General features: G+C 69.6%; 48 protein-coding genes, 1 other RNA gene and 2 pseudogenes. 12 read left to right on the forward strand and 39 right to left on the reverse strand.

Annotation, left to right across the window (positions count from 1 at the left end; all coding sequences use genetic code 11):
• Positions 1-245: 245 nt before the first annotated feature.
• Entirely contained in the window at positions 246-1,316 is a 1,071-nt protein-coding gene (locus tag ACFWVE_RS22590; protein ID WP_384016715.1) for a hypothetical protein, read from the reverse strand.
• Positions 1,317-1,710: 394 nt separating this feature from the next.
• Between ACFWVE_RS22590 and ACFWVE_RS22595 the strand changes: the two genes are divergently transcribed.
• Positions 1,711-1,917, forward strand: a complete 207-nt coding sequence (locus ACFWVE_RS22595) for a hypothetical protein (protein WP_384016718.1) — start codon at positions 1,711-1,713, stop codon at positions 1,915-1,917.
• A gap of 66 nt (positions 1,918-1,983) precedes the next feature.
• Here ACFWVE_RS22595 and ACFWVE_RS22600 read toward each other — a convergent pair.
• Together ACFWVE_RS22600 and ACFWVE_RS22605 are read right to left on the reverse strand one after the other, a co-directional pair.
• Positions 1,984-2,171 (reverse strand): annotated as a pseudogene (locus ACFWVE_RS22600) (DUF397 domain-containing protein).
• A complete protein-coding gene (locus ACFWVE_RS22605) occupies positions 2,168-3,040 on the reverse strand; it encodes a Scr1 family TA system antitoxin-like transcriptional regulator (RefSeq protein WP_384016721.1) in 873 nt (290 codons plus the stop codon). Before ACFWVE_RS22605 ends, ACFWVE_RS22600 begins: the two are co-directional and overlap by 4 nt.
• A 168-nt stretch (positions 3,041-3,208) precedes the next feature.
• On the opposite strand from ACFWVE_RS22605, the gene ACFWVE_RS22610 reads away from it, so the two are divergent.
• From ACFWVE_RS22610 to ACFWVE_RS22620, 3 genes are all read left to right on the forward strand, one after another.
• Complete coding sequence (locus ACFWVE_RS22610) at positions 3,209-3,652, forward strand: ATP-binding protein (protein WP_384016724.1); 444 nt, start codon at positions 3,209-3,211, stop codon at positions 3,650-3,652.
• Between the two features lie 173 nt (positions 3,653-3,825).
• Entirely contained in the window at positions 3,826-5,064 is a 1,239-nt protein-coding gene (locus ACFWVE_RS22615; RefSeq protein WP_384016727.1) for a helix-turn-helix domain-containing protein, read from the forward strand.
• Between the two features lie 2 nt (positions 5,065-5,066).
• The gene (locus ACFWVE_RS22620) at positions 5,067-5,729 is read left to right on the forward strand and encodes a hypothetical protein (RefSeq protein ID WP_384016730.1); all 663 of its coding nucleotides are present in this window, start codon (positions 5,067-5,069) and stop codon (positions 5,727-5,729) included.
• A 100-nt stretch (positions 5,730-5,829) separates the two neighbouring features.
• Here ACFWVE_RS22620 and ACFWVE_RS22625 read toward each other — a convergent pair whose 3' ends face one another.
• Positions 5,830-6,057, reverse strand: a complete 228-nt coding sequence (locus tag ACFWVE_RS22625; RefSeq protein WP_384016733.1) for a plasmid mobilization protein — start codon at positions 6,055-6,057, stop codon at positions 5,830-5,832.
• Between the two features lie 175 nt (positions 6,058-6,232).
• Complete coding sequence (locus ACFWVE_RS22630) at positions 6,233-6,382, reverse strand: hypothetical protein (protein WP_384016736.1); 150 nt, start codon at positions 6,380-6,382, stop codon at positions 6,233-6,235.
• A 78-nt stretch (positions 6,383-6,460) separates the two neighbouring features.
• Here ACFWVE_RS22630 and ACFWVE_RS22635 point away from each other — a divergent pair, with 78 nt between their 5' ends.
• Both ACFWVE_RS22635 and ACFWVE_RS22640 read left to right on the forward strand, forming a co-directional pair.
• Entirely contained in the window at positions 6,461-6,823 is a 363-nt protein-coding gene (locus ACFWVE_RS22635) for a DUF1304 domain-containing protein (RefSeq protein ID WP_384016738.1), read from the forward strand.
• Positions 6,824-6,828: 5 nt separating this feature from the next.
• Positions 6,829-7,386, forward strand: coding sequence for a TetR/AcrR family transcriptional regulator (locus ACFWVE_RS22640; RefSeq protein ID WP_384016841.1), 558 nt, complete (start codon positions 6,829-6,831; stop codon positions 7,384-7,386).
• Positions 7,387-7,975: 589 nt separating this feature from the next.
• Here ACFWVE_RS22640 and ACFWVE_RS22645 read toward each other — a convergent pair.
• The 31 genes and pseudogenes from ACFWVE_RS22645 to ACFWVE_RS22795 all read right to left on the reverse strand — a co-directional run.
• The gene (locus ACFWVE_RS22645) at positions 7,976-9,049 is read right to left on the reverse strand and encodes a BtrH N-terminal domain-containing protein (RefSeq protein ID WP_384016741.1); all 1,074 of its coding nucleotides are present in this window, start codon (positions 9,047-9,049) and stop codon (positions 7,976-7,978) included.
• A gap of 4 nt (positions 9,050-9,053) precedes the next feature.
• A complete protein-coding gene (locus ACFWVE_RS22650; protein WP_384016743.1) occupies positions 9,054-10,835 on the reverse strand; it encodes a carbamoyltransferase in 1,782 nt (593 codons plus the stop codon).
• Positions 10,836-10,850: 15 nt separating this feature from the next.
• On the reverse strand, positions 10,851-11,246 hold the full coding sequence (locus tag ACFWVE_RS22655; protein WP_384016746.1) for a pentapeptide repeat-containing protein: 396 nt from the start codon (positions 11,244-11,246) through the stop codon (positions 10,851-10,853).
• Between the two features lie 15 nt (positions 11,247-11,261).
• Positions 11,262-12,302 (reverse strand): DUF4872 domain-containing protein, encoded by a 1,041-nt coding sequence (locus ACFWVE_RS22660; RefSeq protein ID WP_384016749.1) that lies wholly within the window; start codon positions 12,300-12,302, stop codon positions 11,262-11,264.
• Positions 12,299-13,057, reverse strand: coding sequence for a DNA alkylation repair protein (locus ACFWVE_RS22665; protein ID WP_384016843.1), 759 nt, complete (start codon positions 13,055-13,057; stop codon positions 12,299-12,301). Before ACFWVE_RS22665 ends, ACFWVE_RS22660 begins: the two co-directional genes overlap by 4 nt.
• Positions 13,057-14,553, reverse strand: a complete 1,497-nt coding sequence (locus tag ACFWVE_RS22670; protein ID WP_384016752.1) for a B12-binding domain-containing radical SAM protein — start codon at positions 14,551-14,553, stop codon at positions 13,057-13,059. The genes ACFWVE_RS22665 and ACFWVE_RS22670 overlap by 1 nt, the downstream gene beginning before the upstream one ends.
• Positions 14,554-14,559: 6 nt before the next feature.
• Positions 14,560-15,402 carry a carbon-nitrogen hydrolase family protein gene (locus ACFWVE_RS22675; RefSeq protein ID WP_384016755.1) on the reverse strand — a complete coding sequence of 281 codons (843 nt, stop codon included), beginning with the start codon at positions 15,400-15,402 and terminating at the stop codon, positions 14,560-14,562.
• The gene (locus ACFWVE_RS22680; protein WP_384016757.1) at positions 15,402-16,106 is read right to left on the reverse strand and encodes a class I SAM-dependent methyltransferase; all 705 of its coding nucleotides are present in this window, start codon (positions 16,104-16,106) and stop codon (positions 15,402-15,404) included. The genes ACFWVE_RS22675 and ACFWVE_RS22680 overlap by 1 nt, the downstream gene beginning before the upstream one ends.
• Positions 16,103-17,476: a coproporphyrinogen-III oxidase family protein gene (locus tag ACFWVE_RS22685; protein ID WP_384016760.1), complete on the reverse strand. Its 1,374-nt coding sequence runs from the start codon at positions 17,474-17,476 to the stop codon at positions 16,103-16,105. Before ACFWVE_RS22685 ends, ACFWVE_RS22680 begins: the two co-directional genes overlap by 4 nt.
• Positions 17,473-18,447 (reverse strand): ABC transporter ATP-binding protein, encoded by a 975-nt coding sequence (locus tag ACFWVE_RS22690; protein WP_384016763.1) that lies wholly within the window; start codon positions 18,445-18,447, stop codon positions 17,473-17,475. Before ACFWVE_RS22690 ends, ACFWVE_RS22685 begins: the two co-directional genes overlap by 4 nt.
• Positions 18,440-19,219, reverse strand: a complete 780-nt coding sequence (locus ACFWVE_RS22695; protein ID WP_384016766.1) for an ABC transporter permease — start codon at positions 19,217-19,219, stop codon at positions 18,440-18,442. Before ACFWVE_RS22695 ends, ACFWVE_RS22690 begins: the two co-directional genes overlap by 8 nt.
• Entirely contained in the window at positions 19,219-20,070 is an 852-nt protein-coding gene (locus ACFWVE_RS22700) for a carbon-nitrogen hydrolase family protein (protein ID WP_384016769.1), read from the reverse strand. The genes ACFWVE_RS22695 and ACFWVE_RS22700 overlap by 1 nt, the downstream gene beginning before the upstream one ends.
• Positions 20,067-21,248, reverse strand: a complete 1,182-nt coding sequence (gene mfnA, locus ACFWVE_RS22705) for a tyrosine decarboxylase MfnA (protein ID WP_384016772.1) — start codon at positions 21,246-21,248, stop codon at positions 20,067-20,069. Before mfnA ends, ACFWVE_RS22700 begins: the two co-directional genes overlap by 4 nt.
• A 1-nt stretch (position 21,249) precedes the next feature.
• Positions 21,250-22,038, reverse strand: coding sequence for a carbon-nitrogen hydrolase family protein (locus tag ACFWVE_RS22710; protein WP_384016775.1), 789 nt, complete (start codon positions 22,036-22,038; stop codon positions 21,250-21,252).
• Positions 22,035-22,973, reverse strand: coding sequence for a carbon-nitrogen hydrolase family protein (locus ACFWVE_RS22715; RefSeq protein ID WP_384016778.1), 939 nt, complete (start codon positions 22,971-22,973; stop codon positions 22,035-22,037). The genes ACFWVE_RS22710 and ACFWVE_RS22715 overlap by 4 nt, the downstream gene beginning before the upstream one ends.
• A gap of 69 nt (positions 22,974-23,042) precedes the next feature.
• A complete protein-coding gene (locus tag ACFWVE_RS22720; protein WP_384016781.1) occupies positions 23,043-24,077 on the reverse strand; it encodes a hypothetical protein in 1,035 nt (344 codons plus the stop codon).
• On the reverse strand, positions 24,074-27,109 hold the full coding sequence (locus ACFWVE_RS22725; RefSeq protein WP_384016784.1) for a flavin reductase: 3,036 nt from the start codon (positions 27,107-27,109) through the stop codon (positions 24,074-24,076). The genes ACFWVE_RS22720 and ACFWVE_RS22725 overlap by 4 nt, the downstream gene beginning before the upstream one ends.
• Positions 27,106-28,572, reverse strand: a complete 1,467-nt coding sequence (locus tag ACFWVE_RS22730; protein WP_384016787.1) for a 4-hydroxyphenylacetate 3-hydroxylase N-terminal domain-containing protein — start codon at positions 28,570-28,572, stop codon at positions 27,106-27,108. Before ACFWVE_RS22730 ends, ACFWVE_RS22725 begins: the two co-directional genes overlap by 4 nt.
• Positions 28,573-28,619: 47 nt before the next feature.
• Positions 28,620-30,089, reverse strand: coding sequence for a hypothetical protein (locus tag ACFWVE_RS22735; protein WP_384016790.1), 1,470 nt, complete (start codon positions 30,087-30,089; stop codon positions 28,620-28,622).
• Between the two features lie 7 nt (positions 30,090-30,096).
• Positions 30,097-30,345: a ferredoxin gene (locus ACFWVE_RS22740; RefSeq protein WP_384016793.1), complete on the reverse strand. Its 249-nt coding sequence runs from the start codon at positions 30,343-30,345 to the stop codon at positions 30,097-30,099.
• A gap of 2 nt (positions 30,346-30,347) precedes the next feature.
• Positions 30,348-31,715 (reverse strand): phenylacetate--CoA ligase family protein, encoded by a 1,368-nt coding sequence (locus tag ACFWVE_RS22745; protein ID WP_384016796.1) that lies wholly within the window; start codon positions 31,713-31,715, stop codon positions 30,348-30,350.
• The gene (locus ACFWVE_RS22750; RefSeq protein ID WP_384016799.1) at positions 31,712-32,707 is read right to left on the reverse strand and encodes a BtrH N-terminal domain-containing protein; all 996 of its coding nucleotides are present in this window, start codon (positions 32,705-32,707) and stop codon (positions 31,712-31,714) included. The genes ACFWVE_RS22745 and ACFWVE_RS22750 overlap by 4 nt, the downstream gene beginning before the upstream one ends.
• Positions 32,694-33,371 (reverse strand): hypothetical protein, encoded by a 678-nt coding sequence (locus ACFWVE_RS22755; protein WP_384016802.1) that lies wholly within the window; start codon positions 33,369-33,371, stop codon positions 32,694-32,696. Before ACFWVE_RS22755 ends, ACFWVE_RS22750 begins: the two co-directional genes overlap by 14 nt.
• Complete coding sequence (locus ACFWVE_RS22760) at positions 33,368-34,057, reverse strand: class I SAM-dependent methyltransferase (protein WP_384016805.1); 690 nt, start codon at positions 34,055-34,057, stop codon at positions 33,368-33,370. The genes ACFWVE_RS22755 and ACFWVE_RS22760 overlap by 4 nt, the downstream gene beginning before the upstream one ends.
• Complete coding sequence (locus ACFWVE_RS22765) at positions 34,050-36,122, reverse strand: molybdopterin-dependent oxidoreductase (RefSeq protein WP_384016808.1); 2,073 nt, start codon at positions 36,120-36,122, stop codon at positions 34,050-34,052. Before ACFWVE_RS22765 ends, ACFWVE_RS22760 begins: the two co-directional genes overlap by 8 nt.
• Positions 36,119-37,156 carry a BtrH N-terminal domain-containing protein gene (locus ACFWVE_RS22770; RefSeq protein WP_384016811.1) on the reverse strand — a complete coding sequence of 346 codons (1,038 nt, stop codon included), beginning with the start codon at positions 37,154-37,156 and terminating at the stop codon, positions 36,119-36,121. Before ACFWVE_RS22770 ends, ACFWVE_RS22765 begins: the two co-directional genes overlap by 4 nt.
• Before the next feature lie 48 nt (positions 37,157-37,204).
• The gene (locus tag ACFWVE_RS22775; RefSeq protein WP_384016814.1) at positions 37,205-38,476 is read right to left on the reverse strand and encodes a TrpB-like pyridoxal phosphate-dependent enzyme; all 1,272 of its coding nucleotides are present in this window, start codon (positions 38,474-38,476) and stop codon (positions 37,205-37,207) included.
• A 323-nt stretch (positions 38,477-38,799) separates the two neighbouring features.
• Positions 38,800-39,765 (reverse strand): ParB N-terminal domain-containing protein, encoded by a 966-nt coding sequence (locus ACFWVE_RS22780; protein ID WP_384016817.1) that lies wholly within the window; start codon positions 39,763-39,765, stop codon positions 38,800-38,802.
• A 404-nt stretch (positions 39,766-40,169) separates the two neighbouring features.
• An RNA gene (rnpB, locus tag ACFWVE_RS22785) (RNase P RNA component class A) lies at positions 40,170-40,575 on the reverse strand.
• A 108-nt stretch (positions 40,576-40,683) separates the two neighbouring features.
• Positions 40,684-40,896, reverse strand: a complete 213-nt coding sequence (locus ACFWVE_RS22790; protein ID WP_384016819.1) for a hypothetical protein — start codon at positions 40,894-40,896, stop codon at positions 40,684-40,686.
• A 1-nt stretch (position 40,897) separates the two neighbouring features.
• Positions 40,898-41,380 (reverse strand): annotated as a pseudogene (locus tag ACFWVE_RS22795) (Uma2 family endonuclease); the annotation flags it as partial.
• 173 nt (positions 41,381-41,553) lie between these two features.
• Here ACFWVE_RS22795 and ACFWVE_RS22800 point away from each other — a divergent pair.
• The 4 genes from ACFWVE_RS22800 to eda all read left to right on the forward strand — a co-directional run bounded on the left by ACFWVE_RS22800 (position 41,554) and on the right by eda (position 44,569).
• Positions 41,554-42,378 (forward strand): MerR family transcriptional regulator, encoded by an 825-nt coding sequence (locus tag ACFWVE_RS22800; RefSeq protein ID WP_384016822.1) that lies wholly within the window; start codon positions 41,554-41,556, stop codon positions 42,376-42,378.
• Positions 42,375-43,004 carry a hypothetical protein gene (locus ACFWVE_RS22805; RefSeq protein WP_384016824.1) on the forward strand — a complete coding sequence of 210 codons (630 nt, stop codon included), beginning with the start codon at positions 42,375-42,377 and terminating at the stop codon, positions 43,002-43,004. Before ACFWVE_RS22800 ends, ACFWVE_RS22805 begins: the two co-directional genes overlap by 4 nt.
• Before the next feature lie 22 nt (positions 43,005-43,026).
• Positions 43,027-43,809, forward strand: coding sequence for a peroxide stress protein YaaA (gene yaaA, locus ACFWVE_RS22810; RefSeq protein WP_384016826.1), 783 nt, complete (start codon positions 43,027-43,029; stop codon positions 43,807-43,809).
• A 79-nt stretch (positions 43,810-43,888) separates the two neighbouring features.
• The gene (gene eda, locus ACFWVE_RS22815; RefSeq protein WP_384016828.1) at positions 43,889-44,569 is read left to right on the forward strand and encodes a bifunctional 4-hydroxy-2-oxoglutarate aldolase/2-dehydro-3-deoxy-phosphogluconate aldolase; all 681 of its coding nucleotides are present in this window, start codon (positions 43,889-43,891) and stop codon (positions 44,567-44,569) included.
• On the opposite strand, the gene ACFWVE_RS22820 is transcribed toward eda, so the two are convergent.
• From ACFWVE_RS22820 to ACFWVE_RS22830, 3 genes are read right to left on the reverse strand one after another with little or no spacing between them, the layout of a single operon-like run.
• On the reverse strand, positions 44,544-46,070 hold the full coding sequence (locus ACFWVE_RS22820; protein ID WP_384016830.1) for a bifunctional RNase H/acid phosphatase: 1,527 nt from the start codon (positions 46,068-46,070) through the stop codon (positions 44,544-44,546). The two genes, eda and ACFWVE_RS22820, sit on opposite strands and share 26 nt — an antisense overlap.
• Before the next feature lie 53 nt (positions 46,071-46,123).
• Complete coding sequence (locus ACFWVE_RS22825) at positions 46,124-46,867, reverse strand: zinc ribbon domain-containing protein (RefSeq protein WP_384016846.1); 744 nt, start codon at positions 46,865-46,867, stop codon at positions 46,124-46,126.
• Positions 46,864-47,730 carry a Nif3-like dinuclear metal center hexameric protein gene (locus tag ACFWVE_RS22830; protein WP_384016833.1) on the reverse strand — a complete coding sequence of 289 codons (867 nt, stop codon included), beginning with the start codon at positions 47,728-47,730 and terminating at the stop codon, positions 46,864-46,866. The genes ACFWVE_RS22825 and ACFWVE_RS22830 overlap by 4 nt, the downstream gene beginning before the upstream one ends.
• A gap of 196 nt (positions 47,731-47,926) precedes the next feature.
• On the opposite strand from ACFWVE_RS22830, the gene ACFWVE_RS22835 reads away from it, so the two are divergent.
• Together ACFWVE_RS22835 and ACFWVE_RS22840 are read left to right on the forward strand one after the other, a co-directional pair.
• Complete coding sequence (locus ACFWVE_RS22835; protein ID WP_384016835.1) at positions 47,927-49,129, forward strand: hypothetical protein; 1,203 nt, start codon at positions 47,927-47,929, stop codon at positions 49,127-49,129.
• 97 nt (positions 49,130-49,226) lie between these two features.
• The gene (locus tag ACFWVE_RS22840) at positions 49,227-49,394 is read left to right on the forward strand and encodes a hypothetical protein (protein ID WP_384016838.1); all 168 of its coding nucleotides are present in this window, start codon (positions 49,227-49,229) and stop codon (positions 49,392-49,394) included.
• Positions 49,395-49,455: the final 61 nt, after the last annotated feature.

A 49,455-nucleotide genomic window follows, 5' to 3' on the forward strand; every position in this document is an offset into this window, starting at 1 on the left:
CCTACGCCATGCCGCCCGCGACTGCCACAGGCCCCTGACCGCCCTCGGCCTCACCGGATGAATCCGGACAGATCTCGATCATGCAAGGGACCCTGGAGCACAGGGTGCCTGGCTGACGTCCGTATGACAGGTTTTCCGACCCCTGTCCGCGTCACCAGTGCTCCTTCCCGCGGACGGTATCCGGATCGCTGGTGTCGCGCTGTACGCTGAAGCAGCGTCCGGGTTCGTCGCTACGGTTGGTGGGCTCAGCTCCCCGTCCAAAGTTTCTTCATCAGACGTCGTCTGTGGTCGGGGGCCGGAACCCTCCGGAAGACGCTCGGGGACACTCGATGAATGCAGTCGACACCGTACCGGTGCAGCAACTGCAGTTCCCGCTCGTCGAGCGGATCAGGAACCAGCACAGCAAGCCGGTCCACAGGCCGAGGGCTGTGCGGGGCGTAATCCAACAGTTGAGAGAGAGCTTCACGCACATATGCGTGCTCGGTACGACTCTTCGCCTCGATCACCTCCACACCGTCAGATCCGTGCAAATAAATGTCACAAAGACCGACCGGAGACCGGAAGCGTTCAGCATTGGTGGTGAGCGTGGCACAGAACTCCGTGACCAACGGCTGTTCTTCACGCCTGTAGAGGGTAGTCACCGCTGCACGCTCGAAACTGACGATCGGCGTGTGCTGCTGTTCCAATGCAGTCCGCTGGGTCTGGACCAGGCCGCGGGTAGGGGGCCTCTCGATGTCGAGTTTTTCCAGCACCGTCCTGGTGGTTATACGCAAACCCTCGATGACAGCTTGGGCTTTGTCACCTTCCAGCACCAGTTGGCCAAAAAAACCGTAGCTCTTGGAGTACCCGATCATTTCAGCAAGTTCCTCATACGGAACCCCAGCGGGGACAAAGTCGCGCAGACTGTACACGGTACGCCAACTCTTACCACCGGGCGAGGGAGGCCAGAGCACGTCGGCAACCTCGCCGTTGACAAAGATGGCGCCGACTTCCCCCACAGCCAACACCTTCTTCGTCCCAGTGAACAGGGCCACGTCACCAGTGCGAACTTTTGACATCGCCTTGTCATGGGACGATGTGGCGCCCCAGAAACGAGCCGCCCCCTCGGGATGGAGGTGGAGGAGTTGCTCAAGCTGCCGCGACGACATGTGCTTCACCAACGACGCCTCAGTGAAAGACACCTCTTGCTGAAGCGTGTCACGCCAGTGCTTGCGTGACTCCTTGCTCCCGTACGCCGGACACACAAGCACCCGCGCCTCGAGATCGGCATCCGGTACGGAGCCCGCCGTACCCCGGGTGAGATCATCCACATGCACGCAATGATCGTAACTACTGATCAGTTAATCGCACTAGTCGGCGGGGCCTTCCAGTTGAACTTCCTGCTGGATCAATTACCCATTCCGGACAAGCTGATGGTCGTATCACGACCGTCGAGGACGTCCTCACGGTCGAGAACCGCTATGCGGGTATCCGCGCGCCGGGGTAAGGCAACCTGGTTTGTCGACCACACGGAGCGGCTGGACACGAACGAAATGTCGGTCGTCAACTCCAATTCTAGCGAACGCGCCCAGGCCAAGATCCCGATCCGTGGCCGGCTGCGCCTGTACGTGCTCGGCTACCGGGAGTTGACCGGACAGAACGCGGACGTCGTCGAGGTCCTCAACCTCGACAAGGCGGGGCTCGACACCCGCGAGATGGTGCCCCGAGGTCATGACCGACCTCAGCAAGCGCGTAACGGAGGCAGCGGATTCGCTGCGTGCCAACCGGCTGCCCCGCCTGGACAACTGGTGCACGTCCTGTGCCGGCTGCGACTTCGCGGGCATCTGGCCGCAACCGCGAAGGCTGACGGACGCTCCGATTCTTTCTGGCCCATGGAAGGGCATGGGCCAGAAAGAATCGGACGTGGGCGGTACATGATCTCGTCTGCATCCCTACCGAGGCAGACAACGCCGCCCTCGGTCGCCGCTCACCTTCGAAGAGGCGTCACGCCTCCGTTACGAACCCCACGAATTGCGCCCACCCGCGAGCCCGACTGCGAAGTGTGGGCGCGTCACGTCCTTGGAGTCCCGTACGCACACGGCCTGTTCGGTGATGGCGACCTCCACGCAGCTGTCACCCTGACTGCCGCTGTAGCTGGACTTGAACCACGCCAGTTCCGGCCTCGTGCTCATAGCTCTCCTCGGAGTCGCTCCAGCAGACCCCTCGAGTCCTTGGCGTTCAGGGCCTGCGAGCGCAGTGTGTCATAGCGCTGGCAGAGGAGGCTCACCTCTTTCACGTCGGAGATCAGGAGACCGTTCTGCTGCCCCTCGGAGTACGCGAGCCGTTGCCCTTTCGGAGTCTCCAGCAACTGGACCGGCCCATCCAGACAGGCATGCAACCCTGCCTCCAACGACACGACTTGAAGCGTCACGTTCCGAGGTGCGCTCAGCTCCAGCACGTGGTCGAGCATCTGTCTCATCTGGTCCAGATCCCCGAACCGGCGCCGGAAGACGTGCTCTTCGACGATGAAGCTGAACGGCGCTGTCGGCCGCTCGAACAGCATCCGCTGCCGCTCCATCCGCCGGGCCATGAAGTCCTCCAGCAGGCTGTCCGGAGCCACCGGAACAGTCCCTTCGAAGACCGCCCGCGCATATCCCTCCGACTGCAACAACCCCGGCACCAGCCGGCACTCGTACGTGCACAGGCTCACCGCCACCCGCTCCAGCCGAGCCCACTGCCGGAACCACGCCGCGAGTCCCACATCCCCGCGCCCCCGTGTCACGTACTGCGACGACTTCCGCAGCGCCCCCGTGTTCCCCAGCGCCTCCTCGGACCGCTCCACCAACGACACGTCGGGCATCCGCCGCCCCAACTCCACCGATTCCACCGTGTGTTTGGAGAAGCTCACCAGGTTCGCGAACTCGGTTCTGCTGTATCCCGCGTGTTCGCGCAGTGCCTGCATGACGGCCCCGGACGTCCGCAGGCTGTCCGAGGGATCGGGCTCCCGGTCCGCCTCGCCGCCCTGCATGTCTTCGTCGTCCACCACACCGCCATCGGTCATCCGCGGCCACCTCCGGTTCCGTACCTGCGCTATTCGCCGTCCCCCACCCGACGACACCCCGCGTGACGCATGAACCGTCGCACCGTCCACGGAATGTACTCGTACGATGACGCAGCGTGCGGACCGCACCTCTGGAACACGCCCGCGCGCACCCGTCACCGTGGCCTCATGAGCGCAACCACACCCCAACTCAATCCAGCCACACAAGCGTTCGCCCAACTCCTGTCGTCCACCCGCCGCGGAGCTCGGCTCGCCCGCCTCCTCGCCACCGAGCAGCTCCGCGCGTGGCCGGTGTCACCCGGCGTCACCGAGCCCGCCGAGCAAATCATGGGCGAACTCGCCGCCGACGCCGCCCTGCACGGTCGTGTCAACAGTCGCGACTTCCGACTCGCCCTCGCTCTCGACACTACGGCCGGCCTGCTCCGCATCACCGTCACCGACGCCCGGGGCGAGCACCTCCCGTCGCCTCCCGCGGACTGCGGAACGCCCCCGGACGCCGAGTCCGGCCGCGGCCTCCTCCTGGTGACCGCCCTCGCCGACCGCTGGGGCGTCGAACCGTATCCGCCCGGCGGCAAGACTGTCTGGGCACAGATCTGCGGCCCCCTCTCATGAGGACCGCGCCTGCCGGATGCTCCGGACAGGCAAACCCACGGGCCGGCCTCCGCTCCGCCTCTCGGGTGTTTCTCACCTCATACGCAGGCTCGGCGCGGTGCGGCCGAAGAATCTCTGTGACACTGACTGAATCAAAGAGCTATCATTGATTCAGGACGGGGAGGTGCGGGGGTATGGATCTGAGGGAGATCGGCGAAAGGGTTGCGCGGGAGCGGGCGCAGGCGGGGCTGAGTCAGCGGGAGCTGGCTGTGCGTGCGGAGCTGAGCCAGCCGACACTGGCGAGAATCGAGAGGGGAGAACGGTCGGCACTGACGCTGGCCGAGCTCGACCGTATCGCTGCGGCGCTGGCGGTTTCGCTCACGCTGCTGACCAAGGGGAACCCGGTGCGGCGGCGCATGCAGGTGGCGGCGCGGGCCTCGGAAGGCGCCGAGGAGGAGCTGAGACAGGCCGAGGGGCTGGTCGGCGAGATCCTGGCTCTCGATGATCGCCTCGACCGGTTCGTGCCTGATGGCCACAAAGCCGATCGACAGCGGGCGGCCCGGCTGAAGCGGCCCCTCACACAGGTCGTCGATGCCGAGCGCGAGGGCCGGGACCTGGCGGAAAAGCTTCGTGAGTGCCTCAGGCTGGGTCTCGGCCCCGTCCCGGACCTCGCCGAAATCGTGGAGTCGGCGATCGGCTTGGACACGGCCGCGCTCACGCTCCCCCAGAACGTATCCGGATTCACTGCGCTCGACTTCGAGCGTGAGGTGACGATCTCGGTCGTCAACGCGTCACACGTGCCCGAGCGGCAGCGTTTTTCACTGGCGCACGAGCTGGGACACGTACTGCTGTCGGACGGTGTGGCCGCGCACCGGCTGGACGGCCGACGGACGCCGGCCGAGAAGCGGTGCGACGCCTTCGCCCGGCATCTGCTGGCCCCGGCGGAGGGCGTCCGCCGCTGGATGGAGTGCCTCTCGGTTACCGAGCCGGGACGCAGAGAGTGCGCCATGGCGGCCCGGCACTACGGCGTGAGCCTTCCCGTGCTGCTCATCCAGTGCAAGGAGCTGGGACTGTTGACCGACGCCCAGGCCAAGAGGGTGCAGGGTCCGACGGGGCGCGAACTCGCGTGGACCTACGGCTGGGGGCCTCAGTACAGCGTGGAGTGCGAGGCCGCGGCGCGCGTGCGGCCGCCGCGCCGGATCATGGAACGGGCCGTCGAGGCCTACCGGACAGGACACATCGGAGTGCGGGCCATCGCGTCGCTGAGCGGCGCCGAGCCGCGTACCACCGAGCGGGAACTGGACGAAGCCGGTATTCGGCCCCCCCAGGTCGCGTTGTCGGGACGTGTCGACGTACGAAGCCTCGTCGCCCGTCGCGGCCGACCGGCACACCGGGCCACGGAGCCGCCCGAGGACGGACAGGAGCAGCGGTAGGAGTGAGTTTTCCGCAGGAGCCCGTGGCCGAGGAGAACGCGCCAGGGGAAAGAGAGGACGCCTGCATCCTGGACGCAGTCGTGTGCGTCCACTTCGCGGGCGCCAGCCTCAATCGCGTGCTCGTGACTGCCCTCGAGTCCATGGAATGGGTCATCCTGGTCCCTGCCGAGGTCTGCGACGAGATCGTGCGCAAAGACGCCAAGTACCCCGGGCTCCGCAAACGCTGGCTCGCGCTGGAGCGCAGCGACCGCATCAGAGTGCTGCCCGCTCTGGAGATCGGTTCCGCACCCGCCCGCGTCGTCGAGGTCCTGGAAGAGATCCGAGACCTCGAGTTCGACCAGGCGCTGAGGCGTTCACGTGACCTCGGAGAGTGCGTGGTCGTAGCGCATGGCGTGCACCTGTCCGAGCAGGGACATGAGGTCACCCTGATGATGGACGACGCGGAGGGACGGCAGCTCGCCGACGAGTGGGCCCTGCAGCACCTCACCATCGAGGACGTACTGGTACTCGCCGTCCATGCGGGATGCTTCGACACACTGGATGTCCTCAAGCAGGCCTATCACCGGCTCCAGCAGTTCGGTTCCGGCCTGCCGGACTTCCCCCGGACGGCTCTCACGGAGTACTACCGTGAGTGGAGTGCGGCGTCGGGAGGCACCCCCGCATGAGGTCACCGTGCTCACCCGGCGTGTCCCGGAGGGCGACTGTGCCGTTCCCGGCCGTGGGCGAACTCCAGGGCCTCCTCGACTTCACCGCGTTCCTGCTCCGTCAGTTCCGGGCGGGTTCGGCGGGCAGCCCACTCGCCGCCTGCTCCGCCCGGGCGATGAGCGCGTCCGCCTCGGCGAACTGTTCCTCTATGGCATCACTCTCGGCCATCTGGCGCGTTGCGGCATGCACCAGGTAGGCCGAGAGGTCCATGCCCGCGCGTTCCGCGTGCTGCCTGATGCGTTCGGCCTGGTCTCGCTCCAGGCTGATGCTGATCCGTGCCCTCGCCACGAAGGCACCGCAATACGCGTATGACGACAGCACAAGTGCCATCGGATGCGGGCAATCCGACCCCGGGCTCCCCACCGCGGCACCCCGGTCCACCCGGTGCCCGTCGAGCGGCGACCGCCGACCCGCAGAGCGAGGGAACGGCGCCGCCGGATTCTCGACCGACGGCACGCGGACGTCAGGCGAATTCCTTGCGGACGGCCCGCATTCCCCTCTTGCGGTGGACGCGACGCAGCGAGCCCTTGCAGCCGTCCGGCACCTCGCGCTCCTCCTGGAGGGCCGCCCGGCCGCAGGGCAGGTTCGTGCGGTCGACAGCCGCCCACGACATGGACAGCCACCCATGTCATGGACAGGTGTCCATGTATGGTGGACACCTGTCCATGATGCCTGGAGATGGGGATACCCGATGGAGACGACCGCGAACGTGCTGGTGGGGCTGGTGGCCGCGCTGCACGCGTACTTCCTGGTTCTGGAGATGTTCCTGTGGGAAAGGGGACCGGGCCGCAAGCTCTCCGGCTTCGACGCGGCCATGGCCCGTGCCACCGCCCCGCTCGCCGCGAACCAGGGCCTCTACAACGGGTTCCTGGCCGCCGGACTGATCTGGGCTCTGATCGCGGAGGATCCGACCGGGTTCCGGGTCCAGGTCTTCTTCCTCGTCTGCGTGCTCGTCGCCGGACTGTACGGCGGCCTGACCACCAACCGGCGGATCCTCATGGCCCAGGCAGTGCCCGGGGCCCTGGCGCTCGCCGCCGTTCTGCTCGCCCGGTGACCGACGTGCAGGCGGACCCCCGTACGGCACGGACGCGGGCCAAGCTGGGCCGGGCACTGCTCGAGGAGTGCGCCCAACGGCCGTTGGCGGAGGTCAGCGTCGCCGCCCTGGCGCGCCGGGCGGGAGTCGGCCGCGCCACCTTCTACCTCCACTACGCCGACCTGGAGGCGCTCGCCGTCGACGTGTGCGCCGATATCGTCCGCGAAGCCGTGGACGCCCTGCACGCGTGGCGCGGCACACCCGATCCCGGGAGCCCTCCGCCCGCCCTGCTCGCCTTCTTCGACCGTCTCGCCCCGCACGCCGGGCTCTACCGGGAGCTGCTGCGCCCGGGCGGCAGCGGCCCCCTCGGCCGTGTCCTCCACCAGGATCTGCGCGCCCGCAGCCGCACCGAGCGCGCCCTGGCCGGTGCGCCGGAGCCGGACCTGGTGGCCTCGGCCGTGGCCGCGACCTTCACCGGGGTTCTCGCCGACTGGCTGCACGGCTCCATCGAGGCCACGCCCACCGGGATCGCGCAGCGGGTCTGGCGTCTGCTCATCAACCTGCACCGCACTCCCCTGCCCTGACCGGCCGTGACGTGCCGCTGTCGTGCTGCCATGAGGGCGCGGCACGCGCGACCACCCGGCCGCAGGAGGCGCGCCGTGACGCGCACTCCCTTCGGGTGACCGGTCCCCGGGCACGGGGCTGACGGACGGGAGCGGACGGCGGGGCCCCGTCACGGGGTGTGGGTGATCTCCACGGACACGGTCAGCTCGCCCTGGTTGTCCTGGAGGCAGCGGCTGGAGGATCACCGAAGGCGACGAGAAGGCCATCGCCCGACTGCCCGAGGCCGTCCGGGAGACCTCCGTGCACCAGGACGGGCAGCCTCCAGGAGGGCCGTTTCGTCGCCGGGCCGACCGGACTGGTACACCCGCGAGGGCCGGCCGCAGGGCATGCGGCTGATCGTGCGCCGCGTCGAGCCGTCGCGGCGCACCTGAAGAAACGGGCCGTGTTCGAGGCCAGGACCGGCCGGCGCCACGCGACAACCGCCACCACCATCCGCCACGTGTGGGGCATCGCCGGCTCGGGCCACAGTCAGTTCCTGGACGTACCGCACCGCTCGGGTGACGCGAGGCACCGCGCCCCTCGTCCGGCACGAGGTGAGCGGTCAGCGGATCAGCTCGACAGTTCCAGGAGACGTCGCATCAGGTGCTGCTCCTCGTCGGCGGCCTCGTGCACCAGCTTCGACGCGCTGTGGAGGGATTCCCGCGACGACGCGGCTCCCGCCTCGTGCAGAAGTCCGGCCACCTCGGTCCACTTCTTCGACACCTGACGGTACGCCTCCGAGACCTCCCGGAACTCGCCGGTACCGGTGATATCGGCGGTCTCCGCGAGGAACTCCGCCCACATCGTGCGGAACAGGCCCCCGCCGGTTCCTGCGTCTTCCATGATCGTGCAGATCTCGGGGAGGCTGTCCGCGGGCGAATCGAGGTCGTCGAGCCACTGCGGCATCAGGTCGGCGACTTTGTGCATGCCCCTGAACCCGAAATTGGAGATCGGCGGATTCAGGAAGTTCTCCGCCGCCGTTCTGATGCCTTTGCGTGCGGCTTCCCCCAGATCAGGAAGACCGCCCTTCGGACGGTCGACGGTGAAGGCGCGGTGACGCGAACTCATCGGACCCCGGGCGTTCCGCGCGGTCGCAAGGGATTCACCGGAGGCCCATTGCAGACCGAGCGGCTGGGTCTCGACCAGGGCGAAACGGTCGTCCTCGTGGCCGACACAGGCGACATAGTGGGCCGCGAACCGGAAGTCGTCGGTGGAGTAGTCGAGGAAGTAGCGGTCGAGTTTGAGGCCGACGACGGTTCCGGAATCAAGCTCTTCCAGCAGGTGTTCCCTCGCCCGCTTCACCGAGGACGTCTCGTGGACGGACATCCGCAGGTTCAGCGTCTTCGCGAGATTGTCGGACAGCGTGTCGGGCTTGATACGGCCGCCGACGAACGGTGTCGGCATCTGCTTCGTCCGCCAGTAGATGAACGACAGGCCACCGGCGAGGCCGAAGACCAGTGGCTCCGACAAGTCGACCTCTCGCTGCCGCAACAGATTCACGAGGGTGGTCGACTCGCAGTGCCTACCGACGTACGGATGTTCTTCTAAAAGCGACACGTGTCCATGTCTCCCTTCCTTCGCGTGCAGCGTAGCGCAACCCCCTGAAGTGCAATTGCGGACGACGAAGATCGGAAAGCCGTTCACTCGCTCACATCGCGCGCGACACCAGGTAGTTGCCGAGGAACAGGTGATCCATCTCCGTCTTCAAGAAGCAGGACAGAGCATCCGCGGGGGAGCAGACGACGGGTTCGCCGGCGACATTGAACGAGGTGTTGATCAGACAGGGAATTCCGGTCAGCTCGGTGAACCGGCGCAGCAGCTCGGCGAGCAGCGGATTGCTCTCCTCGGTGACCGTCTGGATCCGCGAGGTGCCGTCGACGTGGCAGGCGCCCTGAATCATCTGCTGGTACTCGGGGCGCACCGGAACCACGAAGGTCATGTAGGGCGAGGACTTCTTCTTGCCGAGCTCGAAGACCTCGGGCGCGAGGTGCTCGAGGACCACGGGGGCGAAGGGCCGGAACTGCTCGCGGTGCTTGATGCGTTCGTTGATGATGTCCTTGATGTCGGGGAACCTCGGGTTGGCCAGGATGCTGCGGTTGCCCAGGGCGCGCGGCCCGTACTCGAGTCGCCCCTGGAACCACCCGATGACGCATCGCTCCCGCATCAGGGCCGCGGCCTCCCGCGGCACGTCCGCGGGGTCCAGTTCCCGCCAGGTGACCCGGTCGGCGTACGGGTGGAGGGCTGCCTGGATCTCCTGGCTGTCGTAGGCGGGGCCCAGGTACGGTGACGTGCTGACCCGGGGCGGTGTGCCGGCCTGCCGGCCGGCGAACAGAGCCGCCCCGATGGCCACGCCGACATCGCTGGCGCCGAAGCTGACGTCCATCTCGGTGAAGCGTGAACGTTCCAGCAGCTTGCTGTTGTTGACGCAGTTCAGGGCGAGTCCGCCCTCGAAGATCACGCGTGGAAGGTCGCTCCGGGCTTCGAGCGTCCGGATCTGGCCGGCGGTCACCGTTTCGAGCATGTGCTGGGCCGCGCCGGCCACGCGTACCCGGTAGTCGAAGTCCTCCCGGCATTCCGCGTCTCCGCCGAAGACGCGGTCGAAGAGTTCGTAGTAGGCGGGCACGGCGTTCGCCGGATAGGGAATCCTGTAGGTGCCGTCGGGGCACACCTCGACCACGTGCTCGAGGAACGGGTTCGGCTCGGGCGGCGCGCCGTAGCCGGCGAGCCCCATCACCTTGTACTCGTCGTTGTTCGGGACGAATCCGAGGTAGCGCGTCACCACGGAGAAGAGCATCGCCAGTGAGTGCCGCGAGTCGATGGTCATGTCGTCGAAGATCTTCACCTGGCCGTCGCGCACCTCACCCATGATCGCCGACAGCCATTCGGCGCGGCCGTCGCTGACCAGGAAGGCCGCATCTCCGCCGCCCGACAGGTGGTATCCGGTCATCAGGTGCGCGATGTGGTGCGGGACGCGGACCAGCTTCTCCGGGTTCAGCCTGTGGCCCGTGTACTCGAAGAAGTCGGCTTCGGTCGCGGCCTGGCTGAACATCGCCGCATGGGTTTCCGCCAGGCGCTCCAGGCGTGCGAACTTCTGCTCGACGGTCGCCGCGCGGTCCTCGGTGATCTCGGCGATCATCTTGTTCACCACGTCCTGGGAGAACTGCCAGGAGAAGGCGAAGGTGTCGACGTCGTCGAAGGATATCCCGGCCGATTCCAGGCACCAGCGCATCGCGTTGACCGGGAAGCTCGACGTCTTCTTCTCCCGGTTGAGGCGTTCCTCCTCGACGGCGGCGACCAACTTCCCGTCGATGACCAGGGCGGCGGACGAGTCATGGCCGTACAACAGGTGACGGTCGATACCGGTGGCGCGGAAGAGGCGCCCGAAGATTTCCGCAGACTTGCCGAATCCGTTGTAGCCCAGAACGATCATGAGGAGCTCCCTTCGCTATGGCCAGATCGTGAGGTAGTCCGAAATCACGGCAGTGCGCCGGAAGCTCGCGTCCAGCTCCGCGCCGGTCAGGTCGGCGCCGCTGAGGTCCGCGCCCTCCAGGTTCGCGCCCACGAGCCGGCAGCCGTTCAGCTCGGCCAGGATGAGGTACGCCTCGCACAGATTGGCGCCTTCGAGATTCGCGCCCCTCAGGTCGGCGGACATCAGGTACGACTCGGTCAGCACGGCGTCGGCGAGGTCCGCGTCGGCGAGCTCGGCGCCCTGCAGGTCGGCGCCGTGCAGCGCCGCCTTGCGCAGGTCGGGCCGGAAGGGGCCCTGCGCCCGGCGCAGGCGGGCATGCTCGTTCCAGCGTCGGGGCCCCTGGAGCAGTACGGACTCGTCCTCGGTGGGCATGTCTCGACCTCGCCTCTACAGAGTGGTGAGCGCGGTGAGCGCCCGCTTCTCGACGTCCATCGCGGACCGCGCCGTGTCAGCCACGGCGTCCACGAGCGTCTCGAGATCGTCGCGCGCGGTGGCGGTCGCCCCCACCGCCAGCAGTGCGGATCCCAGGTTCGACCACAGCCGGCCGCCGGCGAGGAACTGTTCGGCCGCATCGGCGTAGCGTGAGTCGCCGGTGCTGTCGGCCACCTTCGTCAGGTAGCGGCCGATCATCGGGCGGAACAGCCCTCCGCCGGTGCCGAAGGACTCGATCTGCCTCCCCAGATGCAGCAGTTGACGCGCCAGTGCGTCGGTCCGCACCACGCGGCCGGCCAGGTCCACGTCCTCGACCTCGCCGTGCTTGGACTGCGGCCAGGAAGCCGCCGTCGTGGCCAGCAGCTTCATCCCGGGGATGCCCAGGTGCCGATTGCCCGGTCTGAGGACCTCGCGGCACAGGTTGCGGACGGCCACCGGGCCGACGCGGTCCAGCTGCGGCGTTCTCCGCGGCGCGCCGAAGACGTACACCTTCCAGTCCGGGTTCAGCGGGGGCGAGTTGCGGCTGGACCGGGCCGCCTGCAGCTCGGCCGCGCTCACGGACACCGCTTCGTCGAACGCCGGATCCGACACCTCGAACGCATCGGCCCCGAGGGGGCGGACCACGTTGACGAAATACCCGCCGAAGGAGGAGCGCCCGTCCAGACCCCAGTACGGAAGCAGACCGAGGTCCACCCGGGTCGTCACGGCCGGCACCGACCCGAGCAGCTCGGTCAGGCCCGCGGCGGACTTCGGGGTGTGCGTGGCGACCTCGACGCCCATCAGCCGCGACGCCCGAAGCGGCATGACCGCCTGCTTGCCGACGACGATGTCCGGCGCATTGCCGTTCGCCGGGAAGAACGAGAAGCCGAAACCTCCGTCCAGCCCGAACACGATCTCCTCGTCCACCTCGTATCCGCCGGCCGCGAGGACGGCGCGTTGGCAGGCCGACTCGCAGTGGATGCCCCGGCGGTGGACGTAGCGGCCGGTCGTGTTCATCGCGTCACCCCCTGTCCCAGTGCCATCAAGGACCGCCGCATCCGCGGGTCCATCTTCTCCACCGCGTACCGGAACGTGTCGCGGGACATCTCGGTGTGCCAGGTGCGCAGGAACTCGGCCACCTCGTCGGGATGGACCTCGGCGGTGACCTTGAGCAGCCAGCCGCAGCCCTTCTGCACGTAGACGTGGTCGTCGTGCATCAGCCGGACGCAGTTGTCGAGGACGTGCGACAACGGCAGCTCGAAGACCGTCCGGCCCACCTTGCGCCGGACGAACTTGACGACCGCCACGTTCGCGGCACGCCTGGCCCACGGGGAGGCGGACTCGACCCAGCGCCGTGTCCGCGGGATCAGTTCCAGGTTCCCGAGGAAGAACGGATACAGCAGCTTCAGACACATGTCGTCGCACTGCGCCCAGTTGGACACGTACGTCCCCAGCCAGTGCTCGCAGCGGGCCGGCAACTCGCCGCCGAGTCCGGTCCTGGCGACCTTGTGCAGGACCGCGAAGCCCAGAAGCACCTCCTCGTGGTACTCGGCGTGCGCCAGCACCTCCTCCGCCAGGAGCAGCCGCGTCGCCCCGGGGACGTCGCGCCGGTCACGGAAGTAGTCGGCGGCGATCCCGGCGACCGCGGCGTTGCCGACCCCGAGCGCCCGGATCTCGTGGGGGAAGTACCGTTGCATGCGCCCCGCGAAGTCCGGGTCGGCTCGGGCCGCAAGCGCCGTCAACAGCTCGTCGGCGGCCGCTGGAACGTTCATCACGAGCCGAGCGTGAGTTTGAGCGGCTGGGTGGTCTTCGGCCGCGGTGCGCGTTCCAGCCGGGGCTTGTCCCGCATGACGTACTCGTACTCCTGCCGCATGTCGGCCACGGCCTGGATGGTGTCCCTCGAACGGTCCGTCAGGTTCTGCCCGCCCAGGCCCCACCACAGGTACCAGTTCTTGTGGCTCAGGTAGGCGTTGCGGACGAAGTCGAGCGTGTCCCGGTCGGCGAGGATCGCCGGCTCCACGTAGAAGGCGGGGACGAACGTGCCCTGGTCCTCCCGCAGGATCCCGGCCTTGACGGCCTGGCGCTGCAGCTTGGTGCCGCTGAGGATCCGGATGCCGAGGTTGGCGTAGATCTGGGCCGGGTTCAGGAACCGCTCGGTGAACCGGATGGACTCCCTCAGTGCCTGCGGGGTCTCCCCCGGCCCGCCGAGGAAGATGCAGTGGGTGTGCTCGATCGGGCTGGCCGTGAAGAGGCGGTCGATCTCGAGGACCCGAGCCATGTCGAAGCCCTTCATCAGGTCCGACAGGGCCTCGTCGGTGAGCGCGTCGGTGCCGAGGTCCACCCGGATGCAGCCGGCCGCGTGGAGCAGCCCCACGAACTCCGGCGTGACCGCGTTCGGCGTCAACTGGCAGTACCAGGGCACGTCGAGCTTGGCGCGGATCATCTCCTCGCACACCTCGGCCGCGTACTCCATGGGGTAATTGAAGGTCGCGTCGACGATCTCGAACTCCCGCACGGCCGGGTTGTCCGCCATGGCCCGCTGGATCTCGCCGACGACCTCGGCCGGTTCCTTGAACCGGTCGCCCTTGCCTTCGGTCTTGCGGATGATGCAGTAGGAGCAGAACAGCTTGCAGCCCCGCTTGGTCTGCAGGGTCTCGATGGCCGGCTGGTGGTCGCGGGTGAGGTCGGAGGCCGCCGAGACGCCCTCCTCGAAGTACCGGGGGTCGTAGACGGACCGGTCGGGCTCCAGCGCGCCCAGGTCGAACGCGGAGTTCGACTGGTTCTGGCAGAACTTCCCGTTCTCGTCGAGGTAGCAGAGCCCCGAGATCGGCTCCAGTCGTCCGCCGGACTCGAGGTGGTCCAGCAACTGGACGATGCCGGCCTCGCCCTCACCCGCGATGCCGTAGTCCGGCTGGGCGTACTCGAAGAACGACAACGGCTCGACCGAGAAGCCGGATCCGCCGAGGACGACCTTGGCGCCGGTGTACTTGCGTACGCACTGGACGATCTTCTCGGTCATCGGGCCGAAGAAGACCGGGTCGGTGAACGTCAGGTTGTCCAGGTTCCGCACGGCGATGCCGACCACGTCGTACGTGTCGGTGGTCAGCCTTTCCCGGACCGCCTTGAGCTCCCGGGACTCCCAGAGCAGGTCCAGGATGTCGACGTCATGTCCGGCGTGCTTGAGCGCGGCGCTGATGTAGGCCATGCCGATCGGCAGGGCCGGCCGCGGCACCCTGATCTTGTTGGTGGAGATGAGCAGCACTCGCATGGGCCTTCACTCTCGTTCGAGCTGCCAGTACGTAGCCGGCCGCAGGTCGCCGCGCAGGGTGGCCTTCGTGCGGTAGCGGCGCATGCGGTCCAGGTCGACCTCGACGACGCCGACGCCCGCTTCCTTGCCGAGGTCCACCATCCGTTCGTCGCCGTCGACGAAGTCGAATCGTTCGGCCTCGAGGAACAGCGGGTCCGCCAGGATCTGGCTGCGCCCCATGTAGCCGAATCCGGCGTACAGATTGGTCCCGATCCCGGACGCGAACGCCACGATGCATTCGGCGTCCACCGCCCGGACCGGCAGTCGCATGTTCGCCACGTAGGCGAACATCTCGGGCACCAGCGCGGAGCACACGATGATGTCGACTCCACGGCGGCTGTACTCCCGCGCGACCTCGGGGAAGTTGATGTCGTAGCCCTGCATCAGGCCGATGCACCCGAACCCGGTGTCGAAGACCGGGTACTCCGATCCGCTGGAGAGGTAGCGGGCCTCCAGTTCGTGGCAGTGCACGCGCCGGTACCGGCCGAGCAGGGTTCCCTCCGGGCCGCACAGCACCGACGTGCTGTAGTACGTGCCGTCGTCGCCGCGCTCCAGGAGGCCGGCCACGATGTGCGCGCCGGCCCGCTTCGCCTGCTCGCAGAGGAAGTCGGTCTCCGGCCCCGGGACGGGCACCGACACGTCCGCGACCTCGAGGATGTTGCCGGAGGTGGAGAACGCCTCGGGCAGGCAGATCAGGTTCGCCCCCTGTTCGACGGCCTCGTGGATGTAGCGCTCGGCCCGGCGCAGGTTCTGGGCCGGCTTGCCGAGTTTTGACTCCATCTGGATGACGGCGATCGTTGTCCCGGCCATCACATGCTCACCGGCTCGAGGGAACGCGAGCAGATCACCAGGCCGAGATCCTCCTCGACCACCTGCCAGTCCGTCAGGCCGGCCTCCCGAAGCAGCTCGGTTGCCTCCTCCCGGGTGTACGCGGCCTGCAACGACCGCATGAACTCGCCGCCGCCCTCCTTCACGAACTGCAGGATGAAGGTGATGTGCCCCTCCTCGGCGTGCCGGTTCATGTCCTCGATGATCACGACGCCGTCGGGCTTGCAGATGCGGGCGCATTCCCTCAGTGTTTCGACCGGCCGGCGCCAGCGGTGCAGCGAGGAGAACGAGAACACGATGTCCGCGGAATCGTCCGGGAACGGCAGCCGGTGCAGTTTGGCCATCTCGAACTCGACGTCGCCGGCGGTGTTCGCCCACACGGCCAGCGTCAGGTTGTCCTCGGCGACATCGACGAGGTTCTGGTTCTCCTCCACCCCGGACACGGCCAGGTCCGGCAGTTTGCCGGCCACGTGGAGCGACAGCAGGCCGGTGTTGAAGCCGACTTCGACGAGGTCGCTCATGCCGTCACGGACGTTGGCCAGGATGCGGTCGCTCGGCCGCTTGTACGCCATCAGCGCGGACCGGCGCATGCCGAGGTCGTAGACACGCACCTTGTCGATGTCGTCGTGCGGTGAGGGCTGCGGCACTCGGTCGGTCAGGTCGAGCAGTCGGGTGTCAGTGGTCATCGGCCGGCCTCCTCGTCCTTCGGCCGGGTGGTGATCTGCAGGGGAATCGGCTGGCGCGAGATGAAGTGGGAGATGTCCGCTCCCAGATGCTGCGGGTAGCGCCGGTACTCCGGCGAGTAGAACGCCTTGGAGATGTTGTCCAGGTAGTACCAGCCCTTCGGGCCGGTCACCTCGATCCCGTTCTCGTCGGCGGTGATCAGGTCCTTCCCGACCAGGTCGTCGATCTCGGCGCGGAACATCTCCATGAAGTCGACGCCGTGGATGCGGCGGAAACGGTCCCGGTTGACCCGCCCGGCCTTGACGCCGAGGACCATCGATCGCCGGATCGCCTCCGGCTTGGTGATGTGCTTGCCCATGGAGATCGGCAGCCGGCCCTCCGTCACCGTCTGGATGTAGCGGCCGATGTCGGGCTCGTTGAAGTACCAGTGGTCGCGCAGATGCCCGGTCGCGGTGGGGCCGAGCGGGATGATGGGGATGTCCTCGCTCCACGACGTCTCGCCGTACTGCGGCTGGTAGCCGGGTTTGGCGAAGCAGTCCCCGTAGTAGCCCAGGAAGCCGCTCTTGGAGAGCTTCTCCGCGGCGAACAGGAACATGTCGTCGACCACGGCCTTCTCCGGAACCGGCGGCAGCTTCCTGCGCTTCGTGGAGACCTGCGCGAACTCCATGTACGTGTAGAACGAGATGCAGGTGACCCCGAGCTCGATGGCGACGTCGAGGCTGTGCTCCCAGCTCTCCATCGTCTGCCCGTTGATGCCGTGCATCAGGTCGATGTTGATGTTCTCGAATCCGCACCGGCGCAGCAGCCGGATGCTCTCCTTGAGCATCTCCGGGTCGTTCGGGCGGCCGAGGTCCTTCAGTTCCTCCGCCACGAAGGTCTGCACGCCGAGGCTGACGCGCCGCACCCCCCGTTCCAGCAGGACGGTGGCCTTGCGCTCGGTGATGTCGACCGGGGTGGTCTCGATGGAGAAGTCCGCGCCCTCCTCGACGTTCAGGCTGCCGAACAGGTGGCCCAGCAGGTCGTCGAGCTGCGGGGCGGTCAGCGCGGTCGGGGTTCCGCCGCCGATGTAGCCGAGGGTGATGACGTGGTCCTGGATGTACGGCCGGCCGGCGTAGTTGGTGATCTCCGTCTTCAGCGCTTCCAGGTAGGTGCGGGTCAGGTCCCGGTCGGTCTGGTGCTTGATGTACGGGCAGCTGAAGCAGAGCCGGTTGCAGAAGGGGATGTGGACGTACACCCCCATGGGCTTGCGGGCGAACACCTCCTCCTCGTTCACCGGCACGTGCTTCGTCGGGTATTGCCGCACCCACTCGTTGTCGCGCTCCGGGTATTCCTTCCAGAACGGCATGCTCGTGGTCGTGGTCGTGATGCTCATGCGATGTCCTCCGGTTCGGCTTGGTCGACGAGGGAACGGACGACGTCCGCCAGGGTGGGCTGGAAGTAGGACGCGGAGCGCAGTGCGAGGCCGGCGGCGTGGGCTCGGGCGACCATCTCGGCCAGAGTGCCTTGGTGATCGCCCTCGGTCAGGTCGAGCTTCACGCCGTGATCGACGTGGTGGACGGAACGGATCAGGCCGCAGGCCGTCGCCTCCTGCCCCGCCCAGGAGTGCAGCCGCGCGAGTTGGGCGTCGGTGAAGGTCTCCAGGACCAGGCTGGAGCGCTCACCCCACCGGGTGACGACGTCGAGCGAGGCGTCCTTGATCTGCCGGCCCTGGTGCAGCACCACGACCGAGTCGGCCAGCGCGACCAGTTCGTCGCGGTGATGGCTGGCGAACAGCACGCCGACGCCGTCCTTCTTCAGGCTCCCCAGCAGCTCCAGCAGCGTCTCGCGCGCCGTCGGGTCGAGGCCCGTGGTCGGCTCGTCGAGGATCAGCAGGTCGGGCCGGTGCGCGACGGCGCAGATGACGTGCAGCTTCCGTTGGCTGCCGCCGGAGAGACTGCGGACGTACTGGTGGCGGTACTGCTCGAGGTCCGCCAGCGCGATCAGCTCCTCGTACCGGCCGGGGTCGGCCCGCCGGAGCTTGAGCTGATGCTTGACGTACGTCTCCACGGTGACGCCGTCCGGCAGGTCCTTGGCCTGCTGGACGTACCCGATGTGGCGGCCGACCTGCCCCCAGCGGCGGGGCGGGGTGCCGCAGACACGCACCACGCCGGCGGCCGGGCGCAGCAGGCCGGCGACGAGCCGGATCAGCGTGGTCTTTCCGGCGCCGTTGGTGCCGATGACGGCCACGCCCTCGCCGGCGCCCACCGAGAAGGTGAGGGAGCGCAGGGCGAAGTCGGGGCTCATCCGGTGGTCGAGCCGGGAAACCGACAGCACCGGCGCTGCGGTGCCCGTGGTGTCAGCCATGGCCGATCCTCCTGCGGAAGGCCCAGGAGGCGATGCCGAGGGCCAGGAACGAGTAGGCCACCGCCAGCACCGACGCCGACCCGGAGGCCGAGAGGTCCGGCGAGGTGGCGGCGCGGAAGATCTCGACGTGCACCGCGAGCGGGAACGTGTCGAAGACGTCGCCCAGCGTCCCGAGATTGTCGAGGGGGAAGAAGATCCCGGCGAAGTACATGAGCGGGATGACGATGATGTTCACGACCGCCGGGAAGGAGATCTCGTTGGTGTACGTCGCGATGAGGATCCCGAGCCCGGCGAAGGCCGTGCACGCGGTGAAGAAGCCCAGCACGAGCAGCGGCACCGACTCGATCCGCGCGTCGAAGACCCCGATGCCGAGCACGAGCACCAGAACGAACTGGAACAGGCACTTGAGCACGACACCGACGATCCGGGCGAGCAGGAACCCCGAGTACGACAGGGGCGACAGGATCAGGTCCTCGATCGTCCGGCGGTTGCGGTCGATGATGACCGTGTAGCCGACGGTGTAGGTGCAGCTGAACATGATGCCCGCGCCGATGATGCCGGGGAAGACGAAGCCGAAGTAGGTGGCGGCCGTCGGTGCCGGGCTCACCATCTGGTCGGTCGCCGCCCCGAAGGCCAGCACCATCGACACCGACGTCAGCAGCGTCGAGACCGCGAACAGGCGGTTGTCGAAGAACTGCCGCATGTCGATGGCGACGAGCCCGAGCACGTCGCCGAGCCAGCTGGACTCCGGCTGCATTCGCGTTGCCCTCATCAGGCGCGACTCCCGTGGATCGTGGTCCAGGTCGAGCGCAGGTCGTCGTGGAACGGCAGGCCGGCGCGGACCTTCCGCCGCTGCCGCCAGTGCACTTCCGCGTCGATCACCGTTTCGTGGCTGCCCGGGCCGGCCTCGGCGAGGATGTCCGCCTCCGGGTCCTGCCGGACGTCCTGCACCAGGCCGTCGACGATCATGCTGCGGCCGAGGTGGGCCATGTTCGCGAAGCGGTTCTCCCCGACCCCGCTGGCGAACACCAGCGCACACTCGTTGTCGGCGGCCCGCGCGCGGCAGAGGGAGCGCAGCGGGTGCGAGAACGGCCCGAAGAGGTTCGCCACGCAGACGATGAGGTCGGCGTCCTGGGCGAGGTAGTGCCGGCTCGCCTCCGGGAACCGCAGGTCGTAGCTCACTTGAAGGCCGATCCGCCCGACCGGCGTGTCGATCGCCTCGCCCGGCGAGCCGGTGGACACGTACTCGGACTCGCCCTCCCACACGCAGGCGCGGTGGTACCAGCCGAGCGGGTCGCCACCGGGGCCGACGAGCACGGCGGCGTCGAAGACGTCACGCCCGGCCGAAAGCAGCACGCCCGCGGCGATGTGCATGCCAAAGGTGCGGGCCTGTTCGGCGAGGAACTGCACGACCGGACCGTCCTCGGTGGTCGCGTCGGTGCGCAGCGTGGGGAAGTTCAGACCGGTGGCGAACGTCGCCGGCAGACACGCCAGGTCGACCTCGCGTTCTCGCGCGGTGGACAGCAGCTTGGCGGCTCGCGCCAGGTTCTCGTCCCGCTGCCCGGGCTCGATCCGCATCTGCAGGGCGGCGAGCCGGGTACGGGGGCCGCGGAAGAGGCTCATCGCAGCGCCGCCTCGGCCGCGACTTCCCGACACGCCCGTTCCAGCACCGGAAGGAACTCGTCCACCGTCTCCGGTGTCACGTGCCGGGTGACGACCAGTCGCAGGGTTTCGCCGAATCGCTTCGAGGTGGAGACGATCCAGCCCCAGGACTCCAGCAGCTGCGAGATCCGGACCGCGTGCTCCATCCTGACCACCACGATGTTCAGCTGCGGTTCGGCGAACAACTCGTGCCCGGCCGCGCGCAACCCGGCCACCAGGTGCTTCGTCACCTCGAAGTTGGTCCGGGTGATGGACCGGAAGCCGTCGCGCCCGAGGTGCTCCAGCACCGCGTAGGTCGACACCGCGGCGGCGCCCGGACGGGTGCCGAGCAGCGTGTTGTGCACCGGCGTGTCGATGAAGAACGAATCGACCGCGAAGCGTCCGGCATCCTGTGCGCCCCGGAACAGGATCGCGCCGGCCGGGACGTTGGCCAGTCCGTATTTGTGCGGGTCGATGGTGATCGAGTCGACGCCGTCGACGGTGAAGTCGAACTGGGGCAGGTCGTGGCCGAGTTCGCGGGCGAACGGGATGATGAAGCCGCCGGTGGCCGCGTCCACGTGCAGGTGCACGTCCCGTCCGGCCACCGCCGGTCCGATCTCGTCGACCGCGTCGACCACACCGAACTCGCTGCTGCCCGCGGTCGCGACGACTGCGACGGTGTGCTCGCCGATGCGCCGGGCCGCCCCGTCGGCCGGCAACCGCAAGGCGTCGTCGACCGGCACGACGACCGGGGTCAGCCCCAGCAGTGCGAAAATCTTGGTGAAGGAGAAGTGCACGGTGCTGCTGACGACGACTTCGGGCCGGTCGGTCAGCCGCCCCCGGGCGCGCGCCGACTCGCGGGCCACCAGCATCGCGATCAGGTTCGCCTCCGTTCCTCCGGACACCAGACTCCCCGACCCGCCGGGGTTGCCCAGCAGATCGAGCAGCAGCCGGACGACCCTGCGCTCGATCCGCTTGGTGCCGCGGAAGATGCGCACGTCGCCGAGGTTGGTGTGCGCCGCGGCGGACGCCATCTCCACGCCCAGCGGATGGGGTTCGGTGCAGATGGAGTTGAGCACCCGGCTCCACGGCACGTCGTCTGCCAGCTCCGTTTCGATCCGCCGTCGGACGTCGGGGGCGGGAGCGCCGGCGATTCGCATCTCAGCTCACCTGTTCCGTGAGGTTCGTGTACAGCTCCGTCCGGCGCGCCCACAGCCCGAACCAGAGGGTCTGCTGGAAACGCAGGTCGGGTTCGCGCAGGTGCCGTATCCTCTCGACGTCCCAGGGCGCCTCGATGACGTCCTCGTCGGTGCCCGCCTCGGCGACGAATCCCTCGGGCCCCGCCACGGCGCTGCCCCCACCGCAGCGCTCGCCGAGCGAACCGGCGAAGGCGACCGCGACGGTGTTGAGGGTCGCGATGCCCCACACCGCGGCGCGCTGCGCGGCCTGCTGCGTGCCGTCCAGGGACCCGGCCACCAGCAGCAGTTCCGCACCGGCCAGGCATTCGATGCGCGGCGGTTCGACCAGCCAGAAGTCGGGTCCGAGGAGCACCCCGACGTGACCGAACGGCGTCTCGACGACCGGGAAGTCGTCGCCGGTGCCGGTCGTCCCGTCGGGCAGGACGGGCCGCTCCACCTGGGCGCACACCGATCCGCTCGGGTCCAGCAGCCGGGCCACCTGCATCAGAGCGCCGCCCGGCCGCTCCTCCGGCCAGGAGCCGGTGAGCACGTAGGCGCCGCGGGTCCGCGCCAGTGTCGTCAGGCGGTCCAGGCACTGTTCACGCAGCCGCCGGGGCAGCGCCCGGACGCCGTCGCCGGTGGTGAACGCGTTCTCGGGGAGGAGGACGAACGACGCCTCGTCGGTCACCCGGCTGTCGAGGTCGTCGAGCACGGCGGCGGCCGTCGCCTCGGGGTTCGCCCGACGGGCGTGTTGCGCTACGAAGATGGTCACGGACGAGTCCCCTCATGCGCACGGGTCGCGGTGGCGGGCCGGCCCCGGTCCGGGCCGCCGCCCGCGGTCAGGCTCGCCCTCAGTTCGGCGGCGAGATCCCGGTTGGCTCCGACGTACGGGGTGAGCAGCGCCCGGTAGGCGTCGGGCCTGCGGAGCTGCTGCCAGCGGCGGCCGTCGCCCTCGGCGGGCTCGTCGATGTCGACGACGAGCGTCTCCGGCTCGTCGCTGCCGGCCTGCGCGATGATGCCCTCCGGGCCGGCGACCAGGCTGGTGCCGGCGAAGTGGATCTCCACGAGCCGGTCCCCGCGTTTGCCTCGGACGACGCCGACCGAACTCGCGTAGACGATGTTGACGTCGTTCAAGTACGCCGCCGTGCGCAACGCGTTCACCATCAGCGGCTGGTTCTGCCCCAGCGTCCCGCCCGGCACGAAGACCGTCCGCGCGCCGGCCAGCGCCAGCAGCCGGACGACCTCGGGGATCCAGAAGTCCGAGCACACGGCGATGCCGATCTGCCCGAACTCGGTCGACAGGACGCCGAGCGAGTCCGCCTGGCGGCACACCACCATCTCGTTGCCGAAGGCGTGCGCCTTGACGGCGCGCCCGGTGATGACGCCCTGCCGGCCGATCAGCAGGGACGTGTTCCGGTACATGCCGTCCCGCAGGTCCTCGACGAGCGAACCCAGCAGGATGTACGTGCCGAGCTTGCGGGCCAGGGACTGGAAGCCGTCGACGACCGGCCCCGGGATCGGCGTGTCGGTTCGCCCCTTCAGGCCGTCCTGCCCCGGCATGTACCACGGCGGACCGAGCAGGAACTCGGGAAAGCACACCAGGTCGACGTCGCCGCCGCCGCAGACGTCCTCGATCGCCTGGTAGGCGTTGCGCAGGCCGTCCTCGTGATCATCGACCCATCGGGTCTGTACTACCGCTACCCTCATACGTCTTTTCTCCTCGAGATGCCACCGGTGGACCGGCCACGGCGACGGTGCGCCGCGGCCGGGTGCGGATCATGACGTGGCGGTACTCCAGTCCTTCACGCCGACGATCGTGACCTCGGCCCCGACCCCGAGGGCGTCGCCGATCCCGCTGCGGATCGACCGCCGCATCGCGCCGTCGGCAGGCGGTTCTGGGTCGGTCACGGCACAGGTCACGTGGAAGGTGCCGTCCCGGACCTCGCAGGCGAAGTGCGGCGCGAGCCCGGCGTGGCCGAACACGATCCGCTCCACGTCCGCCGCCGGGACGAGGCCGGCCGGTCCGCGTACCGCCGCGGCCACGCTCCCGAGCGGAACCAGGACCCGGCTCGTGGCACCGCAGTCACACCGGTGGTCCGCCGGCCACAGCTCGACGAGCTCACCGGTCGGTGAGCCGCCCAGGAGCAGCTCGCCCCGGGGACCGTCACGGACCTCCGCCCGTAGCCGGTGGTCGCACAGGTGCAGTGCGCCGTACTCGCAGGCAACGGCCACCGTCGGTGTCGACGGCGTCCCGTAGAGGGCGGAGGTCTTCGCCGCCCAGACGGCGCCGACGCGGTCGAGGCGCTCGGTGGAGCAGGCCTCCCCCACGCAGATGATCGTCCGGATCGTCGAGTCCCCCGGCCGCTGCCCGAGCGAGACCGCGAGGCTCGCCAGCTCCGCGGCGAAGCTCGGCGAGCACACCAGGGCCGTCACCTCGTACTGCTCGACCAGCCCGAGCAGCCGCGGCATCGGGCAGATGGTCCGGCTCGTCCCGACGCTGATCACCGAGGCGCCGACCATCTCGATCACGCGGTCCACCTCGGCGCCGATGAACGACAGTTCGTACGGCACGGCCGAGACCACGACGTCGTCCTCGGTCAGCAGCCGGCCCAGTGCCAGTGCCAGGTCGATCTGATTCAGGATCCACTCGTCGCGGGTCATCGTGATCGGCTGCGGCCCGCCCGAGGGGTCGACCCGTTCGCCGTAGCGCGCACGGACCGCGTCGCGGCCGTCCGCCGTGTCGCCGGCATCGCGGGTGAGCAGTTCCAGGAACTGCTCGTAGTGCGTTGCGATGGACGTGGTCGTCGTCACCTGGCCTCCGCTTCCCGGGTGAATCGGCGCCACCCGTAGTCGTCGAGAGCGCTGTCGCCCCGTTCGGTGCGAAGCAGTGGGCGGCGGCCGGTGCCGGCATCGAGGTCGACGCTGACGACCGTCGCCAGGACGAACTCGTGGTCACCGATCCGGTAGGTCGACTTCAGGCTGCAGTCGATGGTGCCGACGGCGCCGGAGAGCCGGGGGCAGCCGTTGGCGGACGGCGTCCACGAGAGGGCGTCGAAGCGGCTGTCCGGCCTGCCCTGCGAGAAGGCGTCGGACACCTCGTGCTGGTCGTCTCCGAGGATGTTGACGCAGAACCGGCCGGTGTCCGCGATGGCGTTCCAACTGGTGCTGCTCGAGCGCACCAGGAAGCCGATCAGGGCGAGTTCGTCGGAGACGACGGTGAGCGAGCCGATCACCAGTCCGTACGGTGTCGGCCCGTTCTGGTCGGACTGCCGCGCGGTGCCGGCGACCACCGTGACGGCCCGCGGCAGTAGCTCGCCGATGATGCCGAGGTCCGGCGCCGCACTCGGTTGCCCGCTTTTGACGGGGTCGGGCACGGGCACGGCCGCGCCGGGTCCCTCGCGCAGCCGGCGTACGAACCGGCCGGTCACGCCGGCCGGGTTGGCGGCGAGTTCCTCCGGGGTCCCGCTGTGCACCACCCTGCCACCGTCGCGGCCCGCACCCGGCCCGAGATCGATCACCCAGTCGGCGATGGCGATCACCCTCACGTTGTGCTCGATGACCACGATGGTGTTGCCGGTGGAGATCAACCGCTCGAACAGGGCCAGAAGGTGGCGGATGTCGGCGGCGTGCAGGCCGCGCGTCGGCTCGTCGAAGATGAACAGCGTGCGGCTGCGGCGCTGCTTGAGCAGTTCGCCGGCCAGGTTGAGCCGCTGCGCCTCGCCACCGGAGAGAGTGGTCGTCGAGCAGCCGAGCTGCAGGTAGCCCAGGCCGAACTCGTGGAGCACGCCGAGCGCCTGGACGACCTTGGGGGAGCTCTCCGCGTCGAACCATTCGAGTGCGTCCTCGACGGTCATCGACAGCACGTCGTGGATGTTCTTGTCGTCCAGCCGTACCTCGAGGACGTGGTTCTGGAACCGGCGGCCGTCACACTCGGGGCAGACGACGAACTCGCTTTTGAACAGGGTCATCTCGATCTCGGCCAGCCCGAGTCCCTTGCAGGACTCGCACCGCCCGCCGGCGACGTTCGGGCTGAACTCGGCACGGCCGAGTCCGCGCTCGACCGCGTCGGCGCTGCCGGCGAAGGCATCGCGGATGTGGTCGCTGACGCCGATGTAGGTGACGAGCGTGCTCCGGCTGGAGCGGCCGATCGGGCGCTGCTCGACGTAGATGACGTCGTCCAGGGCTTCGGCTCCCTCGATGCCGGTGCTCTCGGCCACCACGCCCGCCGACCGCTGGGCGATGGCCCGGGAGACCGATGCGTGGATGCCGTCCACCAGTGAGCTCTTGCCCGCGCCGGACACGCCGGAGACGCAGGTCAGTCCGCCGAGCGGGAACTTCGCGGTCAGGTCCACGACGTTGTTGCGCGTGATGCCGCGGACCGTGAGCCAGCGTGCGCCGGTGAGGTCGGCCTTGGTCCGCGACGGCCCCGCCGACAGCATCGCGGTCGCCGTCGGCGAGTCACTGGAGTTCAGCAGGTCGGCGAACCGACCCTCGAAGACGATCTCGCCGCCGCGCGATCCGGCCCCGGGTCCCAGTTCGACGATCCAGTCGGCGGCACGGATCACCGACTCGTCGTGCTCGATGACGATGACCGTGTTGCCGAGATCGCGCAGCCGCCGCAGTGAGTCGAGGATCCTCCCGGTGTCGGCCTCGTGCAGACCGGCGGTCGGTTCGTCGAGGACGTACATGACCCCGGTCAGGTCACTGGCCAGATGCTGCGCCAGCAGCAGCCGCTGCAGCTCACCGCCGGAGAGGGTGGTGACCGGCCGCTGCAGCTGCAGGTGCCCCAGGCCGACGTCCTCGATGTTCGCGCTCTGCCTGACGATCGCGGAGGCGAGCTCGCGCACCTGCGCCGGCACGTCACCGGACGTGAGCCCCTCGCGCAACCGGCTGATCGAACGCGACAGCTCGTCGCTCTGGAAGTCGTGGAAGGTGTGCCCGGCCACCGTCGCCCTGAGCGACTCGGGGCGCAGCCGCCCTCCGTCGCACGCGGGGCAGACCTCCCGTCCGAGGTAGTTGGTGAAGGCGTTCTTGCGGGCGGCGGACGACGCGTTCCTGTACGCACGTTCCAGGAAGCCCAGAATGCCCTCGAAGCGGAAGTCGTTGGTGACCTTGCGGATCTTGAGGGTGTAGACCGTGTCCGAGCCGTGCAGCACCCGCCCGGTCTGCTCCGGGCTCAGTTTCTCGAACGGCAGGTCGAGGTCCAGGCCGATGTCCGCGGCCATCGCCTCGAAGGCCTTCCGCACGTTGGGAACGGCGAACGTTCCGGGGTCGGCGCCGTCCCAGATCTCGGTGAGCGTCTTCGACCGGTCCGGGACGATCCTGTCCAGCGAGAAACCGACGAGTTCGCCGATGCCGTCGCACCGAAGGCACTTGCCTTCCTTGCGGTTCGGGCTGAAGTGCTTCGCGGAGTGCGGTTCGGCGAAGCAGCCGCAGTCGTCGCAGAACAGGTCCGGGCCGGCCGGGCCGAGACAGGCGGGGCAGACCGGCCGCGAGCCGGCACCGAACAGCAGCCGGTACAGCCCGTCGAGGCCGGTGAGGGTCCCCACGGTCGAGCGGGGGTTGGAGTAGCCGCCGTCGCGCTGGCGCAGGGCCACCGGCGGCTGCGTCCCCGCGATGCGGTCGAAATGGTAGTCGCCGTCGCCCATGTCGAGGGACTTGCTGGACAGGGCACCCAGGTAGAGCGTCTTCGAGTGTTCGAAGAGGGTGTCGATGACCAGGGACGACTTGCCCGATCCCGAGACGCCCGCGGCGACGACCAACTGTCCCTTGGGGAAGGAGACGTCGACCGACTTGAGGTTGTGGGTCGTGACTCCCTCGAGTCGAATGCTGTCGAGGCTCATGTGGTGTCGTTCCGCCCTTCGGCCAGTGTGCGGGCCTGGGTTTCGCAGCGCTGCAGGTCGGGATACCGGGCGTAGAGCATCGAACGGACCCGGGCGGGATCACCGCGGTTCCACGTCTCGTAGAGTTCCTGGCGCATCCCGAAACGGTCGACGGCCAGATCGGCGGCGAGCCGGAAGATCCGGGCCTTCTCGTCCACGCGCATCTCGCGCCCGCACATGTAGGTGTCCAGCACCGCGCGCAGCTCGGGCGTCCCCAGATCGGCTTCCGAGGGCTGCATGATCAGACCCGACGCGCCGATCTGCCGGATGATCTCCGAGCCCCGCGTCGAGAAGCGGCCGGCGACGGCGTCGAGCGCGGCCGTCGAGCCGGGGGCGAGCAGACCCGAGGGGGTGGGCCGGCACTCGGCGTCGATCGCGGCCAGGCCGAGCCGCACGATCTCGACGTACGAGGTGAGCTCGCCGAGTAGGTCCGTGACCTGCCGGAACTTGTCGACACCGATCGCCTGGGCCAGTAGCGACGCGACACCGAGCATGGTGCGCAGCCGGTGGTAGTAGCGCAGTTGGCCGGTGTAGAGCGACCACTTGTTCAGCTCGCCGAATCCGCGGACGGCCGTTCGGGAGTCGTCGAGCAGGAAGACCCGGTTCATCGGGATGAACACGTCGTCGAACACCAGCATGGCGTCCTGCTCGTCGTAGTGCGCGGAGAGGCCGCCGGAGCCGTCGGCGTACGACTTGCGGCACAGGACGCGAAGGCCCGGCGTCGCCAGTGGGGCGGCGAACCAGCAGACGTAGCCGGGGTCCTCACGCAGGTAGTTCGCGGGCGAGAGGTAGATGAGCACCTCATGGGCGTACGGCGCCAGGGTGGCGATCTGTTTGGCTCCCCGCACGACGATGCCGTCGGCGCCGCGCCGCACCACCCTCAGCCCCAGTTCCGGCCGGTCGGCGGGGGTCGCGGAACGATCGATCTGCGGGTCGCCCAGGCCGTGCGTCAGCGTGAGGTCGTTCTCGCGGCAGTAGTGGTAGTAGTTCTCCGCGTTGCGCCCGAACTCCGGATCGACCTCGGCCAGCTCGAAGCGGAAGTCGTACAGGCCGACCACGACGTTCGACATGAAGTCGGGCACCCGGGAGAGCTGGCCGTAGGACGCCTCCGCCCACCGGTGGGAGTTGGCCCACTTGCGGCTGAGGCCGTCCCGGTCGGCCGGCGCCAGGTACGACAGGCTGACCGGGTTGCCGGACGTGTCCGACCGGTGGAGCATCTCGTCCGCCCGGTCGGGCAGGTGCTGGGCGTCGTAGAGGCCGGCCAGCGTGGACAGCATCGGCTGGAAGCCCGGGTCGCCGGTCACGTCGACCCGGCGCCCGTCGCACCAGACCTCCCGCTCGTCCTTGAGGCTGGCGACGTACTCGGTCCCTCGCCAGGCTCCGCCGGACGAGCCCGGCAGAAGGGTGATTTCGTCAGTGGGCATGACGCTGTCAGAGGCCTCGGGTCCTGTGGTGGTCACCGTCCGCGCTCCTACGGGTTCCGCTCGGCCGCACCGGACCGGAACGGCTGATAGTTCTGCTCTTGGACCTGGGGGAAGTACTCGCGTGTCGCCTCACCCACGACCCGCATCAGCTCGGAGTCGAGGGAGCTGGGATCGGTGATGAGCTTGGCCAGTGGTGAGTCCGGCACGGCGTTCGTCAGGCTCGTCCGGCGCGCCCGGTGGACCGTGGCCAGCGAGTAATGGGCATTGGCCGCGTCCCGCATCTTGTAGACCGCCTGGGGCCCGTCCGGGATGCCGATCATGGACTTGGTGCCGCCGCCGCCCAGGCAGTTGCGGGGCATGTGCAGATGCTCGTGCCGCCACTGCTGGTGGGCGGAGTGCAGCAGGAACGCCTGGTCGACCACGGTGTGCCGCAGCCATGCCTCCGGGTCGTCGTGGCGGCGTGCGTCGATGTCCAGGACGATCTCCTCGAGCGACGACTCGCCGAGCGAACGCAGCCAGGTCTCGAGGTCGTTCCACATGTGCTTGAACAGGTCCCGGAACATGTGCTGCTTGATCGACAGCGAGTGCGTACCGCTCGCGGGCCCCAGATTGGTCCGGAACTCGTGGTACTCGCCGGTCGCCAGGTGCTCGGCCATCACCCGCTGCGCCTCGACCACCGGATCGAGCAGCTCCCGGCAGACCGCCAGGTGCTGCGCCGCCCGGCTCAGGGCCGATGCCCGGATCGCCCGGACGGCGACCTCGAGGTGGTCGTTCGCCTCGGCGCAGAGAATCTCCGGTACCTGGTGCAGGGCGACGAACTCGCCGTGCAGAGTGCCCGCGTTCAGCTCGGTCGCGGCGACCGCGCGTGCCAGTGTCTCGGCGGAGATCAGCTCGTCGGTGCTCCGGCGCACCCCGACGGGTACGGCGGTGAGGTCGCTCTCCCACTTGGTCGCGTCATGGCAGCCGAGCCGGATGCCGTGCAGCACGCGGTACAACGGGTCGTCGATGCTCTTGGTGGCGATGGTGGAGCGGGTCAGCTCGGGCGCGCCGGCCAGCAGCGAGCCCTTGGCCGCGTCCTCCAGCCCCCGGAGCGCGTCGACGTAGGCCGCGTAGCCGGCGGACTCGGAGATGCTCAGGGTCGTGGCCCCGGTGGACACGCCGGATCCGAAGGCGCTGCGGGCGTCCGACATCACCGTGCCGAGCCCGCGCAGCAACCGGTGGAACCCGACGGCCCACTGCACGTGGCGGGAGGCGGCCGGGATGTCGTCGGCCAGCAGGCACGCCCGGGTTTTGCGCGCCAGCCGGGCCAGGTTGAGCAGGCACACCTCCGACGCTTGGAGGACCGCGCACACCGTCGAGTCGTACGTGCCCTCCGGCACCGCTCGTGCGGCCCGCGCCTCGCCGAGCAGATCGATGCGGTGCAGCTGGTCGTAGTTCTCGGCCACCGGTCCCAGCTCGGTCATCTGCCGCCGGCCGGCGCACATGTCGGCTTTTACTGGATCGTCCAGGCTTGACATTGCCCCATCACTCCTCAGTAGGCCCCGCTGAGTACCGGATCGATTCGGTGGGGCAGGATTCGAATGCGTCGAGGACCCGTTCGAGCTCGTCGGGTGTCCCGGGTTGTTTGCACACGTAGTGGACGTCGTTGTCGAGGTCGGCGTCGAAGTTCTCGGGCGCCAGGTCGTTGCAGAGCTTGCAGTCGATGCACGTGTCATCGATCTCGAAGCGCCCCTCGATCGGAACGCGCGTGGGAAGCGGCAGTTCCACCCTCATCGTCAGCCCCTCCCTCCCCCGTGGACACTGAAGTTGCGCATGGTCGGTTTGGCCGAGGTCCGCAGCGCCGTCTCGAACCGGTCGGTGTCCAGCCGGCGGAATCGGGTGGCCGCGCCGAGTCGGTCACGGACACCGGCCGCGATCGATGTCCGGGTCGCGTCGTCGCCGCTCGACGGCGGCAGGGCGATCTCCAGTGCGTCCCCGTCGATGTCGAAGGCGAAGTAGTACGGCGCGGCGGTCATGGCGCTCAGGACGATGTCCTCGATCTCCAGCTGGGAGGTCCAGCGGTCACCGACCGGGATCCGGTCACCGATGCGGCCGCGGTGGTGCAGTCGGCGCAACGGGGACCCGCAGCCGCACGGCGCCGCCTCGATCCGGCAGACGTCACCGGTCCGGTACCGCAGCAGCGGCATGGCCCGGCTCGCCAGCGTCGTCACGGCCAGCTCACCGACGGAGCCGTCCGGCAGCCGCTCGCCGGATCCCGGATCCACCACCTCGAAGAACGTCCGTGTCTCGACCAGGTGCAGCTCACGGTCCGGGCAGAACATGGCCAGCGTGTTGGTCTCGGTCATGCCGAACATCGAGTACGCGACGGCGTCCCACTGATCGGCCAGCCGCCGCTTCTTGGCCGGCGACGCGCCCTCCCCCGCCATGAGGATCTTCGAGACCGCGAGGTCGTGACGCGGGTCGAGGCCACGGCGGCGAGCGATCTCACCGAGGAACAGGGCGCGCGTTCCGGAGCACACCAGTGCGGTCGCGCCCGAGCGCAGCAGGGCGTCGACCATCCGGTCCGGAGTACAGGACGGTGAGGCCGCGCCGAGCGGCACGATGGTGCACCCGAGGATCTCGATGGCACGGTCGAGGTCCTGTCCCACCCCGGCCAGCTCGTAGGGGACGGCGATGGCCGCGACGTCCCGCTCGTCCAGCACGGCGGCGAGCAGGCCGGCGACGGTGAGGTTGTTCTCCAGCCAGTCCCCCATCGTGAAGAACGCCGCGACCGGGCGCCCGTTGCCGGTGCCGGAACTCTCGTCGAACCGGATGACCTCGCGCCGCGGCACGGCAAGCATGCCGAGCGGGTAGGCGGCGGAGAGGTGTTCGCGGGTCGTGAAGGGGATGGCCTCGAACGCGTGCGGACGGCCCTGGGCCACCGCTCTGGCGACACCGGCCGGTAGGAGGTCGGCGTAGAACGGTGAGTTGCGGCAGGCGTGCTCCACGGTCGCGGCGAGCGCCTGTGCCGCCCATGCGTCGAGCGCCTGCCGGTCCAGTGACGTGACCGCGGCGACCCTCCGCGCGATGTCGAGGCGGGTGACGAGGGTGTCGTGCAGCCTGCTTCGCGGGTCGCGGCCGGCCGGCCGGGTGAGCGTGGTCATCGGGACGCCTCCTCCAGCCGCACCATCGCCGCACGTTCTCCGGCCGCGAGACTGTCGACGATCGACGCCGCCTCGTCGAGCGATCGCCGGGCACCGGCGTCGTCGGCGTCGTCGGCGTCGCGCAGCAGGTTCGCCACTTCCGTCCAGCGCTCGGAGATCCGGCGGTACTCGACGGCGAGCTCGTCGTAGGTCTCGATGCCGGTCAGTTCGTGCGCCTCTTCCAGGAACTGCGCCCACAGCGTCCGGAAGAGTCCGCCGCCCGTTCCGCCTTCCTCCATGCTGGTGCCGACGGTGCTCATCGCCTCGACGGGACGGTCGAGCCGGCCGTGCCATCCACGCATGAGCGAACCGGCCTTCGCGATCCCCTTGAATCCCATGTTGGTGATCGGCGGGCTCAGGAACTCCTGCGCGGTGGCCAGGATCGAGGACTGGCATGCCTTCGCGAGGGTCGACTCGTCGTACCCGCGCGGGTCCACCCGGACCGACAGGTTGCGCGAGGACATCGGTCCCCCGGCGGACCGGGCCCGTCTCAGGCTTTCCCGCGAGGTCGACTGAACGCCGAGCGACCGGGTCTCGACGACGACGAACCTGTCGTCCTCGTATCCGATGCAGGCGACGTAGTGTGCGGCGAAGTGGTGGTTCTCCTGTGCGTAGTCGAGGTGGTGGCGGTCGAGCTTGAGCCCCACCACATCGCCCTCGTCGAGCGCCTCGATCAGGGTGGCCTCGGCCTTCGCCGGTGACGACGTCTCCCGCGCCCGCAACTCGAGGCCGAGAGCGTCCACCACGTTGCGTATGAGCTGGTCCGGCTTGACCCGGCCGGCGAGGAACGGGGTCGGCATCTGCTTCGAGTGCCAGTACAGGAACGACAGCCCCTGCCCCAGCCCGAAGATCAGCGGTTCGCTCAACTCGATGTCGTGGTTGCGGAGCATGTTGAGCAGCGCGGTGGATTCGCAGTGGTCACCGGAGTACGGCGAGATGTCAATGACTGCCATCGCCGGGCTCCGTTCCGCCGCGCGGCGCCTCGTACACGATCTCGAGCACGGTGCCGCTGTCGTTGTTGCGCAGGTGTCCGTAGGTGTGGCCGAGTTCGTCCGCCTCGGTGAACGCGATGTTCTCGAGGTGGTCGACGTCCCGGTCGAGGACGTCCAGGACGTAGCGGACGTCGGCGTCGGTGTGCACGTCGAGGGCGACGTGCGACATGAGACGTCCCCGCTCCTCGGCGGAACGGTCCGCCCAGGGGCCGAATCGGCGGCACGTGAACATCTCGATGGCGCGTCCGTCGGAGAGAACGATCGAGTTCCACCATCCCGGCGTGCCGTACTGCCGGGGCGAGATGTACGACGGCCCCATCTCGACGGTGGCGATCCGGCCTGACGCCCGGAGGTCGTTCAGGAAGGCGTTCCAGCCGAACACCTCGTCGTCGCTGTCGTAGTCGCCCATGTAGATGCCGACGTGGTTGACCCCGGCGAACTTCTCGACGACGTGGTCCGGCGCGTGTCCGCACCAGGCCGACAGGTACGGCCCGCAGTCGAGGTTTTGCCATGTGTCCGACGTCTCGAGGATCTCTTCCCAGGACCGGTCGAAGCCGGAGCGGCCGGGGAAGCGCCCGTCACTCGTGGCGGTGATGGCCGGTGAACTTCCCGCGAGCGAGTTCATGACCCTTCCTTTCTGCCGGTGATGACGATGCCCATCTGCACTTCCGTCACGACGGCCGTATCGAGCGCGGTGTCTTTCAGGAGCTCTTCGATCTCGCTCTTGACGTACGAGGACCGGATCGAGGTGCGGAAGCCCGGACGCATGTCGGCCGCGATGTTCGCCTTCATGAACTGGAAGGTCGTCCGGTCGACGTCCCTGCGCAGATCGGAGATGCAATACCGTCCGCCCGGCCTGAGCACGCGATGCATTTCCGACAGGGCGGTCACCGGATCCGCCCATTCGTGCAGCGAGGACGCGCTGATGGCGTGATCGAAGCGGTGGTCCTCGAACGGCAGGGCCAGCACGGTGCCGCATTCGTAGGCGCACCGGCCGGTAACGCCGTACCCGTCCGCGTTGGCGCTCGCCCGCCGGAGCATCGCCGGTGAGATGTCGAGGCCCACGAGCCGGGCGGAGTCGTCGGCCCGGGTGATCCATTCCAGGCCGAGGTACCCCGGGCCGCATCCGAGCTCCAGGACCTCCCCGGAGTCGATCTCCGCCGCCAGGATGTCGTCGATCTTCTCCCGGAGCCAGCCGTTGTCCCGGATGGAGCGCTGCATCTCGTCGTACTTGAGGGCCAGTTCGTCGCCCTGCAGGCCCTCGTCGGTTTCCGGCACGCGGGCGGCGACGGTGCCTCGCGCGCTAGCCACGGCCGGGTCCCGGCCGCCGGATTCCCACTGCTACGCCTCTCATCGTCGCGCTCCCCATGTGCACGTCGGAACGGTCGTTGGTCGTCACGAGATTGACCGAGGATCTGAGCGACTCGTCGACCGAGGACTCGCCCGGATACCACCAGCCGGCATCCGCCAGCACGACGTTCGGTGCGACGGAGTCGGAGATTCTGACCGTCATGCGCACCCCGCGCGCACCGGCCCGCGTAACGAGCTCCACCTCTTCGCCCTCTGCAAGCCCCTCCCGCTGCGCGGTTTTCGGATGCACGGTCACCCGCGCCGTCGTCTGGCTGCGCGAGGTGGTCGGCAACTGGTGGAACTCGGTGTTGTAGAACTGGCGCGGATGGGCGCTGGTCATCACGTACGGCAGATCCGGGTCCGCTCCCGGCGGACGCCGGAAGACCGGGAACGGCTCGTAGCCCATGGCCTGCAGCCCGTTGTTCATCAGGTTCACGCGTCCGGACCGGGTGCCGAATCCGCCGTCGCGGTACTTGCGGTACCGCTTCTCGTTCCGGATGTAGCCGATCTTCGTGAACTGTTCCCAGGTGAGATCGATGCCGGCCAGCTTGGCGTCGAGAGCGGCTTCCAGCGAGGGGAAGAAGTGCCGGCTCAGGCCGAGCCGTTCGGCGAGTTCCAGGATGATCTCCTCGTCCGAGCGGCAACCGTCGACGGTGGCGATCTTCTGCCGGGCCGCGATGTAGGAGTTGAACTCGACGATCTGGTCCCGCTCGAGCCAGCTCGAGGTCGGCAGGATCACGTCGGCGTGCCTGGCGGTCGGCGTCATGAACAGGTCGCACACGACGACCAGGTCCAGCTTGGCGATCGCCTTGCGGACCAGCTCGGTGTTCTCGTGCGATGCCAGGATGTTGCTGCCGAAGATCACCATCGAGGTGATCGGGTACGGTTTCCCGGTCACGACGGCCTCGTGCAGGTCTCCCGGCGCGACCCAGCCGGCCATCGACAGGATCTTGTGCCTGTCGCCGCCGATCCGCTTCTTCGCCTGCTCCTGAGGGAGCAGATCCGAGCGGGGGAAGGCACGCCGGCCCTCGATCGGCATCGGGTCCCAGATCACGTCGCCGCCGGGAGCGTCGATGTTTCCGCAGATGGCGGCGAGGATGGCGATCGCGCGGTGCGTGTCGAAGGAGTTCTCGTTCTGCGACAGACCGGTTCCGGCCTCGATGCACGCCCGTGACGCGAGGGCGTAGGAGCGGGTCGCGTCCCGGATGAGCCCGGGCGCGAGCCCCGTGGTCCGCGCGACCCGCTCGAGGTCGTACGCCCGCACGTGCTCGGCGAGTTCGTCGAACCCGGAGGTGTGCGCGGCGACGAAGTCGTGGTCGTACCAGTCCTCGTCGATGACCAGTTTGATCATGCCGAGTGCCAGTGCGCAGTCGGTTCCCGGCTGGACCGCGAGGTGCAGACCGGACCGGGCCGCCGTCCGCGTCCGTCGCGGATCGACGGTGATGACGCGGCTGCCCCGTTCCATGGCGCGCAGCAGCTTGACGCCGATCACGCCGTCGGAGTGGGTGCTCGGCTTGTTGCTGCCCCAGAGCAGGACCACCTCAGGATCACCGTCGTAGTCGCAGAAGGTGAATCCGCCGTACGTCATGATCGATGCCATGACCCGGGGGTAGAAGCACACGTGCGCCGGGCCGACCACGTTCGGCGTCCCGAGCGCGTTCGCGAGCCGGAACACCCACTCCTGGTAGTTGCGGTCGGTCCCCTGGCCGAGGACGACGGACTCGGGCCCGTGCCGGCTGATGGTCGTGGTGAGCTCGTCGCCGATCCGGTCGAGGGCGGCTTCCCAGCTGACCGGCTCGAACGTCCCCGAGCCGCGCGGTCCGGTGCGCACCAGTGGCGTCGTCAGCCGGTAGGGGCTGCGCAGCAGGTCGAGCGACGCCTTTCCCTTGATGCAGAAGTAGCCCTCGCTCGTGGGGTTGTCCGGGTCCCCGTGGATGTCGGTGGGGACGCCGTCCACGAGTTCGACGATGGCGCCGCACCCGCCGTGGCACATACGGCAGACGGACTTCAGCCGGGTGATCGTCAAGTCTGCTCACCCGCCTGCTTGGTGGCCGGCACGAGCAGCCCTTCGAAGAGGGACTGCTCGGCGTCGGCGATCGCGTTCAACCGGGCCGCGACGGCTTCCAGCTGCCGTCGCCCGTCGTCCGCACCGCGGTAGGCCGTCAGCATGTCGATCGCCTGGTTCCACTGGCGCTGCACGTCGCCGAAGCCGTCGACGAACGGGTCGAGTTCATGGTCGCCGTACCGCTGCCGCGCCTCGAACAGGAACGCGCGGTAGAGCTTCCGGAAATTGGCTCCCCCGGTTCCCGCGAAGCGCCAGAAGCGGCCGACGCCCGGCACCACCTCGTCCGCGCAGGCGAGTGTGTCGCCCCATTGGGCGATCTCGGAGGCGGCCCGCCGCAAGGCGCCGATGCCGCATCGCGGCCCGCGGTCCGCGGTCATCCGCTCCGCGGTCAGCCGGATGGCCTTCCAGATCTGCTCACGCAGGACCGCGTCGGTGTCGGTGGTCAGCCGCGCCGGCGGCCGCTCCACGTACATCTGCAGGTTCGGCGACGGCATGAACCCTTCGTCGGAACCGCGGGCACGGCGCAGCGAATCCTCCGGAAGCGTCTGTGCCCCACCCTGCTGATCGGTGTCGACGACGTAGGCGAGGGAGTCGTCGAGCCCGTACAGCGCGATGTAGTGGGACGCGAAATGACTCCGGGAGGAGAAGTAGTCGAGGTAGAAGATGTCGACGGACATTCCCACGACATGTCCCGCGTCGAGCAGCTTCGCCGCTGCGTCGCGGGCCGACACCGAGTCGGGTGCCCGCGATTCACGCAGTTCCACACCCAGGGCCGAGCAGGCGTTGCGGGACACCAGGGCAGGCCCGATCCGGCCGGTGAGCATCGGCGTACCGCGACCGGGATCCGGAGCGTCCCAGTACTGGAAGTCGATCCCCTGGCCGAGGCCGAACAGCATGGGTTCGGATATGCCGACACCGGCATGGTGAAGCATGTTCCGCAGGGTGGTCGTCTCACAATGAACGCCGAGCTGGGGCTGAAATGTCGCCAAGCGCATATGGCTTCCCAATCGCAAGGTGCGGAGATGCCGTGCAGGGGGGTGCGGTCATGCGTCGAGCAGAACTTCGTGGTAGCCCTGCAGATCGAGGAAGCCGGAGCCACTGGCCAGGACCACGATCACCGGTTCGAGGTCTTCCGCGTCGGCCTTGGCTGCGACATCCAGGGCCGCGGCGACCGCGTGGTTCGCTTCGGGTGCGAGCAGCAGACCCTCGGTCTGCAGCAGTACCCGGCCTGCCTCGAGCGCCGTCCGCTGGTCGAAGGCGACGGCGTCCAGCACGCCTTTGCGTCGTAGCAGGCTGACCAGGGGGGAGCTGTGATGGTTGCGCAGGCCGCCGACGTGGTTGGGCGGTGGGATGAAGCCCTCCCCCATGGTGTAGCCCAGCACCTCGGGCGTGAATCCGCCCAGGTCGGTGCGGCCGTACGCGTAGACGCCGCGGGTGAGCCGGGGCGCCGCGGTGGATTCCGCGGCGAGGAAGCGGAGGTCCGCTCCGTCGGCCTTGGCCCGCAGGTGCGGGCCGATGAGACCGCAGAGATTGCTTCCGCCACCCGAGCTCGCGATGAGGTGGTCGCCGCGGCCGTCGACGCCGAGGTCCTCACCATGGGTTTCCCTGAGCTGCGTCGCGACCTCGAGCCCGAGCAACGTCTGATGGAGGTAGACGTGCGGCATCCCGCTGCCGGCGAGGTATGCGGCGGAGGGCAGGCCGAGGGCGTGCTCGATCGCGTCACTGATCGCGGTGCCGAGGCTGCCGGGATGGCCCGGTACTTCCTCGAGGATCTTTCGTCCGATCGCGGTCCGAGTCGACGGCGACGGCCGCACCTCGGCCCCCAGGAGCTCCATGTAGTGACGTCGGTAGGGCTTCTGCTCGAGCGAGCACCTCACCATGAAGATCTCGGCCCGCAGACCGAACATCCTCGCCGCCAGCGCGACACTCATCCCCCATTGACCGGCCCCGGTCTCGGTGACGAGAGTGGTCCGCCCCTCCTCGGCCGCGTAGTGGGCCTGCGCTATCGCGGTGTTCAACTTGAAGCTGCCGCTGGGCAGGATGTCCTCACGCTTGAGGTAGATTCTCGCGCCCGTACCGAGGTGTTTCTCGAGCCGGCGTGCCCGGTGCAGCGGTGTCGGCCGGCCGCATTGCCGCAGCCAGTCCACGACCGGTTCGGGTATCGCGATCCACTGCTCACGGGAACCGTTCTGCTCAATGAGAACGCGTGGCCGGACTTTCTCGGAAATCTCCGCGGCGGTGGGGCTTCCGGAATCCCGGACCTCCGGCATGGGGCCGGGCAGATCCCCCAGGAAGTTGTACCAGTGTGTCGGCATCTCCGATAATGGCGGACCGCCGCGATCGGTTGAATGGGGCACGGGCGATCGCTCACGCCCGGCCTGTTCATGGATGTACGAAGTCACTTTCCCCCGCTTCGAATTTGTGAGAGCCATCGTACAAGTGCGTTCGAACGCCGCACAACCACCGCACTTCGGACCGCAATGAATCACCGGCCACAGTTCCACTGGCGTTTCCGGACCTGTTGCGTCAGCACTTCACGGAATAGTCCGGAAGAAGCGAGAGGACGATGTCGACGAAATCAACCGGGGGCGCCGAACCGAAAGCGTCGGCGACGCCGCCTGCCGAACCGGCCGGGCATCTATACGTCAGCGTCTCGGGAATCGATCCGTTCCGTCAACGATTCCGCCAGGAGTTGCCAGCTCGCGGCGTGGTGCCGCGCCAGCTCGGCGATCATCGGCGCGCAGTGGATCGGGAGGCTGTTCGCCATCGCCGCCCAGTCGTGCGGCCGCGCGGCCGAGGGGTCCAGTGTCCGCAGCAGCTTCCGGCCCACCTCGGTGAACCGGAGCGAGGGATCGGCCCGCAGCCGCCGGACCGCCAGTGACAGGTCCGCGCTCCCCGGGTGCGCCCCGGGACGTTTCACGATCGCGGGGTCGCCGGCTCCACCGTCCCGGACCGGCTCCTCGTTCGGCTGCGCCGTCGTCCGCGGTTCCCCTGGGACAGCTCGCGCCCGCCTCCGCACGTCCTTCGCCGTGGTGAGCGAGAGGCCCGCGGCGCGCGCCACCTCTCGCGCCGACGCGTCGGGGTTCGCGGTGAGGTACACCTCCGCGCGACCGCGGGCTTCGGCCGCCGCAAGCGGGTAGGCCACCCCGTCCCGCCCGAGTCGTACGGCGGCCGGGTGCGGAAGTTCCGCACCCGACCGCCGCCTGAGCGCTGCGATGGTCTTGTCCGACAGGCCGACGATCCCGGCCAGCCGCCGGTTGGACCACTCCGGGAAGTCGGCGAGCATGTGGAGGGCCGCGGCCTTGCGGTCGGCCAGGGTGAGCGGCAGTCCGTGGCTGCTGTTCAGCTTGACCGCGAGCACGAAGGCTTCTCGTTCGTCACCGTTGAAGAACACGGCACTGATGTGCGTGGCGCCGCTGTTCTTCACCGCCCTGAGCCGGTGCACACCGTCGATGACGGTCATCGCCTTCCGGTGGATCACGATCGGCGGCAGGTCGGAACACACTTCGGCGAGCGCGTTGATGTGCCGCGGGTCCTCCCCGCCCGTACGGGGTGAACCCGCGACCAGGATTGTGCTGATCGGTACCTGGGTGATCTCCGACAAGAGTCCACCGAGGCGCGAATCCGGACAACGAAAGTGGTGTTGTACCAGCTTCTTCGTGGATACAGAGATGTGGTCCATCGCTCTTCCTCCTGACTGACTTCCGGCGGACCTACCAGCTGTCGTACGACGCATCCGGCTGTGGATGATGTCAGGCAGCGAGGCGAACCGAGGACCGAGGAAAGGAAGAGCTGTCGTGGATGATCGCAAGGGTGTAGAACATCGAGTCTCCCCCCGTAACGCAATGCCGAGAACCGACTCTCGCACACTGTCAGGAGGATCGAGTCGACGCAAGACTTCCGTCTCGCCTCCCTGCCGAGAATTCGATCGTTTCTTGATCCTGATTGCGTGACGGAAAATTGTTCAACCGTCAATTACGGACTCCGGGCCGCGTAAATGCGGAGCGGCAGACGAGTCGGGCTGTACGCCGGGTTCTGTCGCCCGGTCGCCTCGCGGCGGCCGGGGAGACGGCCATCCATCTAGGGCCGGCGTTGCCGCCGGCCTCGTGCGGTCTACCCGCGGACTCGGGCGGGCAGCCCTCGAACGTCCGCGCAGAAACACCGGGGTGTTTCCTTTTGACCTTGCTCCGGGTGGGGTTTACCTAGCTGCCCAGGTCGCCCTGGGCACTGGTGGTCTCTTACACCACCGTTTCACCCTTACCGGGGGCCGGAGCCCTCGGCGGTCTGTTTTCTGTGGCACTGTCCCGCGGGTCACCCCGGGTGGCCGTTAGCCATCACCCTGCCCTGTGGAGCCCGGACGTTCCTCGGGGAGCTCCCCGTCAGGGGGTCTCCACGCGGCCGTCCGCCCGGCTCGTCTGCCGTGTCGACCATGGTACCGGGCGTGGGTCCCGCTTCGGCGCGGCGGCCGTGGCCAGGACGGAGCCGCCGGGGATCGGGGCGAACGCGGCCGGCACCGTCGCCGTCAGGGGCTCGTCGAGGAGCACCCGGCCGTGACCGCGACCGCCGGGTTGACGTACGTGATGACGGTGGCCCGGGCCGGCCCCGCTTCCCTGATCAGCTCCAGGAAGGCGACGAACGCGACCGCCGCGCAGACGGCGCCCAGGGCCGCGAGGGAGATCGGGGCCCCGGCCGAGGGCAGCTCGGCCGGCCTCGCGAGCACCCTCCCGGTAGTCATCGCGGTAGTCGTCGCGTTCCGGGGCGCTGAACAGGGTGATCGAGGAGGCTTCGCGGTCGACGAGGAGGTAGAGGGGGATGCCGCCTCGGGCGTAGCAGCGGCGTTTGGTCTCGCGGTCGGCCTTCGGCTTGGAGGAGGTCACCTCAAGGACCAGGGCGACCCCGTCACAGGGCATCCAGGAATCGGCTCCCCGGTAGAGCCGCAGCCCCCTTGGGGCAAAAGTGCCGTCCGGGATCAGGCGGTCCTTCGGGCAGCCACCACCGCTCCGCAGCTTCAGCCCCTTGTTCCCGGAGAACTGCATCCTGGTCCGGGAACGCTCGAGGACCTGCTCCACGATCAGTCCGATGCAGTCCTCATGATCCCCGTCCGGCGGCGTCACAACGATCTCTCCCTCGATCAGCTCCGCCCGGAAACCTTCCGGGGTGTCCAGGGCGAGAAAGCCCTCCAGCAGGACGTCTTCCTGCGTGAGCGGCTCGTGGGCCATGGCAGTCATGTCACGCCCCTCCTTCTGTCGCCCGTCAGACCGGGACATCGGCTGATCACCTGTCCGTGATATCGGGAATCGTCCACTCGATCGTGGCACAGGATCACGGCCCTCGTCAGATGCCACGGCCGCCGGCTTGACCCTGCCGCGACGTCAACGTCTCTACTGGGGGCATGCGGATCGGAGAACTCGCCGCGGCCGTCGGTGTCACCACGCGGGCCGTGCGGCACTACCACCATCTGGGGCTGCTGCCGGAGCCGGAGCGGCGGGCCAACGGGTACCGGGACTACACGCTGCGGCACGCCGTCGTGCTGGCGCGGATCAGACGGCTGACCGAGCTGGGGCTCGGGCTGGCCGAGGTGCGGGACGTGCTCGCGGACGACGCCGGCAAGGACCTCGTCGAGGTGCTGACCGAGCTGGACGAGGACCTGGCACGGCAGGAGGCGGCGCTCCGGGACCGCCGGGCGCGGCTGCGGACGTTGCTGGAGACGGAGGGCGGGCCGACCACCGAGGGGCCCGTCTCCCCCGAGCTGGCCGCACTGTTCCGAGAGGTGGCGGGTCTGTCCGACTCCCCCATGGCCGCCAGGGACCGGGAGATGCTCGCCCTCGTCGAGACCGCGGCGCCCCCGGAGCAGCGGGAGCAACTGATGGGCCTGCTCACCGGGTTCGTGAAGGTGCCGGGCGGGGTGGAGCGCGTGCTCGCCGCCTACGCGCTGCTCGACGAACTCGCCGACGCCGAACCGGACGACCCCCGCGTGGACGAGGCTGCCCGCGTCCTCGCCGAGTGCCTGCCCGCCGGCCTGCTCCCGGAGGGGGCACCCTCGCTCGACCAGGACAACGGTTTCCTGCGCGCCATGTACGCGGACTTTCCCCCGGCCCAGGCGGAGGCGATCCGCCGGACCCTGCGGATCATCACGGAGGAGCGGACGGAACTGACGGAACGGACGGAACTGACGGAGCTGACGGAGCTGACGGAGCTGACGGAGCTGACGACATGACCCGCGGCGTGCGGGTGGGCCGGGCCCTTGTCCAGCATGAACTGCGGTTGATGGTGAGCCTCGCGCTGTGGCTGGCGCGGCGGACGCATGGCGTCGGGGGCGGGACGGCCTTCGGGTACGCGCGGGGGCAGGGCGCGGTCATGTTCGGGTTCGCGTTCGTGTGCGTCGTCGAGACGGTGGCGTTGTCGGTGCTGCTGCTCGACTGGCCCGCCGTCCACGCGGTGGTGCTGTTCCTGGACGTGTACACCGTCGTGTTCGTCGTCGCGCTGCACGCCGCGAACGTCGTACGGCCCCATGTGCTGGACCCGGACTCCGGCACGCTGCGGATCCGCCGGGCCGTCCACGTCGATCTGCGGATACCGCTGGAGCGGATCGCCTCCGTACGGCGTGAGCTGCGGATGAGCCATGACCCGGCCGACGGGGAACTGGACCTCGAGGTCGGTTCGCAGACCACGGTCACGCTGGAGCTCACGGAGCCGGTCACCCACGTCACCTTCTTCGGGCGGCGCCGGGACGTGCGCGTCGTGCGGTTCCACGCCGACGCGTCCGACGCGCTGGTCCGGGCGCTGGCCACGGGGCGGTGGGCCGATCGGGCGCAGGACCCGGCACCGTACGCTGGCGGCTGAGCTCTACCGTGAGGAGTACCGCGTGCTTGTCCTGCTGCCGCCGTCCGAAGGCAAGGCCGCTTCCGGCCGCGGCGCCCCGCTGAAGCCCGAGTCCCTGTCGCTGCCGGGGCTGACCGGTGCCCGGGAGGCCGTCCTCGCCGAGCTGGTGGAGCTGTGCGCCGCCGACGAGGACAAGGCGCGCGAGGTACTGGGGCTGAGCGAGGGGCTGCGGGGCGAGGTCGCCAAGAACCTGGAGCTGCGGACCGCCGGGGCCCGGCCCGCCGGGGAGATCTACACCGGGGTGCTCTACGACGCCCTGGACCTGGCCTCCCTCGACGCGGCCGCCCGGCGCGGGGCCGCCCGCTCGCTGCTGGTGTTCTCGGGGCTGTGGGGTGCGGTCCGGGTCACCGACCGGATTCCCTCCTACCGCTGCTCGATGGGCGTACGGCTGCCGGGGCTCGGGGCGCTGGGGGCGTACTGGCGTACGCCGATGGCCTCGGTGCTGCCGGAGGCGGCCGGCAGCGGCCTGGTGCTGGACCTGCGGTCGGCCGCGTACGCGACGGCCTGGAGGCCGAAGGGGGAGGTGGCCGCCCGTACGGCGACCGTGCGGGTGCTGCACGCGCCGACCCGGAAGGTGGTCAGCCACTTCAACAAGGCGACCAAGGGGCGGATCGTCCGCAGTCTGCTGACGGACGGGGCCGCGCCGAAGGACCCCGCCGCGCTGGTGGAGGCGTTGCGGGATCTCGGATACGTGGTGGAGGCGCAGGCTCCGGCCCGTGCGGGGGCGCCGTGGGCGCTGGACGTACTGGTGGACGAGGTGCACTGACGACGGGCGGGATCCCCTCGCGTTGCATCCTGCGCAACACCCTTTGCGGAGGATGCTTTGCCGCGGGCAGGATGTCGCCATGAGCTCCTCCCTGCCCTCACCGGCACCCGCCCCCGCTCCCGCTTTCGCCGCATCCGTACTGGATCTCGCGCCCGTCGTGCCGGTCGTCGTGGTCGAGGACGTCGCCGACGCCGTGCCGCTGGCGCGGGCGCTGGTCGCCGGCGGGCTGCCCGCGATCGAGGTGACCCTGCGGACACCCGCCGCTCAGGACGCCCTCCGCGCGATCGCCGCCGAGGTGCCGGACGCGGTGGTCGGGGCCGGCACGGTGATCACGCCGGGACAGGTGCGCGAGGTGGTGGCGGCCGGGGCGCGGTTCCTGGTCAGTCCGGGCTGGACGGACGCCCTGCTGGAGTCGATGCGGGCGTCCGGGGTGCCGTTCCTGCCGGGGGTGTCGACGGTGTCGGAGGTCGTGGCGCTGCTGGAGCGCGGGGTGCGGGAGATGAAGTTCTTCCCGGCACGGGCCGCGGGCGGCACGGCGTATCTGAAGGCGATCGCCGGGCCGCTTCCGCAGGCCCGTTTCTGCCCGACCGGAGGGATCGGCCCGGACTCCGCGCCGGACTACCTCGCTCTGCCCAACGTCGCCTGTGTCGGAGGGAGTTGGATGCTCCCGGCGGACGCGGTGGCAGCGCGCGACTGGGCCCGGGTCGAGCGGCTGGCCCGCGCGGCGGCGGACCTCAGCGCAGGTGGGACGTGTCGTTGAACAGGCGGACGCTGGCGTTGCCGTCGGCGTAGTACGCCACCGCCGACAGTGAAGCCGCCGAGAGTTCCATCCGGAACAGGGCCTCGGGCGGGGCTCCCAGAGCGAGGCGTATCAAGGTCTTGATCGGTGTCACATGGGTGACGAGCAGGACCGTGCGGCCCGCGTACGCGGCGGCCAGCCGGCTTCGGGTGGCCGCGATCCGGGTCGCGGTGGCCGCGAAGCTCTCGCCGCCGCCGGTGGGTTCGGCGTCCGGGGAGGAGAGCCAGGCGTTCAGGTCGTCGGGGTGGCGCTCGCGCACCTCGGCGAAGGTGAGGCCCTCCCACGCCCCGAAGTCGGTCTCGCGCAGCCCGTCGTCGACGGTGACGTCGAGGCCCAGGCGGGCGGCGACGATGCCCGCGGTCTCGCGGGTACGGGCGAGGGGGGAGGCGACGATCGCCTGGACCGTGCCGCGCCGGGCGAGCGCCGCGGCGGTCCGCTCGGCCTGCTCGCGGCCGACGTCGGAGAGGGAGGGGTCGCTGCCGCCGCTGCCGGAGAACCGTTTCTGGGGGGTGAGCGGGGTCTCGCCGTGCCTCAGGAGGACGAAGGTGGCCGGCGGCCCCATGTCCGCGGGCGCCCAGCCCGAGGAAGGGGTGACAGCCGGTGCCGGCCCGGTACCGCGGGCGGTGTCCGTCTCCGTGCCGGGGGCGGCCACGGCCTGCGCGGCCCGCACGTCCGCGGCGGACTTTCCGGCAAGGGTGTTGCCCGCATCGGCGCCGGCGGCCCCGGGCCCGGCCCCGCCGGTCCCCCGCACTCCTGCCCCCGGGCCGGAGTCGGGGGCAGGGGCCGACACCGCGCGGGCCCGGGGCGCGCGCGTCACCGCGTCCCCGGGTGGGCCCGACTGCTCGGCTGCCGCCGGCCGTCCGCCCTGCGTGTTCAATGCGGCTCGCACATCAGCGGCGGCCCTTCCGGCAGGGGTGCCGCGCTCGTCCGTACCGGCGGCATCCGCCCCCCGCGCACCGGCCTCCCCGAGCGATCCGGGCGGCTCGGGTGTCACCGGCCGCGCGGCCGGTGTGTCCGGCGCGGCGGGCGAGGCCGACGCAGTCCACTGCTCGCCCCGCTGCCCCGCGTCCATCGCCTCGTTCGCCAGGCGGTCCGCGTGTTCGTTCCGCTCGCGCGGGATCCACTCGTACGTGACCCTGCCCGGCGGGAAGACGCGTGCCGCCTCGGCGGCCAGCGGCTTCATGGCGGGGTGTCTGACCTTCCAGCGGCCCGACATCTGCTCGACGACGAGCCTGGAGTCCATCCGGACGTGGACCACGGCCTCCGGGTCCAGCTCGCGCGCGGCCCGCAGGCCGGCCAGCAGGCCCGAGTACTCGGCGACGTTGTTCGTGGTGGCGCCGAGGTACTCGGCCGCCTCCGCCAGCGTCTCCCCCGTGGCCGCGTCACTGACCACGGCCCCGTAGCCGGCGGGTCCCGGGTTGCCCCGCGACCCGCCGTCCGCCTCGACGATGAACTCCCGCACCGGGAAAATCTCCTCGGGTCTCCTCGGTTCTTCTCAGATCTCCTCGGATCCCCCTACAGGCCCGACTCCGACGTGCGGACCAGGATGCGGCGGCAGTTCTCGCAGCGCACCACGGTGTCGGGCGCGGCCTTGCGGATCTCGCTCAGCTCGGTGATGGCGAGCTCCTGGCGGCAGCCCTGGCAGCTGCGGGCGTACAGCTTCGCCGCGCCGACGCCGCCCTGCTGCTCGCGCAGCTTCTCGTACAGCTTGAGCAGGTCCGCGGGGACCGACCCGGCGACGACCGCGCGCTCCTTGGTGACCGTGGCGGCCTCGCCGTCGATCTCCGCACAGGCCGCGTCCCGGCGGGCGGTCGCGTCGTCGATCCGCGACTGGACGGAGGTGACCCGCTCGGACAGTTCACCGACCCGCTCCTGCGCGGACTCGCGGCGCTCCATGACCTCCAGGACGATGTCCTCGAGGTCGCCCTGGCGCTTGGCGAGGGAGACGATCTCGCGCTGGAGGTTCTCCAGGTCCTTGGGCGAGGAGACGGCGCCGGAGTCGAGGCGCTTCTGGTCGCGGGCGGCGCGCTGGCGCACCTGGTCCACGTCCTGTTCGGCCTTGGTCTGCTCGCGGGCGCAGTCGCTCTCCTCGGTCTGCGCGGCCACGTGCAGGTCGCGCAGCTGGGCGAGGTCCCGGGTCAGCGACTCGATCTCGGCGTGCTCGGGGAGCGACTTCCGCTTGTGCGCGAGCTGCTGGAGGCGGACGTCGAAGTCCTGGACGTCGAGGAGTCGGATCTGGTCGGCGGGCTCGGCGTTCAGTTGGGGGCTCCAGATGTATCGGGTTCGAAGGATGCCGCGTGGGCGGTCCAGGGGTCGGTGACCGTGGCGGAGACATGGACCCGCAGGTCCCATCCGTGACGGTCGGAGATCGCGTCGAGCTGGGTCGCGGCCAGCTCGCACCAGGGCCACTCGGTGGCCCAGTGCGCCGCGTCGAGCAGCGCGGGCGAACGGCCTGCGGCATGCTCCGCCGCGAACTCCGACGCCGGGTGGTGGCGCAGGTCCGCGGTGAGGTAGGCGTCCACGCCGGCCGCCCGGACGTGGGCGAAGAGGCTGTCGCCGGAGCCGCCGCTGACGGCGACCCTCCGCACGAGCGCCTCGGGGTCGCCGGCGACGCGGATACCCTGCGCGGTGCGGGGCAGGCGCCCGGCGGCACGGGCGGCGAGCTCGCGGACGGTCAGCGGGTGGTCCAGTTCGCAGACGCGGCCGAGCCCGCGGCGGCCCTCGGGGTCCGTGGTGTCCGGCACCAGCGGCCGTACGACGCGCAGGTCCAGGGCGCCGGCCAGGGCGTCGCTCACGCCGGGGTCGGCCGTGTCGGCGTTGGTGTGGGCGACGTGCAGCGCGATGTCGTTCTTGATGAGCGCGTGCACCACGCGGCCCTTGGAGGTGGAGGCCGCGACGGTGGTCGTGCCGCGCAGGTAGAGCGGGTGGTGGGTGACGAGCAGGTCGGCGCCCAGCTTCACCGCCTCGTCGACGATCTCCTGGGCGGGGTCCACCGCGAACAGGACCCGGCCGACCTCCTGGTCGGGGTCGCCCGTGACGGTGCCGACCGCGTCCCAGGACTCGGCCCGCTCGGGGGGCCACAGGGTCTCCAGCGCGGCGATGACTTCAGACAGACGGGGCACAACGCAAGGCTACCTGCCCGTATGCCGCGGGAGTACCGGTGCGGGTGGGGGAACGACGCCCGCCCCCGGCCGGCACATACGCCTCCTCTTCCTCAGGCGAATCGTTCCTGGAACACCCTTATGTGTGAAGCGGGGGCCGGTGGGTCCCCCGACCGCGCGTACGAAAACTACGTTCGTCGCCGGAGGTGACCGAACGATGACGGTGTGCGCGATCGAGCCATCGACGGAGCACGGGGAGGCCGGGCACGAGGAAGGGGTGACGGCGCCGCCGGGCTGCGTCCTCAGCGCCGACGGTTCCTACGGCGCGCGCCTCGCCCGCGACGGCGACCGCCTGTTCCCGGAGCGCTGGACCCTGGACGGCCCCGAGCCCTACGCGGTGCCGCTGCCCGGCGGCCGGCCCGAGGAGCCGGGCACCGAGGTGCAGCCCATGGGTGACGGGCGGGTCCTCGTCCACCGGCCGGCGGACGGGAGGCACGCGTTCTCCCTGCTGTACCCGTCCGGTCCCGGCACCGGCGAGGTGAGGCTCGGCGCGGTCGTCCGCCCGGACGGGGGGACCCGGCTGCGGCTCCTGCCGCCCGCGCCGTGCGGGCGGCGGGCGTACGCCCTCGCCGTGGGCCCGCGGTCGACGGCCCTGTGGCTGGTGGCGGGCGGCGCCTCCGGGCCCGAGCGCGTCGCCGAGGTCCCGGGCCGCTGCTCGGGCGGGGCGTGGCTGGACCGCGCCGGCCGGATGCTCGCCCTGGACCGGGAGGCCGGCGGGCGCACCAAGGCGGTCGTCGTGGACCTGGGGCGCGGGGGCGAGGTGTCGCCGCTGCTGCAGCTCACCGAGGAGAGCGACGACCGGGTCCTGCTCGCCGACCCGGACAGCGGCCTGCTGCTGATCCGCTCGGACGCGCCCTCGCCGGGGCAGGGCCGGCTGGGCTGGGGGGTGCTGGGCAGCACGCTGCCGGTGCGTTTCCCGGAGTGCCTGCGGCTGCCGGACTGCGCGGTCGCACCGTTCGCGATCCAGCCCGGCCAGGTGCTGACACCGGAGGGCTGCGCGGTGGCGCTGCGCGTCGACGGAGCACTCGGCAGCTGGGTCGGGGTGTGGCGGCCGGCCCGGCGGCGGATGCGTCATCTCCCGGCGCCCGAAGGGTGGCTGGCCGGGACCGGACGGTGGACGGCGGGCGGGGAACTGCGCCTGCCGTGTGCCACCCCGGCCATGCCCTGCGCGGTGGCCGTGCTGCACCCGCCCGGGCCGGAACGGCGGTCGGAGCAGGTACGGAGGGAGACCGGAGAGGGATCCTCCGCGAAGCTTGAACAGCCCTTTCCGCAAGGGGAGTCCGCACCTCCGGCCGTACCGGCCGCACGCCGCCCCGTGCCCCTTCGACAGGCGCCTCTGGGACGGCTTGTAACGAAGTAGCGGCGGTCCGCGTGGTCGCCTGGATCCACCCCCTGGTCCGCCGGTTAAACTCGCCCGGCTGCAGGAAAGATCATGTGTACGGGGTGAGTTTCTTCCGATGAACGACGCGAGCACGAACCAGCCGCAGGCCGCCGGGGGCGGGCAGACCGCCACTGGGCACGGCAGGCACCGCGGGCCGGTGTCCCAGCAGGACGCCATGGCGGCCCCTCGCGGCCGCCACCGCAGGCCCGCCAAGGAGAACGAGCCTGTGGAGGCATCGGTCTGACGTCAGGTCGGATACGTCCCGCGGGTGCCAAGTGGACAGCTGAGCGGCCCCGCTCGTCGCA

The sequence above is a fragment of the Streptomyces sp. NPDC058632 genome (assembly GCF_042717095.1).
Taxonomy (GTDB): Bacteria; Actinomycetota; Actinomycetes; order Streptomycetales; family Streptomycetaceae; genus Streptomyces.

Excerpts from the sequence above, each read along its gene's own strand:
- ACFWVE_RS22595 (WP_384016718.1), top strand. The coding sequence starts at position 1,711 with ATGACCGACCTCAGCAAGCGCGTAACGGAGGCAGCGGATTCGCTGCGT.
- ACFWVE_RS22605 (WP_384016721.1), bottom strand. The coding sequence starts at position 3,040 with ATGACCGATGGCGGTGTGGTGGACGACGAAGACATGCAGGGCGGCGAG.
- ACFWVE_RS22610 (WP_384016724.1), top strand. The coding sequence starts at position 3,209 with ATGAGCGCAACCACACCCCAACTCAATCCAGCCACACAAGCGTTCGCC.
- ACFWVE_RS22615 (WP_384016727.1), top strand. The coding sequence starts at position 3,826 with ATGGATCTGAGGGAGATCGGCGAAAGGGTTGCGCGGGAGCGGGCGCAG.
- ACFWVE_RS22630 (WP_384016736.1), bottom strand. The coding sequence starts at position 6,382 with ATGTCGTGGGCGGCTGTCGACCGCACGAACCTGCCCTGCGGCCGGGCG.
- ACFWVE_RS22635 (WP_384016738.1), top strand. The coding sequence starts at position 6,461 with ATGGAGACGACCGCGAACGTGCTGGTGGGGCTGGTGGCCGCGCTGCAC.
- ACFWVE_RS22650 (WP_384016743.1), bottom strand. The coding sequence starts at position 10,835 with ATGATCGTTCTGGGCTACAACGGATTCGGCAAGTCTGCGGAAATCTTC.
- ACFWVE_RS22655 (WP_384016746.1), bottom strand. The coding sequence starts at position 11,246 with ATGCCCACCGAGGACGAGTCCGTACTGCTCCAGGGGCCCCGACGCTGG.
- ACFWVE_RS22660 (WP_384016749.1), bottom strand. The coding sequence starts at position 12,302 with ATGAACACGACCGGCCGCTACGTCCACCGCCGGGGCATCCACTGCGAG.
- ACFWVE_RS22665 (WP_384016843.1), bottom strand. The coding sequence starts at position 13,057 with ATGAACGTTCCAGCGGCCGCCGACGAGCTGTTGACGGCGCTTGCGGCC.
- ACFWVE_RS22670 (WP_384016752.1), bottom strand. The coding sequence starts at position 14,553 with ATGCGAGTGCTGCTCATCTCCACCAACAAGATCAGGGTGCCGCGGCCG.
- ACFWVE_RS22675 (WP_384016755.1), bottom strand. The coding sequence starts at position 15,402 with ATGGCCGGGACAACGATCGCCGTCATCCAGATGGAGTCAAAACTCGGC.
- ACFWVE_RS22680 (WP_384016757.1), bottom strand. The coding sequence starts at position 16,106 with ATGACCACTGACACCCGACTGCTCGACCTGACCGACCGAGTGCCGCAG.
- ACFWVE_RS22685 (WP_384016760.1), bottom strand. The coding sequence starts at position 17,476 with ATGAGCATCACGACCACGACCACGAGCATGCCGTTCTGGAAGGAATAC.
- ACFWVE_RS22690 (WP_384016763.1), bottom strand. The coding sequence starts at position 18,447 with ATGGCTGACACCACGGGCACCGCAGCGCCGGTGCTGTCGGTTTCCCGG.
- ACFWVE_RS22695 (WP_384016766.1), bottom strand. The coding sequence starts at position 19,219 with ATGAGGGCAACGCGAATGCAGCCGGAGTCCAGCTGGCTCGGCGACGTG.
- ACFWVE_RS22700 (WP_384016769.1), bottom strand. The coding sequence starts at position 20,070 with ATGAGCCTCTTCCGCGGCCCCCGTACCCGGCTCGCCGCCCTGCAGATG.
- mfnA (WP_384016772.1), bottom strand. The coding sequence starts at position 21,248 with ATGCGAATCGCCGGCGCTCCCGCCCCCGACGTCCGACGGCGGATCGAA.
- ACFWVE_RS22715 (WP_384016778.1), bottom strand. The coding sequence starts at position 22,973 with ATGAGGGTAGCGGTAGTACAGACCCGATGGGTCGATGATCACGAGGAC.
- ACFWVE_RS22725 (WP_384016784.1), bottom strand. The coding sequence starts at position 27,109 with ATGAGCCTCGACAGCATTCGACTCGAGGGAGTCACGACCCACAACCTC.
- ACFWVE_RS22730 (WP_384016787.1), bottom strand. The coding sequence starts at position 28,572 with ATGCCCACTGACGAAATCACCCTTCTGCCGGGCTCGTCCGGCGGAGCC.
- ACFWVE_RS22735 (WP_384016790.1), bottom strand. The coding sequence starts at position 30,089 with ATGTCAAGCCTGGACGATCCAGTAAAAGCCGACATGTGCGCCGGCCGG.
- ACFWVE_RS22740 (WP_384016793.1), bottom strand. The coding sequence starts at position 30,345 with ATGAGGGTGGAACTGCCGCTTCCCACGCGCGTTCCGATCGAGGGGCGC.
- ACFWVE_RS22745 (WP_384016796.1), bottom strand. The coding sequence starts at position 31,715 with ATGACCACGCTCACCCGGCCGGCCGGCCGCGACCCGCGAAGCAGGCTG.
- ACFWVE_RS22750 (WP_384016799.1), bottom strand. The coding sequence starts at position 32,707 with ATGGCAGTCATTGACATCTCGCCGTACTCCGGTGACCACTGCGAATCC.
- ACFWVE_RS22755 (WP_384016802.1), bottom strand. The coding sequence starts at position 33,371 with ATGAACTCGCTCGCGGGAAGTTCACCGGCCATCACCGCCACGAGTGAC.
- ACFWVE_RS22770 (WP_384016811.1), bottom strand. The coding sequence starts at position 37,156 with ATGCGCTTGGCGACATTTCAGCCCCAGCTCGGCGTTCATTGTGAGACG.
- ACFWVE_RS22775 (WP_384016814.1), bottom strand. The coding sequence starts at position 38,476 with ATGCCGACACACTGGTACAACTTCCTGGGGGATCTGCCCGGCCCCATG.
- ACFWVE_RS22790 (WP_384016819.1), bottom strand. The coding sequence starts at position 40,896 with ATGACTACCGGGAGGGTGCTCGCGAGGCCGGCCGAGCTGCCCTCGGCC.
- ACFWVE_RS22800 (WP_384016822.1), top strand. The coding sequence starts at position 41,554 with ATGCGGATCGGAGAACTCGCCGCGGCCGTCGGTGTCACCACGCGGGCC.
- ACFWVE_RS22805 (WP_384016824.1), top strand. The coding sequence starts at position 42,375 with ATGACCCGCGGCGTGCGGGTGGGCCGGGCCCTTGTCCAGCATGAACTG.
- eda (WP_384016828.1), top strand. The coding sequence starts at position 43,889 with ATGAGCTCCTCCCTGCCCTCACCGGCACCCGCCCCCGCTCCCGCTTTC.
- ACFWVE_RS22835 (WP_384016835.1), top strand. The coding sequence starts at position 47,927 with ATGACGGTGTGCGCGATCGAGCCATCGACGGAGCACGGGGAGGCCGGG.
- ACFWVE_RS22840 (WP_384016838.1), top strand. The coding sequence starts at position 49,227 with ATGAACGACGCGAGCACGAACCAGCCGCAGGCCGCCGGGGGCGGGCAG.